The organism is Bradyrhizobium sp. Mp27 (assembly GCF_029953005.1).
Classification (GTDB): Bacteria; Pseudomonadota; Alphaproteobacteria; order Rhizobiales; family Xanthobacteraceae; genus Bradyrhizobium; species Bradyrhizobium barranii.
Genome location: NZ_JASAUS010000032.1, coordinates 1 through 56094, shown reverse-complemented (window position 1 = coordinate 56094; position 56094 = coordinate 1). Strand labels below are relative to the sequence as shown.

Here is a 56094-nt window from a genome sequence, read left to right as displayed (position 1 = left end):
CCCGAACGACGTGCTGAATCTTGGCGGTGGACGGCTGACTCAGATAGCAGACGCATACAAGCGCGGTGTTCGCCAATTCGAGCGAAAGCAATTTCGACATTGATGAAGCATCAGCCTTTTCCGCAATTGCCTGAATCCCGCGGTACCGCAGAAGCTGCGCCAGCACAAGCGCCGTCGCCTCATCGAGTCGCCCGGCACCAGGGATGCAAACGACCGAAATAGACGAGGTCGGCGGCTCCGGAATCAAAGCGTGCTCGGAGCCTGCTCCCTCGAATGTAATGGCAGCTCCCGGGCTTGAGCTTAGATCCGGGGAACTAGGTCCTGTTGCTTCCAAGTCATGGTGTGCCCCCAGCTCAGCGACCAATTCTTCCACCGTTGAGACGACCCGATTTAATCGGTCCTGATCGAGGTGACCCAATTGACGGTCGGCCTCCGCGAGTCTCAGACCTTTCAAGAGGATGTCGTCATAATAATTCTCAAGCGACGAGTCTTTCAGGTATTCATGCGCCTGTTCCACCGCTTCAATCGGATCTCCCGCCAGCATTCGTTGATATGCCAGTTGCGGCGGCGTCAGCGGTGGTCGGTCGCCAAGCATAACGTCAAGGAATTTGAGACGATCGACATGCCGCCCAAGGACGACGAGACAAATTGTCAGGGGCGTGGCCAACACCAGTCCGACCGGCCCCCAAAGCCACGTCCAGAATGACGCGGACAGGATAATTGCAATCGGGGAAAGACCCGAGCTATGCCCAAAAATCAAGGGTTCGAGGACCTGTCCTGCGAGCAACTCAAGCACGACGAACAATGCCGCCGTAAGTAACAGCATCTGCCAGCCCGTGCCCACCGCCGCCGCGAGAATGAGAGGGAATACCGCAGATATCAATGCACCGATATACGGTACAAATCGCATAATCATCGCGATCAGCCCCCATAGCGGAGCCGAGGGGACGCCGATGAATTCAAGACCTAGGCCTATTGCAAGACCGAACACGCCATTGAACGCGATCTGGGTAAGAAAGAGCTTGCTCAGACGCTTACCGGCGTCGTCCAGGGCCGCAGTCGTGCGTTGAATATCCGCGGATCCGGCCAGTCGGACAAGCCGATTCCTCAGATCTTCCCGTTGCAGCAGGACAAAGACAACAAAGATCACGACGATCCCTGTCGTCGTTAAAGGTGAGATCAGTGGCTGGATGATTGCGCCAAACGTCGACAGAGCACCAGGATCGGGTTGCCTTACCTCAACGGGTATGGGTGTCGGTTTGTCTGAGGGCTGTCTGGTGAGTGCGCCGTCAGTAGGTCGACCGGCCCCATCTCGATTCTGCAACTCTGTCTTCAATTCTTTCAGAACCGTCGACGCCTGCTCCAATGTTCCAGAGCCGCCGCCCATTAAGCCGCGCAGGCTTTCGATCTTGTCGCTCAATGTTTGTTGATAGCCTGGCAGCTTGGTGGCGAGCCGGGTCGCCTGCGAAACCATAAGACCGCCCAGACTAAATATGATCGAGAATCCGATGAAGACGACCACCAGCACAGAAATCGTGCGCGGAATTCGCCAGGAACGTAAGCGCATCACGAAGGGCGCCATAACGAAACTCAGGAGAACTGCTAACGCGAAGGGAACAAAAATTTCACGACCGAAATAGAGCGCAGCAATTATCAACGCTGCGACGGCCATATTCGTCAGCACAGTCCCCCGCGGCTGTACCAATCTTATTTGAGAAGATTTCTCTTCCATGGCGCGGCTCATTCATCCCATACGTGGGCGGATTCTCCTTCGCGACACCATCGTACACCGAACCAACTTGTTCCGACAGCTCATCCGGCGCGAAGTTTTGGGCTCACGGAGAGCAATCCGCCCTACCCTTGACCGCTCGCGCCCGACGCTGTCGCGTCCACCGCAAGCCCAGCTCACGACAGTGACGACACAAGATCGCCCCTCTTGGTGAGCCGGGATGGCTGACACATACGACAAAATCCAAATTTCGGTAAATTAGAATATTTTCGCTCGCGCGGCTTGACGCCCTCTCGGGTGTTTTGCCCGTCGGGCAACACAGAGACGCGTAGCCCGGACGGAGCCAACGGGTCAGCGCGAAGCGCCGCACGATGACACGCTCCGTGCAATCCGGGCTACGGCGAGAACAGGCGCCTAATAGGGCTGATAGTAGCCACGCGGACCGTAATAGGGACCGCCGCCATAATATCCCTGACCACCATAGTAAGGACCCGGGCCGTCATAATAGCGATTCTCGTAGTACTCTTGGCGCCGGCTCTCTGCGATCGCGCCTCCGATCAGACCTGCCGCCACGCCCATGAAGGCAAGCCCTGCCGCATTTGGACCCCGGCGATAGTAGCGGTGGCGGCGGGCGGCGCTGAAATCGGTCGCTACTGATCTGCCCGATGTCGCAGAGTCCGCGCTGACGGACGGCGCACCGGCCGGCGCCGCAGACGAGGGCGAGACGGAAGCTGTCGCCAGAGCCAGACTCGCAAACACCGCCCGCGCGGTGTTGCGGCCAAACCTGGAATTTACGGGCCTATCGCTCATCTCACCGTCCTTTGCTCTCGTTCAAAGTCAAAATATGAAACGATCCACAACGTGCAAACCACTGAAGAGTTTCGTGATCGCGGCGATCTGCCACGCTTCGAACGATTGTAAACTGAACGACCAGATCCAGCTTGAACCACTCAACCTGAGCGGATAATGAACAGCCGCGCCGTTTTTCGGTCGCCGTAAGCGTTTCACGTGAACCAACGCATCAACCGACGCCGTCGGGATCGATGCCAATTTTAAGGTTCAACGTGACTGACGCGTCCTTTTCCTCAAGAGAAATCAGATGATTGCGGTTCGCAAACTGCCGGCGCGCTATGCGCCGATCGTGATGCCATTTGTGCTGTCCGTCCTCATGACGGCCGTGGTGTCGGTCATTTCGACACTCCGGAGCCTCGGCGCGACGCCGGCGTTCCTCGCGACCTGGCTTGGCGCCTGGGCGCTGTCATGGCTCGTCGCCTTTCCCACGCTGCTGATGGTGCTGCGACTGGTCCGACGGATCGTGGCGTGCGTCGTCGCTTCTCCATCTCAACCAGGCCGATAGCCGGCACGGACGACGGCGCAAGCAGCCCGCCGTCCAGCTTCCATGATTGCTCGACACCTCGGATCGAGCTTCCACTCTGTCATCTCTGCCTGTTGCCTTGTCGCGACGCCGTCGGCTGCTGCCCTACATCGCGTCGCGCCCCCGTCGGAATGCTCCTATCAAGTCGCTCACCGCGGCGATTGGCTGGCAGATCTATGCACTAACCGGCAGCGCCTACTCTCTCGGCCTCGCAGGGCTCGATCATCGCGCTGATGGCGATGGGCGCCATACGATCAGCGGCATAGTCCGCGTCACGCTGGTGCGGCTCGGCGAATTCGAAAGCGGCATGACCACCGCCTTACTCGGCGCGATGCCGGCGGTAGTTCTCGACGGCGTCGGCACCAGCGATGTGGGGCGATCGTTGTCGTGAATGCGGCCGCGACTACGGGCGCATATCGATCGCGACTATTGCCGCGCTGATTGCAGCTGGACCGGAGCCGGCCGTCGCGCCGCGGCATGCGGTGACGACGTTGCTGGCGCCGGCTTGCGCGTCTGGGCCGCAGCCGGACGTGGCGCAGGCACGGGTGCTGCGCTCGTCTTCTGCCCCGCGTTCGACCGGTCGGTCGTTTTCCCGGCGATCTCGGGCATCTTGTTATCCGGCGTCTTATTTTCAGACGCCTTGTCTCCAGGCACCTTGGCGACGAGCCGTGCCATTTGTTCCTGGCCTGCCTTCAACTCATCGGCAAGCCTGAGACTGTCGAGCGACATTTGGTCCTGGTTCGCTTTCAATTGCGCCTGGCTCGCCTTGAGCTGATCGATGCCTTGCTGCACGTTTGCGAGATCGCTCGCCAGCTTCTGCAGCAATTCGGTCAACTCCGGCGGGAGCGTGCTGCCGGTTGGCGCGACTACCTCTGGTATGGTTTCGGCGGCGGATGCCGGTTGCGGCGATGCCTCGGCCAATTGAGCAGTCGGGCTCGTCTCAGCTTCGCGCGCCGGCTCTGCTTGCAACTGCGACGACGTCGCAGCGTGCAGCGGCGCCCAACCGGCGATCATCTGCCTGACCGTATCACCGTGGGATGATTGCGAGACGAAGGCAGCGACGCCAATCCCCGCAGCCAGCCCCAGACCGACGAAGCCGCGCAGCGCTGTCCCGCCACGCCGCGGGCGATTGCGCACGGCATCGCGCTCCAGCCGGGCAAGCTGCTCGCTGGCCCGCGCGATCTCTTCATCCACACTCTTGATTTTCTCGAAGGTATGCGTGAGCTCTTCGTCCATGCGCGCGGACGGCGCATAACGCGGCTCGATCGGTGTCGTCACGGAGTTCATTGGCGCTCCCCTTCCCAGCCCAATGTCGCCCGAAGGCGTCCGTCGCATTTGCTTGCCGTGATCATCGCTGACGCGCTTTGTCCAAAGCAAGACGCCTTCAAGGAAATTCGGAGGCCGGACGCCTCCGGGTGCGATGGCCCCCTCCCCCAATACCTCTCTCGACCCCGGGGCCGCAGACCCCTACGACAGCGCCCCGAGCACGCCGCGCGTGGCCTTGTCGATCTCCTCGACATAGCGGCGGCGGGCAAACGTCTCGGTGAGGAAGCCGACCACCTTGCGGCTGTCGGTGGAATCGACCACCGCCAGCATCTCGGCTTCCGCTTCGTCGAACACGGCCATCGCCGACTTCACGTTCATTTCCGGGATCAGCACGATCTCGGTCAGGCGAGCGAGCTCGATCACCTGGATGTCGTCGGCGATGCTGTCGAGATCGCTGGAGAACAGGTCGGGCAGCAGGACGAGGCCGACATATTCGTCGGCATTGTTGACGATGACGATGCCGGGCCGCGAGCCCAGCGCGAATTCACCGCGCACGGCGGCGATCGTCGTGGTCGATGGCACCTTGCCGACGTCGGAGCGCATCAGCCGCTCGACCGTCAGGTTGCGCAGCCAGCCGACGTCGTTGGCGCTGCGGATGGTCTCGCCGCGCAGATGCAGGCGCCAAGTCGAGAAGGAATGGCCGAACATGAAGCGGACGCAGATCGAGGTGACGATGCAGCCGGCCAGCACCACGGCGGTGACGTCGACATTGCGGGTCATCTCGAGCACGAGGAACGACATGGTCAGCGGACCGCCGACAATGGCGACGCCGAGCGTCGCCATGCCCGTCAGCATCGCCACCAGCGGGTCGATCACGAAATCCGGACTGATCAGCAACAGCAACGCGGCAAAGAATTTTCCGATCAGGCTGCCGACGAACAGCGAAGCGAAGAACAGTCCGCCGCGAAAGCCCGAGGCGAGCGAGATCAGGCAGGCCGTCACCTTCAGGGCGATGATCAGCGCGATCAGGCCGATCGTCATGTCGTGAAAGAGATCGAGCACCATGGCGCCGTGGCCGGCCGCGAGCACCTGCGGCGTGACGATGGCAAAGCTGCCGACGATAAGGCCGCCGATCACCGGGCGCAGCCAGACCGGCAGCCAGACAAACAGGCGCTCGAACATCGAAGACGACCGCATCACCGCGATGCCGACGCCGCTGGTAATGAGCGCAAGCCCGATCAATGCCAGATATTGCTCGACGCCGACCGCGCTGACCTTCGGTATTTCGATGGAGTACGGCGCGCCGCCGAGCCATTGCGCGGTCAGCGCGCCAGCAAGCGAGGCCGCCAGGATCGGCGCGGCGCTGCCGACCGAATAGACGCCGACGATCAGCTCGCAGGCATAGAAGGCGCCGGTGATCGGCGCGCCAAACGCCGCTGCGATCGCAGCGGCGGCGCCGCAACCGACGATCAGGCGCAGATCGTTGCGGCGCAGATTGAAGAACTTGCCGAACAGTGAGGCAATCCCCGAGCCGATCTGGGTGTAGCCGGCCTCGAGGCCGACCGAGGCACCGCAGCCGTTCGAGATCAGCGTCTGGCTCGACACCACCATGCTGTCACGCATCGACAGATTGCCGCCGCGTAGCGCGTTCGCCTCGATCGGGTCGACCGCGTTGGAGATCTTCAGCCGCCGCCGCCACCACTCCATGATACCGAGCGCCAGTCCGCCGAGCGCGGGCGCGATCAGGGCCGCCCAGGGGCTGACCCGGGCGTGGGCGGATAGGCGAACATCGACGGGAATGCCGTAGATCACCATATGGGCAATCTGCGCGATCTCGGCCATCAGCGTCACGATGGCGCCGGTGAGCGTGCCGATCACGAGCGCCAGCGGGATCAGGTAGAACTCGTTGCTGCGCAAGAGCGCGCGCAGGCGAACCATGACGCGGTTCGATCCCTTGCGATCGGCGATGTGTCTGATCCGCGCGAACACCTTTTTGCCCGCCCTAACCTTCCGACATGCCGTAGCCGGCCATGCGCTGGCTGACACGTTCGATCTCGGCACTCGACAGCAGCGGCGGTTTTCCGATCTGGAGGCAGCCGTGATACTGCCGCGCCAGCGTCTCGACCTCGACGGCGAGCCACATCGCCTTGTCCAGCGTCTTGCCGACCGCGATCATGCCGTGATGGTCGAGCAGGCAGGCGAGCCGGCCCTCCAGCGCCCGCAGCGCATGCTCGGACAGTTCCGCAGTTCCGAAGGTGGCATAGGGCGCGCAACGGATACTGTCACCGCCGGCGGCGGCGATCATGTAGTGCACGGGCGGAATCTCCATGCCCATGATCGCCAGGATAGTGCAATAGGTGGGATGAGCGTGGACGACGGCGTTGACGTCGGGCCGCGATTTCAGGATGTCGCGGTGGAAGCGCCATTCACTGGACGGCTTCTGACCGGGGGCATGGGAGCCGTCCATCGCCATGAACACGATCTGGTCGGGCGTCATGGCGTCATAGGGCACGCTGGTCGGCGTGACCAGAAGCCCGTCTGCATACCGGACGCTGATATTGCCCGAGGTGCCCTGGTTGATGCCGAGCGCGTTCATGCGGCGGCACGCGTCGATGATGGCCTGTCTCTTGTCGAGCTCATCCGCTGTCATCGATATCTCGGTTTCTTCTCGGCTTCTTGACGATGGACCTTTGTTAGACCGGGAGTACGTCAAAGCTATATGGCAGTGCAAGAGAAAGCGGCCGGGATTGGCTGCTGCCTTGCCGGCTGTACCGTTACATCAAAAAACCAATTGTAAAATCAGTATATTAGCAGATTGTCGCAGACTTACGAAAAGCTCGCCCGGACGGCCCCAATTCCGTTGATCACGAACTGCACCGAATAGGCTGCGAGCAGCATGCCAAGCACGCGTGAGAGCACGGCATTTCCGGTGCGCCCGAGGGTGCGCGCGATCAGGCTCGCGGAGACGAAGCACAGCATGCAGAGCAGGCAGACGGAGACGACGACCGCGATGATAATCGCGAGCTTGGCCCCATAGCCGGCATTGCCCGTCAGCAGCAGCGTGGTCGCGATCGCGCCGGGACCGGCCATCATCGGGATGGCCAAGGGAAACACCGCGACGTCGGAGGCGTGCTCCGAGGTCGCCTTGTCGGCCTCGCGCGCCTCGCGATGCGGACGGTCGCCGAAGATCATCTGGTAGGAGACGCCGAACAGCAGCAACCCGCCGGCGATCTGGAAGGCGGGGATGCCGATCCCGAGTTGGCGCAACAGCCAGTTTCCGGCCAGCGAGATCACCACCAGGATCGAGGCCGCGATCAGCGGAGCGCGCAGCGCGATCGTGCGCTTGACCTTGTCGGGCATGCCTCCGGTCGCGGCCAGGAAGGCCGGCGCAAGGCCGACGGGGTCGACCACCAGCAGCAGCGTCACGAAGGCGGACAGGGCAAAGTCGAGCATGCGGGTGGGTCTCATGCGAGGTGCAGCCGCAATCCATAACCGCTGGAGGAGGCCTTCGCGAGGAACATTTGCCCTCGCAGAGTCTTGGTCGCGCGAGGATTGAGGAGGGCATCGCCCTTCCCGTGTCGCCTCAAGAGGAGGATTTATGGCTAAAAGAGCAAAGAAACGAGCGAACGCGAAAAAGACCGCGGCGCGCCGTCCGCGTCAGACACCGAAGATGTTGAGCGACCTGTTCCTGGAGACGCTGAAGGACATCTATTTCGCCGAGAACAAGATCATCAAGACGCTGCCCAAGATGGCCAAGGCCGCGCATTCCAAGGACCTTGCCGCCGCCTTCAACAAGCATCTGCGCGAGACGCAGGGCCAGGTCAAACGGCTCGACCAGATCTTCAAGATGCTGGGCAAGCCGGCCCGCGGCAAGCCCTGCGAAGCGATCAACGGCATCACCGACGAGGGCGCTGAGATCATGAAGGATTTCAAGAACGCCCCTGCCCTCGATGCCGGCCTGCTCGCGGCCGCTCAGGCCGTCGAGCACTACGAGATCTCCCGCTACGGCACGCTGCGCACCTGGGCCGAGGAGCTCGGTATGCCGGACGCGGCAAGGCTGCTCCAGGAGACGCTGGACGAGGAAGAGGCGACCGATCACACGCTGACCGAGCTCGCGACCTCGGTCATCAACCTCGAAGCGGAAGAGGAGTACCGCGCCGCGGCCTGATCGGCACGACGGCGCCCAACTGTTGCCTTTGATGCCGCGGAATATCCCCCGCGGCGTCGAAGCGTGCGACGACAAGGGCCTTTTCCGGTTGGAGAGGCCAGGCATGCTCCAAACGCGCGATGCTGGAATTTTGGGGAACCGTCCCCATATGCTCGTTTTCCAACCGCAGCGCCTTCCCCGAGTTTTGCCATGCAACCCAAAAATCCCCTCGACTGGATGCTGTCCGAAGCCCTGGACTCGCTGACCCGCGCCGAACGGCTGCGGCAGCAGTTCGGCCGCCAGGAAGCCTGCTGGGAGCCGCCGATCGACGTGCTCGAGACCGAGCATGAGCTTTTGATCCTGGTCGCGCTTCCCGGCGTCAATCCCGATAATGTTGAGACGGTGATCCTCGACGGCGTGCTCGTCATCTCCGGCCAGCGCACGCTGCCGCCGGAGCTTCGCAACGCGCGCATCCACCGGCTCGAGCTGCCGCAAGGGCGTTTTGAGCGCCGCATTGCATTGCCCGTCGGCCGCTACGCCATCAGCCGCTTCGTGATGGACGGCTGCGTCGCGCTGCGCCTCGCCAAATCCTGAGGTCGATCATGGCCACCGAACAAATGAATACCGCACAAGCCAATTCCCAGAACAATCCCGACGTGAAGATTCCCGAAGACGCGCTGATCGTCATCCCGGTGCGCGAGATGGTGCTGTTTCCCGGCGCCATCGCGCCGATCGCGATCGGCCGGGCGAAGTCCATCGCCGCCGCGCAGCAGGCGCTGCGCGAGCAGCGGCCGGTCGGCATCGTCCTGCAGCGGAGCCCCGAGATCGAGGAGCCCGGGCCTGATGATCTCTACCGGGTCGCGACCATCGCCAACATCGTGCGCTACATCACCGCGCCCGACGGCACGCATCACATCGTCTGCCAGGGCGTGCAGCGCGCCCGCATCCTCGACTTCCTGCCGGGGACACCGTTCCTGGCCGCGCGCTTCCAGCAGATCCCCGAGCCGACCACGAGCTCGCCCGAGATCGAGGCGCGCGCGCTGAACCTGCAGCGCCAGGCCATCGAGGCGGTCGAGCTGCTGCCGCAGGCGCCGCCCGAGCTGGTCGCGATGTTCCAGAACACCACCGCGCCCGGCGCGCTGGCGGACCTGGCGACCTCGTTCATGGACATCAAGCCGCAGGACAAGCAGGAGGTGCTGGAGACCATCGACCTCGCCTTGCGCGTCGAGAAGGTGTCGAAGCACCTGGCCGAGCGGCTGGAGGTGCTGCGCATCTCCAACGAGATCGGCCAGAAGACCAAGGCCTCCTTCGACGAGCGGCAGCGCGAGGCGATCCTGCGCGAGCAGATGGCGACCATCCAGCGCCAGCTCGGCGAAGGCGACGGCAAGGCGGCCGAGGTCGCCGAGCTGACGGCTGCCATCGCCAAGGCCAACATGCCGCCGGAAGCGGAGGCGCACGCCAAGAAGGAGCTGCGGCGCTACGAGCGCATGCCGGAGGCTGCCGGTGAGTCCGGCATGGTCCGCACCTATCTCGACTGGCTGATCGAACTGCCCTGGGCGCTGCCCGCGGAGAAGCCGATCGACATCACGGAAGCACGCCGCATCCTCGACGCCGATCACTTTGGCCTGGAGAAGATCAAGGGCCGGATCATCGAATATCTGGCGGTGCGCAAGCTCGCTCCGCACGGCAAGGCCCCGATCCTGTGCTTCGTCGGCCCGCCCGGCGTTGGCAAGACCTCGCTCGGCCAGTCCATCGCACGCGCGATGGATCGCCCGTTCGTGCGCGTCAGCCTCGGCGGCGTGCATGACGAGGCCGAGATCCGCGGTCACCGGCGCACCTATATCGGCGCACTGCCCGGCAACATCATCCAGGGCATCAAGAAGGCCGGCACGCGGAACTGCGTCATGATGCTGGACGAGATCGACAAGATGGGCCGTGGCGTGCAGGGCGATCCCTCGGCCGCCATGCTGGAGGTGCTCGACCCCGAGCAGAACGGGACGTTCCGGGACAACTATCTGGCCGTGCCGTTCGACCTGTCGCGCGTGGTGTTCATCGCGACGGCCAACATGCTGGACCAGATTCCGGGTCCGCTGCTGGACCGCATGGAGCTGATCAGCCTCGCCGGCTACACCGAAGAGGAGAAGCTGGAGATCGCGAAGCGCTATCTGGTGCGGCGGCAGTTGGAGGCCAACGGCCTGACGGCCGAGCAGGCCGAGATCGAGCCAGAGGCGCTGAAGCTGGTCGTCAAGGGTTACACCCGCGAGGCCGGTGTGCGTAACCTCGAGCGCGAGATCGGCAAGCTGTTCCGCCATGCCGCGGTGCAGGTCGCGGAGGGCACGGCTGCCAAGGTCGTGGTGAGCCCGAAGGACATCGGCACCGTGCTCGGCCAGCCGCGCTTCGAGGGCGAGATTGCGCAGCGCACCAGCATTCCGGGCGTGGCCACCGGCCTTGCCTGGACGCCGGTCGGCGGCGACATCCTGTTCATCGAGGCCTCGCGCGTGCCGGGCCGGGGCGGCATGATCCTGACCGGCCAGCTCGGCGACGTCATGCGCGAGAGCGTGCAGGCCGCGATGACGCTGGTGAAGAGCAAGGCCACGCAGCTCGGCATCGATCCGTCGGTGTTCGAGAAGAGCGACATCCACGTTCACGTGCCGGCGGGCGCAACCCCGAAGGACGGACCGAGCGCGGGCGTTGCGATGTTCACGGCGTTGACGTCCCTGCTCACCAATCGCACGGTGCGCAGCGACACCGCGATGACCGGCGAGATCTCGCTGCGCGGCCTGGTGCTGCCGGTCGGCGGCATCAAGGAGAAGGTGGTGGCTGCGGCCGCCGCCGGACTGAAGCGGGTGATGCTGCCGGCGCGCAACAAGCGGGACTACGACGACATCCCGAAGAGCGCGCGGGACAACCTCGAATTCATCTGGCTGGAGCGCGTCGACGAGGCCATCGCCGCAGCGCTCGAGCCGGCTGATGCCAAGGTCGAAGCGGCGGAGTGAAGGCGATGAAGAAACTGCTGGAAAAAGCGAGGCGATCGCGGAAGACGCAGCGGCTGCGTCAGCTGCTCGATCGTGCGATCGACCGGGTTCGCGATGCGCTGGCGGCACCCGGGCCGCGGCTTCAGCCCGTTCCGGTCCGGGTGAAGCGCCGCAAGGGTTGAGCCCTCCGTCTCAAGCCCTCGCGGCAGCCCCAAACAAAAGGCCCCCTCCAAGCTGAGGGGGCCTTTGCGTTGTTAGCCCACCGCGTCCTTGGCGGCCTTGACCGGGCGGGCGCGGACGATCTTCCGGGCCGGCTTGGCCTTGAACATCATCTCTTCACCCGTGAACGGGTTGGTACCCTTGCGCGCCTTGGTCGCGGGCTTCTTGATGACCACGAACTTGGCGAAGCCCGGCACCAGGAACAGGCCGTTCTTCTTGAGCTCCTTGTGACCGACGTCGGTCAGCGTCTCCATGACGCTCTTGACGTCGCGCTTGGAAAGCTCGGTGGCGGTCGCAATCTTTTCGATCAGCTGCGATTTGGACATTTGGGTTGGCATCGTGTCTCCTCTGATTCGTTGCCGGTTGCATATTAGACCAACCGTTGAAGGCCCAGAGCCTTCTGCACAGTTTTGTCGCGATTTTACGGGCTTTTTTGGCCCTCTGGGGCAAAAAACCCTGCTTTTCAGCGGCTTCCAGAGCGGAAGGAGCCTCCGGCAGCGGTTTTTGCCTTGTTTCAAAGGCCCGCACGCCGCCTTGCTAAAGCTGATTCGCCGCTTTCGACAAGCGACGACCGGCCTCTTTGTGAAAGGCCGGTCGCGATTCACCCTGAAAAATAAGGCTAGATCGTCGTGTTGCGGCGTCTCAGCTACTCTCCCACCCTGTTCTTACGGGGGCGCGACGAGCTTCGCTCGCGCTAGATACGCTCGATGATGACCGCGGGAGCCATGCCACCGGCGGCGCACATGGTGACGAGACCGCGCTTCAGGTCGCGCCGTTCGAGCTCGTCGAGCACGGTGCCGATCAGGATCGAGCCGGTGGCGCCGATGGGATGGCCAAGTGCGATCGAGCCACCATTGACGTTGACCTTGCCGCGGTCGAGCTTGAGGTCGCGGATGTACTTTTCCGCCACCACCGCAAAGGCCTCGTTGATCTCGAACAGGTCGATGTCGTCGATGGACAGCCCCGCCTTCGCCAGCACCTTGCGCGTGGCCGGTACCGGCGCGTTCAGCATCAGGGTCGGCGAGTCCCCCATGTTGGCCATCGCGACGACGCGAGCGCGCGGCTTCAGGCCGTGCGCACTGGCATAAGCGGGCGACGCGAGCAGGATCGCGGCGGCACCGTCCACGACGCCGGAGGAATTGCCGGCGTGATGCATGAAGTCGATGTTCAGGTCCGGATATTTCTGCAGGATCAGGCCGCGATAGGTCGTGCCCTTGTCGTCGAGCGCATAGTCGGCGATCGCGGGGAATGCGGGCTTCAACGCGCTCAGCCCTTCCATCGTGGTCTGCGGCCGCGGATACTCTTCATGATCGAGCGCGAGGCTGCCGTCCTCGCGACGCACGGGCACGAGGCTCTTCTTGAAGTGGCCGCCGGCAATCGCCTGCGCTGCGCGCTTCTGGCTTTCAAGACCGAGCGCGTCGACGTCGCTTCGCGTGATGCCTTCCAGCGTCGCGATCGCGTCGGCGCAGACGCCCTGATGCGACTGCGGATGCCGTGCGCGCAGGCGCAGATTGCCGGAGTCCATCATCATCGGACCGCCGCCGCGGCGTCCTTCCATCGACATCATCTCGCAGCCGCCGGCGATGACGAGGTCTTCGGTGCCCGACATGATCGAGGCCGCGGCCATGTTGACGCTGGTGATGCCGCTTCCGCAGAAGCGGTCCAGCGTCACCGCGCTGGCGCGCACGTCGTAGCCGGCATCGAGCGCCGACATGCGGCCGAGGTCGCCGCTTTGGGTCGCGACCTGCGCGCTGCAGCCCCAGACGATGTCGTCGACGTCGGCGGTGTCGATGCCGGTGCGATCGGCGAGCGCGCGCAGCACGGTCGCGCCGAGCTGCTGCGGATGAATGCCCGAGAGTGCTCCCTTGCCGGCCTTGCCGACGCCCCGCGGGGTCCGGCAGGCATCGATGATCAGCGCGTCAGCCATTGGCGTTGTCCTCTTGTTTATGGGTGTTGATGTCGTTTCTGAATAAGGGGAAGAGTGGAGTCAACGTGCGGGGCTGCGCAGCCTCCACGCAAAAACTGAAAAACAACAAGATGCACAGTAGAAACGCGGGTTCCGCATGAGGCGCGGTGATACCGGTGAAGCGATTGGCCTGTCAGGCTAAACGGCCGTGGCCGCGCGATCTTGCGTTACCTCGCCTCGCCTGCGGGAAGAGGTCGGATTTTACGCGCGGCGGAAAATCCGTGAGACGGAGAAAGCTACGCCCCCGCCGCGTTCTTCGCGATCACGTTGCGGTAGAAGGTCGCGCTGAGCTTCGGCGTGCGCACCTGCGTGTCGAAATTGACGTGATAGAGCCCGAAACGCTTGTTGAGCCCGAACACCCATTCAAAATTGTCCAGCAGGCTCCAGAGGAAGTAGCCGCGCACCGGCACGCCCTCGGCGGTCGCGCGCTGGAGCTGGGCGAGATAGTTGCGCAGGTACATGATGCGGTCGGTGTCGTAGATCTTGCCGTCGGGCGTCACCACGTCGTCGCCGGAGGTGCCGTTCTCGCTGATATAGATCGCATCCGTCTTCCAGATCTTTGCGGCCAGCTTCGGCACCCAGTAGATCGTCTCCGGCGCGACGCGGAGCCAGTTCGAGTTCATGTGCGGGAATGATTTCGGGATCGGCAGCGGCATGAAGCCCGCGCCCTGGTCGGAGGGCACCACGTAGTTCTGCGGCGCGTAGATGTTGAGACCGAGGAAGTCGACCGGCGAGGAGATGATCTTCAGCTCGGCGTCGGTGTATTTCGGCGCATCGGCGCCCGCGTATTTCAGGAAGGCGTCGGTATACCGGCCCGTCATGATGACGTTGAGATAGCCGGCGTTCATCTCGCGCAGCGCGATCTCGGCTGCACGAACATGCTCGGGCGTGTCGATTGCGGGAACGCAGACGTCGATATTCTCGGCCGGCCCGACCCTGGTGCCGCGGCGGCCGTGCGCCCGCACCGCCTGCACCGCGAGCCCGTGCGCGAGCGCGCTGTTATGCCTGACCTGGTTGACCTCTGCTTGCGGCAGCGTCACGCCGGGCGCGTCGATGCCGAGGCCATAGCCGAACTGGACGAAACGTCCGCTCTCGTTCAGCGTGAACACGTTCTTGACGCGATCGGTCAGGCGCTCGGCGACATAGCCCGCATAGTCGCCAAAGATCTTGCAGGTCTCGGTCGAGCGCCAGCCGCCGAAGCGATCCTGGAGCGATTGCGGCAGGTCCCAGTGATAGAGCGTCAGCCACGGCTCGATGCCGTTCCTGAGGAGCTCGTCGACGAGACGATTGTAGAAGTCGAGCCCCTTCGGGTTCGGCTTGCCGTCGCCATCCGGAAACACCCGCGGCCATGCCACCGAGAAGCGGTAGGCCTTGCAGCCGAGCTCCTTGATGAGCGCGACGTCCTCCTTGTAGCGGTGATAATGCTCAACGGCGCGATCGCCGGTGGTGCCGTCCTCGATCTTGCCGGGGATGCGCACGAACTTGTCCCAGATCGAAGCCCCCCGCCCGTCGACGTCGACCGCACCCTCGACCTGATAGGACGAGGTCGCCGTACCCCAGACAAAGCCCGCCGGAAAGCCGTCCACGCCCCGCGGCGCCGGCTTGGTCTCGGCGGCTTCCAGCGGATTTGCGATACCGGCTGCGGACAATCCCGCCAGCTTGGCAAACTGGCGACGCGAGACCTTGTCCGACATTGATACTGCCCCTTGAGACGATTGTTGCGGCCGCACAATGGCGCGTCGGAAGCTGCTTGAAAAGCGGGAGTTCCGGGACTTGCGGATGCAAAAATGCAGAAGAACGGCCCGGATTTACCCCCTGCCCTTCTTTTTGGCTTTCAGGCCCTGAGCCGCATCGAAGCACGCCAGCAGCGAATTGATCACAGCTCGCGAGCCCAGACCATCCACCACGAAGTCGCGGTCCTTGCCGTTGAGCGGTATGATCTTCAGCTTCGCGCTGCGAATGCAGGAGCGATCGTCCGAAACCATCGATAGAACGATCCGGCGCTCCACCATCGATGGCAAGAACGCATACGTCCGTTCACAAACGCGGTCCCGAGTGATTGCGAGTCCTGCTGCGGCCGTCGCGCCAGCCTAGCCAGCTGGCGACGCGAAGCCTTGTCCGACATGATGCTGTATTGAACCGGGCATGCCGACGCGCCGGCTCGCTCGATCAGCGCGCGCGCTTGGGCAATTTCGGAAGCTTGTCGGGATTGAACGCGGGTACCTGCTCGGTTCGCTCACGCGCGGGCGGCTGCTGTTCCGTGAGAATGAGCGTACCCTGGAGGATCATTCCCGGCATCTGCGCTGCCTTCGCCGTGTAAGTCGCGACCTTGCCGGGGCAGTTTCCCTCGATCTCCAGCGTGAGCTCGTCGTCGATGCCGAAGACCGTTGCACGTCCGTCGGTATGACGCTTCGTCGACACGGTGGCGGTGAAGCGATCTCCATCGACCTTGCAGGAGCCGTGATAGGTCATCAGGCTGTCGCAGCCCCAGATTTGTCCGTCTGCGACATGGACGATCCCGGTACCCTGGTCCAGCGGCGTCTTGTACCACGCCGCGTAGGTGCCGTCCTTCAGCATGGGAGCAGTCTCCCTTGACATTCCCTCGCGAATAATCCGCATGATTAGCGCTAAGAAACGGTTAATCGCGCGGCCCGTGCGAATCCGGTCTGTCCCTTCGCAACTCGGCTTCCAGTTCCTCGATGATGCTGTGAAGCAGGCACGCGGCAAGCGGATCGGTGACTTCGCGCTCCAGAAGCCTGTAACGCGCGATCTGGAATTCCCGCTCTCGCAACTGGTGCTCTGTCATCGCACGGGCCCTCCGGCAAACCTACCCGGAAACAGCCAAGTCGTTTCGTTACAATTTTCAGATCATTTGCTATGGTTTCTGATCGGTAAAGGAACGCGGCGCCGAGCAGGTCGCGGGGTTTGCAATGTCGATCGTTCAAACCTATCGCGCCTTCGCCTACAACAATGCCTGGGCGAACCACCGATTGCTCCGCGCGTGCGCCGAGCTGAGCCAAGGCGAATTTGAGGTCGAGCGGACGGGCTTCTTCCCGAGCTTGCTGCGGACATTGAACCATATTTATGTCGTCGACCTCTTTTACGTCGATGCACTCGAGGGCGGATGGCTTGGGCCAAAGGCCTGGGACGACCCGATCCCATTTCCAGCTCTTGCCGGGCTCTCGGAAGCCCAAGCATCGATGGACCGGCGCTTCATCGGCGTCTGCGATGCTCTGACACCTGCCTCGTTGAACGAAGATGTGCGGATCAATCGAGATCCCAGTGTCCAGATCGAGCGACGCGACCGGCTGCTGATGCATCTCATTCAGCATCAAATTCACCACCGTGGGCAGGCGCATACGATGTTGTCGGGAACGCGCATCAAGCCGCCGCAGCTCGACGAGTTCTTTTCAGCTGCCGAAGCGCCGTTGAGGGCATCCGAGTTTGCCGATCTGGGCTGGACGGAGGAAACCGTTTGGGGGCCGCCCAACTGAGCGAGCGCGCATTACCGATTGCGGTTCCGACCTGCTCCGACCGAGGCGAAGACAACTTCCATCAGCCATGCAACACCGGCGTCCTTCATCGCAGCCTTGGTCGCGATGGCGCAGATCGTATCCAGTTTACGGGCGAAAGGCAGCTCGACGAACATCAATCCGAAATGCCCGGCGTGCTGCTGCACCAGACGCCGCGGCAAAGCAGCGATCAGTTCGGACCCTGCAAGCTGGACGAGCGCCATCATAAAGTTCGGGACAGTCAAGGCAATGCGGCGCTTGAGACCGCGCTTTGCCAACATCTCATCGACGAAGCCGCGCGGCTCACCGCTGAGAGACACCAGCAGATGCTGCGATTGCGAGAAAGCCGCGGGTGTCGGAGCTCTGGCGAAGGCGTGTCCCTTGCGCATGGCCAGCACGAATTCCTCGTCGTAGAGCCTGCGCACCTCGAAACGCGGCGATACCGCCGGCAGCGGCAGCATCGCGACGTCCAACTCTCGTCTTTCGAGCATCTCGAGGCACTCGTGCCAGGGTTCGCCGATCGCGCCGCCGCGGGGCGCGGGCATCACATGGATCAATCCGATGTCGATTTGGGGCGCCCTACTCGCGATCGAACCGAGTAGCTGCCCCGTTGTTGAGGCGAGAACGGCATCGGGTGCGCCGATCGTAAACCGGCGATGGCTTTTTGCAGGGTCGAATGGTCTAGCCGAGCCAACCAGTTGTTCGACGCGCGCGATGATTTCAGCGATCGGGTGGTCGAGCTCCAGGGCCCGCTCCGTTGGAACGACGCCCTTCGGCGTTCGCAGGAACAGCGGGTCGTTCAAAACAAGGCGCAGCCGGCCAAGCGCGTGGCTGACAGCAGACGGCGTCAGGTTCAGTCGCGCGGCCGCGCGCGCGACATGGCGTTCTTCCAGGACCACGCGGAAGACCACAAGGAGATTCAGTTCGACCCTGGATAGATCAATTTGGTTCAGCATGTTGCTGAAATCATATCGCTGGATTCATCGAGATCAAGGCCCCATGGAATGCGCAGATCGTGCAATCAGGAGCCTCGAAATGATCAGAAGGTCGAAAGGGGTGAGCAAAGACCATGGCTCGCCGGACAACCAGGACTCGCCGCACGGGATGTCGAGGCGCTCTATGATGATAGCGGCGGCGGCAATTCCTGCTTCCGGTCAGCTTCCATGCAATGCAACCGCCGGGGACGACGCGCTGGCCAGCATCATCCAGCGCGCCGGGGAGAAGAATGCGGCCTTCATGCGTGGAGATATGGACCGTTGGTCCCAGCTTGTCCGCATTGCTCCGGATTTCACACTGATGCAACCTTTCGGAGGCCCTGCGAGTTTCGGATTCGACAGCAGTCCAAAGCGGCTGACCGACCTGGCGCAATATTTCAGGAACGGTGAGACCGAGCTGGAGGTCTTGCAGACCTATGCGTCGAACGGGCTCATCGCTCTCGTCATGATCGAACGCCAGAGCGCGGAGGTCGGCGGCTTGCCTGCACAGGACTGGTCGCTGCGCGTCACGGAAATCTATCGCAAGGACAGCACGGATTGGCAGCTGGTGCACCGCCATGCAGACCCGCTGGTCCGGCGCATTTCCTTGCAGCAAGCCGCGATCCTCGCCCGAGGCTGGGCGGAGTAAAGATGATGATGTCTTTCGCCCTCCAGAGGCGGCCGGGCTTGCGTGTCGAACTCAGAACGTCATCCGCATGCCCGCATAGAACGCACGGGGCCTTGCCGGGCTCAGCGATCGCGGGTCGTTAAATTCCGCACCGCCATTGGTGAAGTTGGGCAAGGCTTCCCTATCGAAGAAGGTGCCAAGGGTCGAGTAGCGGTTGTCGAAGATGTTGGCGACGCGTCCGTAAAGCTGGAGGTTCTTGGTGACCTGGTAGGAGGTGTGGAGATTGAACACGGTATAGGACGGCAGCTTCGGAAACTGGTTGGACTCGTCGCCGACGAAATACTGGCTCGAGACAAAGAGCGCGTCGCCCCCGACCTTCCAGACATCGGTAACCGCATATTCGATGCTTGCCTTAATAAGGTGGCTAGGGAGGCGCGGAATGTGATTGCCCGGCAAGACCTGGATATTGCCGTCGGCGTCGGCGAACGGGCTCTCTGATCCAAGCGTCAGCGCGTCGAGGAAGCGCGCGTCCAGGAACGCATAGCTCGCCTGGAACTGAAGCACATTCGACTTCAGGCTCACCTCGGCTTCGACACCCTGCCTGCGTGTCCGGCCGACGTTCTGGAAAAAGCCGAAGCCCGTCAGGCCCGGAATCGGGGTCGCGAGGATGTCGTCGTAGTTGGTGGCACGGTAGGCACCGATTTTCCATCCGAGGGAGCCGATGTTCAATTCCTTGGTACCACGGAAGCCCGCTTCGAACGTCTTGGATACGACTTGCTGCAGTGGGGGGTCAGCGATCAGGAACTGCCCGATGATGCACGGCCGCGTCGGATCGGCGCAGCCGAGTTCGAGTGGCGTTGGCACTCGGTTGGCTTCGGAATAGCCCGCATAGGCGGTCACTTCAGACGTGATCTTGTAGGTGCCGCCTATGATCGGATTGAATCGATCATAGGTATGATCGCCATTGAGCGCGGTACCGAGTTGGTCCATCAGCGTGACACGGGCCGCATTGAACCGGCCGCCTGCCGTCACCGCAAAGCGATCGTCCACGTTGAACGTGTCGAGCGCGTAGAGCCCCTGATATTGGTTGACGGTGCGAAGCGACACGGGACCAACCGATGTCGGGTCGCCGGAGGCACCCAGGAATACGCCGCTGCCCGTGACGACATAGTTCGTGCCTATCGTTCCCAATTCAGCACTGCCGGTGAAGCGCGTGCTGCTGACATCATAGCTCGCGCCGACTACGAAGCGGTTCTCATGACCGAACAGCTGGTCGCTGTTGGTCGCCTGACCGGATACGCCAAAGGTGGTCGATTTCGTGCTGGTGCGATCGATCTCGCCGAGGATGGCGTCTGGCGCAAAGGTATTGGCGAGCTGAACGCCATTCAGGCCAAAAGCCGGGACCGTATCACTGCCAAAGCACAGCAGGGTCGGATCGACACAAGGCTGGGCGTCGGTCGGATTTCCGTCCACGGTACTCTGTTTGAAGCTCCGCAGATGCGCCGTGCCCTCAAAGGTCCAGGTCGGCGTCGCCTCCACCTTGCCGGTCAGGTTGAGATAGCCGACCTTGTTGGAGACGGTTTGCGGCGTTGTGTAGGTCGCCCCCCAGTATTGCTGGAGCAATTCGGCTGGAACAGTGCTGGGGCCCGCCAGGGAATTGTTGGCGACGCCGCCATTGAGGTGGAACTCGTTGCCTTCGAAACGATACCCGACGTCGCCATAGAAGCGCCGGACATCCGATTGCGAGAAATTGCGGAAACCATTGTCGTGAACGCCTTCGAGCGCTCCGTAGACTGACCAGTTCTTGTCGACCTGCTTGCCCCATTGTGCGGAGCCCTGGATGCGGCCGAATGAGCCGCCCATGATGTCGATTTCGGCACCTTGATAGTTGAAGCCGTTCTTCATCTGCAGATCGATGGCGCCGCCGAGGGCATTGAGGCCGTATGCCGGATTGTTAGTTACGACCACTGCCGATCGGATCGCAGCCGTCGGGATCAGATCCCAATTAACAGTGTCGGAAAACGCCTCGTTGATGCGTACTCCGTTCTGGTAGACAGCGAGGCCCTGCGGCGTGCCGGCCAGAGGTGAAGCGACGAAGCCGCGAAACTGCACATCGGGCTGGAATGGATTGCCGGTCACTTCGTTGATGCTGAGACCAGGCACGTACTGCTGCAGGGCAATGGCGATATCCGGGGAGGCGGTACGCCTGATCTGGCTGGCATCAACCGCATTGATCGCGGACGGCACCTTGTCGACGTCGAGACCTCGGCCGGTGCCCGGTGAGGTCGGGTAGACGTAAAGGCGCGTCCTGGGGCTGGCGGACGCCGGCGCCCCTATGCGCGCGACCGGCCGCGGCGGCGCACTGCGCCTCACAGCCGACGGCGGAGGTGCCGTCACCTCGACGGGCGGCAGGTTCTGGACGTTGGTTTCCTCGTCCTGCGCGGCTGCGGCGGGGCCTGCAAGGACCAAGCCCGACACCAGCCCCGTCGACACCGAGGCCATCAACAAACGACGCTTGAACCAAAGAGGCTTGAACCAAAGAGGCTTGCCCATCCCTGCCTTCCCATCCGTGACCACCGGCTGTTTTGATTTTCGCCGTTTGGTTGAGACGAGTGTAATCGGCGGCAGTGAGTCCGCCAGCCACAAAAGGTCTGGCACTATCCGCACCCGTTTTCCCGACCAAATCGGGAATTTTTCCCGATGCAATCAGGACGCCGCCGTCGGAACCAGCGCCTCCACGGTCAAGCCGCCGTCGCTGGAGACGACGTTGAGCGTGCCGCCCAGCGCCAGAATGCGCTCGCGCATGCCGACGAGGCCGAAGCCGAGCTTCTGGCCCGGCTCCATGCCGCGGCCGTTGTCGCTGACCCGCACGCGCGCGTAGCCGCGGCCGCCGGCCTGCTCGACGGGCTCGATCACGACATTGACCGAAGTCGCGCCGGCGTGGCGGAACACGTTGGTGAGCGCCTCCTGCACGATGCGGTAGATGGTGAGATCGGCCGTCTCGCCGGTGACCCCGAGCGTGGCGGAGATCACGGTTTCGATCGCGACGTCGGGATGCGCCTCCCGCCACAGCCGCGAGAGCGATTCCAGCGCCTGGCGCAGGCCGAGCTCGGCAAGGCCCACGGGCCGGAGCCGCTCCAGCACCCGGCGGGTGAACTGCTGGAGCTGGTTGATCTGTTCCAGCAAGGCGCTGCCGTGCTTCCGGACCGACTCGGCATTCGGCGCGCGCCCGTCCGCGAGCTTCGCCAGCGCGCTCGCATGGGCGCGCAGCGAGAACAGATACGGCCCGAATTCGTCATGCAGCTCTCGCGCAATCTCCTTGCGCTCGACGTCCTGGAGCGACACCGCGCGCTCGGCCAAAAGCCGCTTTTCCTCCACCGCCTCGCCGAGCGCCGCCGCGAGATGATTGAGCTTGCCGCAGATCGCGGCCAGCTCGGGCGCACCGCCCGGCGTGGCGCGCGCGTCATAACGCCCGCCCTCGATCGCGGTCATCGTCTGCGCCAACGACTGCAGCGGCGCGAGCGCGCGGCCGACCACCGTCATCATCACCAGGAACAGCGCGAGCGCGATCACCGAGCCGACCTCGAGCTGGGTCACGATGGCGTCCCAGATCTCGGCGATCTCGTCGTCGGGATGCGCGGTGATCACCAGCGAGCCCGGCTTGCCATGGACCGAGACCGGCACGCTCACCGCGGTCTGCTCGGGATGAACGAGGCTGACGAACCAGGCCGGCGGTCCGCGCGCGTCGTCGTCGGCCGGCCGGGGCGGCGTCAGCGGGTTACCGCCGGCGTCCTGAAGCGCGATGCTGACATGGCGCAGGCGGCTCAGATCGCGCGCGATCTGGTTCAGCCTGGCATCCGGATCGGGCGCCTCGTTCAGATCCGCAACGATCATCTCGATGAATTCGCGCGCAAGCCGGATCACGCTCTGGTCCTCGGCCTGCACGCGCGGCCCGGCTTCCGCGACCTGGCGGCCGATATTGACCGCGAGCCCCAGCGCCAGCAGCAGCGCCAGCAGAAGGTTGATGCGCGCGCGCAACGATAGATTTTGCCACATAGGTGCCGCCCGTGCCTCGCGAAGGTTGGCCCCGCCTGTCCGATGACGTTGACAGAGGCGAAGCGCCCGATATCTAATCGAAAGCGTACAGCAATCCCGGCCGGGTTGCATGAGGCGACATGAGACGCGTAGCGTTCTTGTTCGGATCATGCGGCGCAAAAGCAGGCCGAGGCTGTCACGGGGAACGCCTATGCGCATTCTGATCGTCGACGATCATCCCATTGTCGCCTCCGGCTGCCGTGCCGTGCTGGCCGACGAGGGCGAGATCGAGATTTTGGAGGCCGCCGACGCCGAAGACGGCGAATGCGTCTTCATTGTCGAGCGCCCCGACCTCTGCATCATCGACATCAACCTGCCGACCGTGTCCGGCTTCGAGCTCGCGCGCCGCATCCTCGAACGCGCGCCCGAGGCCCGCATCATCATGTTCAGCATGAACGACGACCCTGCGTTCGCCGCGCGCGCGATCGAGTGCGGGGCCAAGGGCTACGTCTCCAAGACCGGCGACCCCGACGACCTCGTCGAGGCGATCCGCGCCGTCGGGGGCGGCGGCACCTATCTGCCGACCGCGATCGCGCGCAGCATCGCGTTTGCAGGACCGACGCTGGCGCAAAGCCCGCTGTCGAAGCTGAACGCGCGCGAGATGGAAATCCTGCGGCTGCTCAGCGCCGGAAAGAGCCTGTCCGAGATCGCCTGGCTGGTGCAGTCGTCCTACAAGACTGTCGCCAACACCTCCTCGATCATGCGACAGAAGCTCGGCGTGAAGACCTCGGTCGAGCTGGTGCGGCTGGCGATCGACAGCGGCGTCGCCTGACAAACACCGCCACGAATTCGGTCACACAAGCGTTGCAATCCTGATGTGGTTAGATGCCACGGAGCATAACGGCATGACGATCCAGACTGTCTCGACCAACACTTCCTATGGCGGCGTGCAGGGCGTGTACCGCCATGCCAGCCAGGCGACCGGAACCGACATGGTGTTCTCGGTCTATGTTCCCCCACATGCCGCCGGCGCAAAGCTTCCCGTGGTCTGGTATCTCTCCGGCCTCACCTGCACCCATGCCAACGTCACCGAGAAGGGCGAATTCCGCAAAGCCTGCGCCGAGCTCGGCCTGATCTTCGTCGCGCCGGACACCAGCCCGCGCGGGCCCGACGTGCCGGGCGATGCCAACAATGCCTATGATTTCGGCCTCGGCGCCGGCTTCTATGTCGACGCGACGCAACAGCCGTTTGCGCGCAACTATCGCATGTGGAGCTATGTCACCGACGAGCTGCCCAAGCTCGTGGCGGAGAACTTCCCGGTCGACGCCAAGCGGCAATCGGTGATGGGCCATTCGATGGGCGGCCACGGCGCGCTGACGGTCGCACTGCGCAATCCGCACCGCTATCGCGCGGCCAGCGCGTTCGCGCCGATCGTGGCGCCTTCGCTCGTGCCCTGGGGCATCAAGGCGCTGACCGGCTATCTCGGACCGAACAAGGAGACCTGGCGCAACCACGACACCGTGGCGCTGATCGAGGACGGCGCGAAATATTCCGGCTTCCTCGTCGACGTTGGCGAGGCCGACAATTTCCTGAAAGAACAGCTCAGGCCCGAGCTGCTCGAGGCCGCCTGCACCAAGGCGGGCATCCCGCTGACGCTGCGGCGGCAGGCGGGATATGACCATAGCTATTATTTCATCTCGACCTTCATGGACGATCATCTGCACTGGCATGCGGAAAGATTGAAGGGGTGATTTCTTTCTTCCTTCTCCCCTTGCCGGAGAAGGTGGCATAGGCGGCCCACGGCCGCCGTTCTTAAGAACGCCGAAGCAAAGCTTGGGCTATGGCGCCGGATGAGGGGTATCTCACCGCGCGTTCAAATAAGAGTTGGACTCGCGGAGAGATACCCCTCACCCGTCTCGCCGCTACACGGCGAGCCACCCTCTCCCGCAAGGGGAGAGGGTGCAGCGGCGCTCGCGAAGAGAAGAATCTACTCCGGCTTCCCGTAATTCGGCGCCAGCAATCGATTGCGGATCAGGTAGCTCATCGTGCGCGACCACGATTCGTCCGTGTTGCCGCGCATGTCGGCGCTGGCGGCGGTGATCATGTTGCCGGTCTTCACGTCGCGCAAATAGATGTTGAGATTGATGATCAGGTTCGAGACCTTCTGCACCATGCCGGTGATCTCGAGGTCGGCGCCGAGCTGGCCGGCAAGCTTGAGGTCACAGCCGCCGCAGGCCTGCAGATTGGCGTGACGGGCGGCATCCCTGACCGGCGCGATGTCGAGCAGCTGGAACCTTCCCGACAGCGCCAGTTCCTTGCGCAGCTGCTCGCTGATGCGCTCGAGCCGCGCCTCTTCCGGCTTGGAGCCGTAGAACTCGCCGGGAAGGCTGGTGTCGATCAGCTCGAAATCGAACACCGCGAGCCTTGGCGGATCGGCCAGCGCGACCGAACCCGTCAACAGCAAAGCTGCGAAACAGATCAGCGCTCGCATGATCGTGATTCCCGGCCTCGCGCGCGCGGGGACGAAATGCGGGGTTGCAAGCCGGGCCAAATCGGTCATGCTTTAGCAGAGACAATTCTCCACCGGCGGTCAAGCCAGGGAGAACATCTGGAGGAAACATGATCCGATGGTTGGTCGGCCTGATCGGCCTGGGTCTTGCCGCGACGAGCGCGCTCGCGGCCGACCCGGTGCAGATCGGCGTCGGCTATCTCGGCGTCGCCGGCACCAGATCGACGTTGTCGCTGGTCGAGCAACCCGCGGAGAATGACGGCGTCGCTGGCGCGCGCCTGGCCATCGAGGACAACAACACCACGGGAAAATTCCTCAACCAGCGTTTCACGCTGGAGGAGCGCCGCATCAAGGAAGGCGAAGACCCGGCCGAGGCTGCGGCTACGCTCGCCGAGAAAAACGGCTTCATCATCGCCGACCTGCCGGCCGACGCGCTGTTGAAGGTCTCGGATGCCCTGCGTGAGCGCGGCACGCTGCTGTTCAACGCCGGCGCGATCGACGAGCGCCTGCGCGAAGCCGATTGCCGCGCCAATGTCATCCACACCGCACCGACGCGCGCGATGCTGGCCGATGCGCTCGGCCAATATCTGGTGTGGAAGCAGTGGAAGCGCTGGGTGCTCGTGGTCGGCTCGCATGACGAGGACAAGCTGTTTGCAGACGCGCTCCGGCGTACCGCCTCACGCTTCGGCGCCAAGATCGTGCAAGAGAAGACCTTCGAGGACAAGGGCGGCGCGCGCCGCACCGATAGCGGCGTGACGCTGATCCAGCGCCAGATGCCGGTGTTCACGCAACAATTGCCGGCCTATGACGTGCTGGTCGCCGCCGACGAGAGCGAAGTGTTCGGCGCCTATCTGCCCTATCGCACCTGGGATCCGCGCCCCGTCGCGGGCTCGGCCGGCCTCGTGCCGCGCAGCTGGGACGCGGCGCAGGACCAGTGGGGCGCGATCCAGATGCAGAACCGCTTCATCAAGCTGAATTCGCGGCGCATGACCGCGCTCGACATGCAGGCCTGGACGGCGGTGCGCATGATCGGCGAGGCCACCTCGCGCACCAATTCCGGCGACGTCAAGAAGGTCACCGACTTCATCAAGGGGCCGGATTTTTCGGTCGCGGCCTTCAAGGGTACAAGACTGACCCTGCGCGACTGGAACCTGCAGCTGCGTCAGCCAATCCTGCTGGTCGACGGCCGCATGGTGGTGTCGGTGTCGCCGCAGGAGGGATTTCTGCACCAGGTCTCCGAGCTCGACACGCTCGGCTACGACCGCCCGGAGAGCAAATGCAAGCTGAAATGAGGACGCGAATGTTGCGCATGTGGCGTGTGGGGTTGCTGTCCGGACTGGCGCTTGCGGCCGCGCCCGCGCATGCGTTCATTGCCTATGTCTCGAACGAGAAGAGCAACACGGTCTCGGTGATCGACACCGACAGCTGGACCGTGACCAAGACCATCAAGGTCGGCCAGCGCCCGCGCGGCATCGATTTCACGCGCGACGGCAAGTTCGTGATGGTCGCGGTCGGCGACGACGACACCATCCAGGTGATCGATGCCAAGACCCAGGCCGTGGTGGACAGCCTGCCCTCCGGGCCCGACCCGGAATTGTTCGCGCAGGATGCCGCCGGAAAAATCCTTTATGTCGCCAACGAGAACGACAACACGGTGACCGTGATCGATCTGGAGAAGCGCGCCCGGCTCGGCGACATCCAGGTCGGCGTCGAGCCCGAGGGCATGACGATCAGCCCCGACGGCAAGACGCTGATCAACACGTCCGAGACGACCAACATGGCGCATTTCATCGACACCTCGTCGCGCCAGATCGTCGCCAACGTGCTGGTCGACGCGCGGCCGCGCTTTGCCGAGTTCAAGCACGACAGTTCGGAAGTTTGGGTGTCCTCGGAGATCGGCGGCACGGTCTCGATCATCGATCCCAAAAAGCACGAGGTGACCGGCAAGGTCACGTTCGAGATTCCGGGATTGCGGAAAGAGGCGATCCAGCCGGTCGGCATCGGCATGACCAAAGACGACAAGACCGCTTTCGTCGCGCTCGGCCCGGCCAACCGCGTCGCCGTGGTCGACGTCGCCTCGCGCAAGGTGACGAAATACCTGCTGGTGGGACAGCGGGTCTGGCACATGGCGTTCACGCCGGACGAGAAATACCTGCTCACCACCAACGGCGTGTCGAACGACGTCTCGGTCATCGACGTCGCCGCGCAAAAGGTGATCAAGACCATTCAGGTAGGCGAACTGCCCTGGGGCATTACGATCGCGCCATGACCAGCCCTGCTCCCATCGCCGAGCCACAGGAGATGCCGAGGCTGGAAGCGGCCGCGGTGCCGGCGCTGTCGATCGACGGCGTCAGCCATTCCTATGGGCCGCGCCGGGCGTTGATGGACGTCTCCTTCAATGTGCAGCCGGCGAGCTTCACGGCGCTGCTCGGGCTCAACGGCGCGGGCAAGAGCACGCTGTTCTCGCTGATCACGCGCCTGTTCGGCATCCAGAGCGGCCGCGTCGGCATTTTCGGCCACGACATCAGCACGAGTCCCGGCGAGGCGCTGCGGCTGCTCGGCGTCGTGTTCCAGCCGCGTACGCTCGATCTCGACCTGTCGCTGACGCAGAACCTGCTCTATCACGCCGCGCTGCACGGCATCAGCCGGCGCGAGGCGGCCGCGCGCAGCCGCGAGCTGCTCGGCCGTATCGGGCTGGAAGAGCGCGCCGACAGCAAGGTGCGCGATCTCTCCGGCGGCCAGATGCGGCGGCTGGAGATCGCCCGCGCCCTGCTGCACCGGCCGCGGCTGCTGTTGCTCGACGAGCCGACCGTCGGCCTCGACGTCAAGGCGCGCGCCGACATCATCAGCCATGTCCGCCAGCTCGTCACCGAGCAAGGCATCGGCGTGCTCTGGGCCACGCATCTGTTCGACGAGATCATGGCCGGTGACGACCTCGTGGTGCTGCACCAGGGCAAGGTGCTGGCGCAGGGGCCGATGAGCCGCGTCATCACCGATGCCGGCGCGCAGGACGTCAACACCGCCTTCATGCGCCTGACCGGTGCCCAGACGATGCCGGGGGGCGGCGCATGAGCAGCATCACGACGCGGGATACACCGCGCGGTTTCTCGGCCGCGGAATACATGACCTGCCTCACCGGCATCGTCTGGCGCGAGGGCCTGCGCTTCCTGCATCAGCGCGAGCGCTTCGTCTCCGCGCTGGTGCGCCCGCTGGTATGGCTGTTCATCTTCGCTGCCGGCTTCCGCCAGGTGCTCGGCATTTCCATCATCCCGCCTTACGAAACCTACATCCTCTACGAGGTCTATATCGCGCCCGGGCTGATGGCGATGATCCAGCTCTTCAACGGCATGCAGTCCTCGCTCTCGATGGTCTATGACCGCGAGATGGGCAATATGCGGACGCTGCTGGTGAGCCCGCTGCCGCGCGGGTTCCTCCTGTTCTGCAAGCTGCTCGCTGGCACCGCGGTATCGCTGCTCCAGGTCTATGCGTTCCTGCTGATCGCCTGGTTGTGGGACATCACCCCTCCCGCGATCGGCTATCTCACCGTGCTGCCGGCGCTGATCCTGTCCGGACTGATGCTGGGCTCGCTCGGCATGCTGATCTCTTCGGGCATCAAGCAGCTTGAAAGCTTCGCCGGCGTGATGAACTTTGTGATCTTTCCGATGTTCTTCGCCTCCTCCGCGCTCTACCCGCTCTGGCGCGTGCAGGAGGGGAGCCCCTATCTCTACTATCTCTGCCAGGCCAACCCGTTCACCCATGCGGTCGAACTGATACGCTTTGCATTCTACGGGCAAATCAACTGGATCTCGCTGGCGGTGGTGGCGGCCTGCACAATCGTCTTCATGATCGGCGCGATTCTGGCCTATGATCCCTCGCGCGGGCTGGCGCGACGGGGCCCTGCGGGAGGCGAATGATGAGATCAGGGATCGTGATCGTGGCCGCTGTGGCGCTCGCTGTTGCGGCCACGGCCGCACGCGCGGCCGATCCGCGCTATCCCGACTGGCCCTGCACGCAGGCAAAAGTGCCGGTGATTTCTCTCGCCGCCGTGTGGGCCGGTCCGGCGCTCGACGACGCCGAGACCAAGTGGAAGGATGACGCCAAGATCAGCGCGCTGGTCTCAAAGCTGTCGGCGCGCAAGACGCCGCTCGACGAGGCGGAGAAGTCGGTCAAGGAATTTCTGGCGGGCTCCGCCGCTGACAAGACCGCGAACGCAAAACTCCTGTTTGCCGGCCTGTTCGACACGCTCAATGCGCAGCGCTCCCAGGTCATGAGCGGGCTCGAACGCGTCAGCCGCAAGCAGCGCGAGGCCGCCGACAAGATTCGCGAGGAGACCCTGGCCCTGCAGGCGCTCCAGAGCGCAACGCCGCGCGACGAGGCCAAGGTCGAGGCGCTCAGCAACGATCTGATCTGGAAGACCCGCATCTTCGAGGACCGACATAAAGTGGTGCGGTTCGTTTGCGAAGTTCCGACCACGATCGACCAACGCCTGTTCGCTCTCGGACGCGTGATCCAGCAGGAAATGGAATAGCGTCAGCCTCGCTGACGACGACATTCGGAAAGTTCCCGCGATATCAGCGCCATCGTTACCCTTTGCCGCGCTATCAGCCGGAACCAAATCGCTCTAGGATGGCTTGTCGACGTGAACTCCAAGACGTCGGGAGGCCTCGATGGGAACAACAAAATTCATCTTCGCATGCGCTGCAGCCATCAGCACGCTTGCGTCCCCCGCTTTTGCTGACGACATGACCGGGATGGTCACCAGAATCGACCGGCTCAACAGCACGATCTCGATCCAGCAGACACAGAAGGGCACGGTCGGCGGCAGCGCAGGCGGCGCCGGCGCGCTTCAGGAGTACAAGGCCAAGGACGCCGCGATGCTGGATGCCGTCCATGCCGGCGACAGGGTGACGTACTCGGCGACCGACAACAACGGTACGGGCACGCTGACGAAGCTGCAGAAGCAGTAGACTTTGCTTCCGCCTCGCTCTCGGCGAAAGGGAGCTTCCGCGAGGCGTCTAGTCGATGTGCGCGGACGCTCGGCCTACACCGTCATTGCGAGCGCAGCGAAGCAATCCAGAATCTTTCCACGGAGGGACTCTGGATTGCTTCGCTACGCTCGCAATGACGAGGAGAGAACTACTGCTCCGGCCGCGGCTCGGGTTGCGCATCGTCCAGCGGAAGCTTTGCGCGCTCCCAGCCGTCGGTGCCGTCGGGGTACCAGGCGACGTTGGCATAACCGTAAGCCAAGGCGCGCTTGGCGGCGTTCCAGGACATCCAGCAATCGGCCAGGCAATAGATCACGAGCAGTGCAGCCTTGTCGCCGCGCGCGGCGTGGGCGAGGCCGCGCTGGAAATAATCGTCCATGGCGGGCGGCAGCACGCCGTAGCCGGTGTCCGGCAGCCAGATGCTGCCCGGGATGTTTTTCCGCGGCATATCGCGCCAGACGGTGCCTTCGGGAAGGTTCTTCGGCTTCGGCGCGCGTGGCAGCACGTCGATGAATGCGCCGCTCTTCGCACGCCAGATCGCTTCGGCCTCCGCAGTCGTCAGCACGCGCGCGCCAGTGAGCGTCGCCGGCACCGGCGCGCGGTAATTGTCGGCGCGATATCCCTCGGGCTCGAACGGCTCCTGCTGCTCCGCCAACGCCGGCGCCACCAGAATGGCGGCGAGCAGCGCAGCGGCAACGCGCCGCCTCATGGCGTCTTCTTGGCCGTCTCCGCACCGAGCGGCCGGTCGCTCTCGTCGAGCAGCGGTACGCCGAAGTCGAGCAGGATCTTGTTGATCTCGCCCTGGTTCTCCTGGATCACCTTGTTGAGCTGCCGCTTCCAGTTCTGGTCGGCGGGACGCACACCCATGCCGATGCGATAGACCAGCTTCGGCCCGGTGGTTTCCTTCACCAGCGGCGTGACGTGCAGCGATCCGGCCTTCTTGGCGTAGAACCCGGCCATCGGCCCCCACAGCACGCCGGCGTCGATCTTGCCGGCGGCGAGGTCGTCGATCATGGCCTGCGCCGAATTGTCGAAGCGCGTGTCGATCATCAGCGGATAGGGCTTCGCATCGCCCATCAGACCGGCCAGCGCCATGTTGGTCGCCGGCGGCGTGCCGGCGACGATGCCGACATGCTTGCCCTTCAGGCGCGCGTCTTCGAGCGTATCGACGTCCTCGAGCCCGCTGCCGGTCTTGGCGACCAGCGCATAGGTCGTGCGGTAATAGGGATTGGTGCCCTGCACGAGGTCGTCACCTTGCGGGAATCCCATGATGACGTCGCAGCGATGCGCGCCCAGCGTCATGCGCACGAAGCCGGTGGCCTGCGGGAAGAAGACGAAGTCGAGCTTCTTCTGGAGCTTGTCCGCGAGCAGCTCGGCGAGCTTGTTCTCGAACCCCTCTCCCTTCTCGTTCGAGAACGGCAGATTGCGCGGGTCGGCACAGACGCGCAGCACTTTTGGATCGACCAGCTCGAACGAGAGGTCGCCGGTCTCGCTGGTCTGCGCAATGGCGACGTCGCCGAACGCGCAGGACGCCACCAGGACCCACAGTGAAAACAACCAGCGACGATGTCGTCCGGCCTCCCTCATCGCGCTTCCTCCTCGGTTTGTTTGAATGCTAGCCATGCAACGCATGACGCGCCATGTTTTGCCAAACTTTGTGCTGGCTTTGCTTTGTTGCAGTGCAAAGCGCGCAACCCTTTGAACTGAGGCGGAAAAGTGTCTCGCATCGCTCTCGTGATCGCAGCCTTGTCCCTGCTGGGGATAGCGACGCTAGCACGCACTGAAGCGGCCGAATTGCCTGTAAGCGAAGTCGCGCCGGGAATCTTCGTACACTCCGGGGCCATTGCGCTGATGACCCGCGAGAACGAAGGCGACATCGCCAATGTCGGCTTCATCGTCGGCGAGGACGCGGTGGCCGTGATCGACACCGGCGGCAGCCTCCGCGAGGGCGAGGCGCTGCTGGCGGCGGTGCGGGCTCGTACATCCAAGCCGATCCGCTACGTCATCAACACCCACGGCCATCCCGACCATGTCTTCGGCAATGCGGCCTTTGCCGCTGAGGGAACCAGCTTCGTCGGCCACAGCAAGCTGCGGCAGGCGCTGGCGACGCGCGGGCCGTATTATCTCGACAATTTTAGACGCCTCATGGGTAGCGAACTGATCGATCCCGTGAAGATCGTGCCGCCCACCCTGCTCGTCGTTGATACCCTCACGCTCGATCTCGGGGCGCGCCGCCTCACCTTGCGGGCTTGGCCGGCCGGGCACAGCGACAACGATCTGACCGTGTTCGACGAGGCAAGCAGAACGCTGTTTGCGGGCGACCTCGTCTTCCTCCGCCATATCCCGGTGATGGACGGCAGCATCCGCGGCTGGCTCGGCATCCTCGGGGAACTCGACAAGATTCCGGCGCAGCGCGTGGTGCCCGGTCACGGGCCTGTGAGCGACTGGCCTGCCGCGCTCGGCGACGAGCGGCGTTATCTCATGACGCTGCTGGCGGACGTCCGGGCGTCGAACAAGAAGGGCGAGCCAATCCGGACTGCCGCCGACAAGGCGGCAGCATCGGAACGGCCGCAGTGGCAATTGTTCGACGACTACAATGCTCGCAACGCAACCGCAGCATTTTCGGAAATTGAATGGGAGTAGTGGACGCGCTACGCTGGACGGGGATCGGCTGCGCCGCCCCAGAGAAAACTGCTTCGTCCGCACGGAACCACGACCATGACGGGATGCACACGCCGCCGCCTGCCCCTGATCGCCGCATTGGTCGGCATCGCCTTCGCTGTGCCGGCGAGCGCCGAGGAGGCTTACGATCCCTGGCCGGGCCTGGTGCAGGACATCTTCAGCAACCGTCCGATCAACGACGGCAACGACGTCATCGGCATCGAGATGCCCTATCGCGCCGAGGACGCGGCGATCGTGCCGGTGACCCTGCGCAGCAAACTGTCGCCCGCGGATAGCCGCCGTATCCGTTCGATCACGCTGGTGATCGACCGCAACCCCGCGCCAATGGCGGCGAAGTTCGAGCTCGGCGCAGATGCCAACGTCACCGAGATCTCCACGCGCGTGCGCGTCAACAACTATACCGACGTCCACGCGGTCGCCGAACTCAGCGACGGCCAGCTCTACGTCGCCAAGACCTATGTGAAGGCCTCAGGCGGCTGCTCGGCGCCGGCAGGAAAGAACATCGAGGAAGCCAGGAACCGGCTCGGCCAGATGCGCTACCGGCAATTCGCGCGCGAGGAGGCACCGGCGAGCCACGTCCGCGAGGCGCAGATCATGATCGGCCATCCCAACAATTCCGGCCTGCAAATGGACCAGGTCACGCAGCTCTACATCCCCGCCTTTTTCGTCAACCAACTGAGGCTGACGCAGGACGACAGTCCCGTGCTGTCGATGGAGGGCGGCATCTCGATCTCGGAAGATCCCAATCTGCGCTTCACCTACGTCTCCAACGGTGCCAAGCGCTTCCGCGCGGAGGCGAAGGACACGGATGGGCACGTGTTCCGCAATGAATGGGATGTGGAGAAGCCGGGGACGTGAGGCCCTCGATCGTCATGGCCGGGCATAGCCGTCCGAAGGACGGCGTCGCTTCGCTCGCCTATGTCCCGGCCGTCCACGGACTTCGCGCCTATCCTAAGAACGTGGATGCCCGGGACAAGCACGGGCATGACGACTACGGTTGGCGTGGAGCTAGCCGTCAGAAACACCTCACCTCGGCTTCCGCCTGCGCGCGCCTGAGATCGTTCACTGCTGAGTTCGCCTGCTCGGACGTACGAAACTGGACGCCGAGATTGCCGCGCACCTGGGACATGCTCAGCGCCGTCTCGGCGGTGACGTAACGGTCATAGGACACGATCGAGGCCACCACGTCGATCGAGCAGGAACATTGCTCGATCGACTGCCGGCTCTCGCCATTGGCCTTCATGCAGCCATAGACGTATTCGGCACGCGCCGAGGTCGGATAATCGTTGGCCTCCTCGGCACGCACGGCGTAGACGGTCGCAGCCCACACCGCCAATGCGGCGACAATCGGTCGTAGCTGTCCCGCCAGATTCATGCGCGTCCTCCCGCTGGTTGCGACGAAAGCTATGCTATGCGTATTGTCATGAAAAGCACTCCCTTCGAGGAAACGGCTCACAAGGTGATGAGAGCACTTGGTTTGAGAGCGCCTAGGCGAACATTGGCGCTCGCGATGACGCTGGCGCTGTCGCTCGCCGCCCCCGGCCTCGCCGCAGATACGATCCGCCTTGCAGTGCAGAAGACTGGAACATTCTCCTGGGAGCTGGCCGCGATCCGCGCCGGCGGGCTCGACAAGGAAGCCGATCTGTCGCTCGACGTCGCCGAACTCGCGAGCCCCGAGGCCGGCAAGATCGCGCTACGCGCCGGGAGTGCCGACATCATCCTGTCGGACTGGCTGTGGGTGTCGCGCGAGCGCGTGCTCGGCGCCAAGCTCACCTTCTATCCCTATTCCAGCGCGCTCGGCGCGGTGATGGTGCCGGCCTCGTCGCCGCTCAAGACGCTCGCCGACCTGAAGGGACGGAAGCTCGGCGTCGGCGGCGGCGCGATCGACAAGAGCTGGCTGCTGCTGCAGGCGCGGATGAAGCAGGACGGCATCGACCTGAAGTCGGACGCGAGCATCGTCTATGGCGCGCCGCCCTTGATCGCCGCCAAGGCGCTCGATGGCGAGATGGATGCGAGCCTCAACTTCTGGAATTTCTGTGCGCAGCTCGAGGCCAAGGGCTTTCGCCGCCTCGCCGGCATCGAGGACATTTTGCCGAAGCTGGGGGCCAAAGGCGCGGTATCCGCGGTCGGTTACGTCTTCGACGAGAGCTGGGCCGCAAGCCACCGCGATGCGGTGGCGCGTTTCATTGCGATGACCCGCAAGGCCAAGCAGCTGCTGATCACCTCGGACGCCGCCTGGGACAAGATCGCGCCGCTCACCGGCGCGAGCGATCCGGCCATCCTCAAGACCTACCGCGACCGCTATCGCGACGGCATTCCGCGCCGGAGCATCGTGGACGAGGAGGCGGATGCGCGCGTGCTCTATCGCGTGCTCGCCGAGATCGGCGGACGCGACCTGGTCGGGCCGGCGGCCGAGCTCGATCCCGGCACCTTCTATCACGCGGTCCCCGGAGACTGAGGTGCTGCGTCTTCTCTCGTTTTCCCTGTTCCTCGCGACCTGGTGGATCGCGGCGCTGTTCGTCGGCGGCGTAAAGCTGCCCTCCCCGCCTGCCGTGCTCAACGTCATCATCGCGGAAGCATCGAGCGGCGCCCTGTTCCTGCATCTCGGCGCCACGCTGGCTCGCGTCGCGCTCGCCTTCGTGCTGGCGATGTCGCTCGGCAGCGCCATCGGCTATTTGATGGGACGGGTGAAGCTCGCCGACCGGCTCGGCGATCCCTGGCTGATCCTGCTCCTGAACCTGCCGGCGCTGGTCGTGATCGTGCTCGCCTATATCTGGGCCGGCCTGACCGAAGCGGCCGCGATCGCGGCGATCGCCATCAACAAGCTGCCGACCGCCATCGTCACCTTGCGCGAGGGCACCCGCGCGCTCGACCGTTCGCTCGACGAGATGGCCACCGTGTTCGCGATGCCGCGCTGGCGCGCGTTCCGCCACGTCGTGCTGCCGCAGCTTGCGCCCTACATCGCAGCCTCGGCCCGGTCCGGATTGTCGCTGGTATGGAAGATCGTGCTGGTGGCCGAGCTGCTGGGACGGCCGAACGGCGTCGGCTTCGAGATCGGCGTCGCCTTCCAGCTGTTCGACACGCCGCGGCTGCTGGCCTATTCGCTCACCTTCGCGGCCGTCGTGCTCGTCATCGAAACCTTGCTGGTGCAGCCGTTCGAAGCCCGCGCAACACGGTGGCGGCCCCGTGCGGCTTGAAGTCGATATCTCCGGAAAGACATTCAAGAGTGCCGCGGGCGAAACGCACGAGGTGCTGGCCCCGGTCAGCTTCGCGCTTCAATCCGGTGAGGTCGGCGTTTTGATCGGCCCCTCCGGCTGCGGCAAGAGCACGATGCTGCGCATCATCCTCGGGCTCGACCGCGATTTCCGCGGGACCATCGCGCGTCCACCGGAAGCGCGGATCGGGATGGTGTTCCAGGAGCCGCGGCTGCTGCCGTGGCGCTCGGTCGAGCAGAATGTGCGGCTTGCGGCCCCTGATATCTCCGAGGCGAAGCTGTCGGAGCTGTTCAGGATCCTGGAGCTGGAAGCGCATCGCAGCCACTTTCCCGGCGAATTGTCGCTGGGTCTTGCCCGGCGCGTCGCGCTGGCCCGCGCCTTCGCAGTCGAGCCCGATCTGCTCGTGCTCGACGAGCCCCTCGCCTCGCTCGACGACGCACTCGCCGGCCGCCTGCGCGACGAGATCGCGACGCTGGTCGCAAGCCGCCCCATGATGACGCTGCTCGTCACCCACAGCCTCGACGATGCGGTCCGCCTCGGCGACCACTTGTTCTTCCTGTCGCCGCAGCCGGCGCGAATTCTGGCAGAAGTGCCCATCAGCATCCCGCGTGGCGCACGCGGCGACGCAGAGATCGCCGCGATCAGGGCGGACCTCGTGGCGAGAATCCAAGGCGAACATGGCGGCGAACACGCCGGGCGTGATGCCTCATAGGCAGCGACGCAAGGCGCGTGCTAAACAGGGCCCGTAGCGGAGCCTGATGATGACGCGAATGGTCGCCCTCATGACGCTTGGCCTCGCTCTCGTCGCGACCATGGCGAGCGCGCAGGACATGATGCGTGACGTCGACCTCACGTCTCCCGCGATGGTCTCCGCGGAAATGAGCCGTCAGGAGGTCGAGGCCATCCTGGCCAAAGCCAGCGCCGGGGCGCCGGCCGATTTCACCGGCAAGCGGTTGTCGGGGCTCGATCTCTCGGGTCTCGACCTTTCCACGGCGATTCTCCGTGCGGCACGACTCAACAAGACAAAACTTGCCGGCGCCCGTCTTGATCAGGCGATCCTCGATCAGGCGTGGCTGCTGGACGCTGATCTCGCGGGCGCGAGCCTGAGGGGCGCCAATCTGTTCGCCTCGCAGATGGCGCGCGCGCGTCTGGACGGCGCGGACCTGACCGGTGCTCGCATCGCGGCCGACCTCACCGGCGCAAGCCTGCTCGGCGCCTCGATTGCGGACGCGCATCTTGGCGCCGACATGCGCAACCAGTCGATGGGGCTGATGCGCGCCGTGCTGCGGTCCGCCAATCTGGAAGGGTTGAACGCGCGCAATGCCGACCTGTCGCGCGTCGATCTCGAATTTGCCTCCCTCAAGGGAGCCGACCTGACCGGCGCATCGCTCAAAAATGCTCAGCTCGGCGGCGCCGACCTGACCGGAGCCACCGTCACTGACGCCGATTTCGAGGGCGCTGATCTTGCCTCGGCCAAGCTGATCGCGCCGATCGGCCTTGACCGCGCCAGGAATTTCGACAAGGCAAAGAACCGCGAGCGCCTGATCAGGGAATAACGGCGCGCCTTTGGGAGGATCGGCTGATGCGTTGGTTTCTGGCTTTGATCGCGTTGTTGACGTTGGCCGGCGAAGCCGCCGCCCAAAGCAAGGGCAAGGGCATCCGGCTCTGGAATTTGACGACGGAGACGATCTCCGGCTTCCAGCTCTCGCCCGCCGGCAAGACCGAGTGGGGGCCGAACCAGTGCCTGAACGACAAGGACAAGGAGGTCGACCACGACGAGCGGCTGCGCATCACCGGTGTCGAACCCGGCCGCTACGACGCCAGGGTCAGCTATCCCAATGCGCGGCAGTGCGTCGTCCGCGACATCGAGATCAAGGCGGACGCGGTGTTCTCGATCGCCGACAAGGACCTGAAGGACTGCACGAAATAACGAAGGCGGCTTACGCCTTGTCGTTCGGGTGCGGATATTCGCAGCGCCACCGCACCGCCTGCCACTTCGGATGGTCGCCGACCCATTGTGCGATATAGGGCGGCGCAGCCATTACGCATTGCCTGGGCGACCCCGCAAAGTTGAACACCAGATGCTGCTCCTCGCAGGTCGCAGGCGAGAGCACCGCACACACAGTCACCACCAGGTCAATCGGGTTCATGCCGGCATCCTGTCGCAAGGGGACGATGGAGATTAGCACGAAAGATTACGTTCCGAGGAGCGGGAAGTTTCAAACGGACGGGATGCTCCCTCTCCCCGCGCGCGGGCAGAGGCGGAACAAACACCTAGAAGTTTACCCCGAACACCAATCGCGCCTGATGACGCTCGAAATTGACGAGGTCGAGATTGCCGCCAGATCCGGCCGGGCGGCCCCAGGCCTGCATGATCCAGCTCAGGGTGAGCCGCGACTTCTCCGATAGCTGGAAATAGGCGGTCGGACCGACAAACAGCGCCTGCCCCGAGAACTCACCGAGGCCGATGCCCTCATACTGGCGGAAGTAGCGCATCTCCCCGCCGAGCAGAAAATTGGGGCGCACGCGCACCATGCCGCCAAAGGCCGCGCCGATCGTCGAGCTCTTCTCGGACACCCCCGCCACCTCGAAGCGCGCCCATTCCGGCTGATAGATCAGATTGAGCGCTGCGATGGCGTAGTTCGGAATCAGGTCACGGTCGAAAGCGAGCGTGAATTCGGAGCCGTACATCCGTCCCTTCGCGCCGCTGGTCTCGTCGATGCGATCGCCATGGAATTCGGCGGCGACGGTCAACCCGAACGGCGCGCGCTCGCGGTCGAGCAGGCGGTAACGCAGGTCGAGCGAGGCGCCCTGGAAATTGAGCTGGCGGCGGTCGTCGATATCGGGGACGCCGGTGATGTCGTGCAGCGTGGCGGTGCCGCCGACCTCGACACGGAAGTTCGGCAGCGGCACGACTTCGATCTCGACCTCCTGCTGGAGGGCGCGATAGGTACCGCCGCCCTTGCCGAAGCTCCCCGTCGTCTGGGTCTGGAATTCGCGCTCGCCGGGATTGCCGACGTCGGTGCCGATCATGAAGCCGAAGATGTGCTCGGTATCGAAGCCCTCTTCGGCACGGACACACGCCGGTGCAAGCGCAACACCGAACGCAATTGCCGTCCAGATCGTGTGGGCTCCAAGGCGCATTGCGAACACTACCACGGCTTCGACGGCGTTCGCCATCGAAGCCGCGGCAGGTCGTCAGTCTTACTTGCGCGCAGCGCAGGCGTACATGTTGATTTCCATGCCGACCGGCACTTCCACGATCTTCGGAGCTTTCCAAGCCATTCGGGTCTCCCAAGGGTATTGAGCGCGACATCGCGCGGGGCAAAACCTAGGGCTGCGTCAGGTGCAGCGCAAGCCTGGAATCGAAGCGCAAACACAGCGAACTGTCGCATTATGCTCGCGAATTTCCCTCTCGGGCAAATCGCCTTCGCTCCCAGTCAAGCGCCGCGTCTCTCACCGCAACAAGCGCAGCAGCGCGCGGCCGGCGCGCGAGTTCAGCTCCTTCGCATCCAGCGTTCCGTCCCTGTCGGGATTCGCCGCGTTGAAGCGCTGCTCCACCACCGCGAGATATTCGTCGAGCGTGAGAGTCCCGTCGCGATCGGGATCGGCGGCGGCGAGTTCTTTCGCCGTTAACCGTCCGCGCAATTCGCGCGCGTCCAGCGTGCCGTCGTGATCGGGATCGAGCTTTGCGAACAGCGCGGCGGCCGCCTTCTTCACCTCGGCGAGATCGAGCGTGCCGTCATTGTCGGTATCGAACATCTTTACGGCGTTGCCGGAAGCAGCCCAAGCTGGACCGGACAGCACTGCAATCGTGAGCGCAAGCGCAACTGAGCGACGTGAAATCATCAAACCCTCCTGACCAGCCCCCCCGATTCGTAGGGGATCGAAACGACATAAGTCTACAAGCGAGCCCCGGTTCAAGCCCGGACTTGCAACCTGCGCACCGCACAACTCGCGGAACCCGACGGCCCGAACAGAGCGGCCGAAGCCGGCACTGCTTCATGCCACGGAATTTTTTCAGCGTCTGCGCACAAGTGAAAGTCGGTTGTCAGGTTTCTGTCAGGTGACCGGCATCTGGTATCCAACATATCGGCGACGCACTTGCGACTTTCGTATTGACGAGTTTTGCGTTCGGGCGGAGTGTTGCTCCTGCAGCGTCAAAAGGCGCGCATATTGGGAGGAACGGATGAAACGCTTTGCGATGGCCGCGAGCCTCGTCATGCTTGCATCGACTTGTGCGAGCGCACAGACCACCGAGCAACTGGTCAAGGGCGCGACCGATACATCGAACGTTCTCAACTACGGGATGGGCTACAATCTGCAGCGCTTCTCGACGCTGAACCAGGTCAACAAGGACACCGTCAAGAATCTCGTCCCGGTCTGGAACTACAGTTTCAACGACGATCGCAGCGAGGAATCGCAGCCGCTGGTGTACCAGGGCGTGATCTACGTGACCTCGCACAACGCCACCATGGCGGTCGACGCCAAGACCGGCAAGCAGATCTGGAAATCCAAGGTCGAGTATCCCGCCGAGACGCCGCGCATCGTCTGCTGCGGCATCATCAACCGCGGCGCCGCGCTCTATGACGGCAAGGTCTTCCGCACCACGCTCGACGCCAACGTGATCGCGCTCGATGCCAAGGACGGCAAGGAGCTGTGGCGGCAGAAGGCGGCCGACATCAAGGAAGGCTATTCGATGACGGTGGCGCCGCTGGTCGCCGACGGTGTCGTCATCACCGGCATCTCCGGCGCCGAGTTCGGCACCCGCGGCTTCATCGACGGCTGGGATCCGGCGACGGGCAAGCACCTCTGGCGTACCCATTCGATCCCCTCGCCCGACGAGCCCGGTGGCGACACCTGGAAGGGCGACACCTGGAAGCTCGGCGGCGGCTCGACCTGGATCACCGGCTCCTACGATCCCGAGCTCAACACGGTCTATTGGGGCATCGGCAATCCCGGACCGTTCAACTCGGCGGTGCGTCCCGGCGACAACCTCTACACCTGCTCCGTGCTGGCGATGGATCCCAAGACCGGCAAGATCAAGTGGCACTACCAGTTCTCGCCGAACAATCCGTTCGACTATGACTCGGTGGCCGAGATGGTCCTCGCCGACATGAATGTCGAGGGCAAGCCGACCAAGGTGCTGATGGACGCCAACCGCAACGGCTTCTTCTATGTGCTCGACCGCACCAACGGAAAGCTGCTTGCGGCCAATCCTTACGTGAAGGTGAACTGGGCGACCGGCATCGACATGAAGACCGGCAAGCCGATCGAGACCGACGTCTCGAAGGACGCGCGCGACGGCAAGAAGGTGACCGTCTATCCGTCGATCCTCGGCGGCAAGAACTGGGAGCCGATGTCGTTCAATCCGCAGACCGGCCTCGCCTATGCCAACACGCTCGCCTTCGGCGGCAGGTACAAGACCGAGCCTGTCACCTTCAAGCAGGGCGAATGGTATCTCGGCATGGACCTCACCGACCTCTGGGAGTGGGGTGACGGCCCGCGCGGTCATCTGAAGGCAATCGATCCCATGACCGGCAAGGCAAAGTGGGAAGCACCGAGCGACATCCCGCGCTTCTCGGGCGTGCTGTCGACCGCAGGCGGCGTCGTGTTCTCGGGCGCACTGACAGGCGAGTTCGAGGCCTTCGACGCCGACACCGGCAAGAAGCTCTGGCAGTTCCAGACCGGTTCCGGCATCGAGGGGCAACCGGTGACCTGGCAGCAGGACGGCGTGCAGTACATTGCCGTCACCTCCGGCTATGGTGGCGTCTATTCGCTGTTCTCCGGCGACGAGCGGCTTGCCAAGGTGCCGCCCGGCGGCTCGCTGTGGGTTTTTGCGGTCAAGCAATAACCACGGCCCGATGCTGAAGGACATATCTCACAAGACGGTGGCGACGATCGCCACCGTCGCGGTGCTGACGGTCGCGCTTGCGGCGACCGTTCCTGCCGCGGACGATGCAACCGGCAATCCCGTGCAGGCACAGATCGACTATGGCAAGTCGACCTATGCTTCGAAATGCTCGCACTGCCACGGCCCCAACATGATGAATTCCGGTACCATCACGCCGGACCTGCGCGCCTTTCCCGACGACAGGACGCGCTTCGTCACCACGGTGAAGAACGGCAAGAACAACAAGATGCCGCCCTGGGCCGACATTTTGAGCGACGACGAGATCGGCAATCTCTGGGCCTTCGTCTCGAGCAGGAGAAAGCCATGAGACCCTGGCTCGCCGCATGGAGCATTGCCGCGATCCTCGCGGCGGCGACCATCGCTGCGCGCGCGGCCGATGAGCCGCTGAAGGTTTGCCTCGACGAGGACCGGCCTCCGCTCTCGGTGCATCACAAGGGCAAGCCGGATGCCGGCTTCGACGTGCTGCTGGCGCAGGCGATCGCGGACCGGATCGGCCGGCCGCTGAAGATCCAGTGGTTCGAGAGCAAGCTGGACGAGGATTCGAGCCCACAGCTCGAGGCCAACGCCTTGCTCTCCGATGGGCGCTGCTCGCTGGTCGGCGGCTATGCGTTGACGACGGATTCCCTCGTCAAGCCCGGCATGAAGACGGCGCGCCTGCCGGATTTCGCCGGGGCCACGCGCGACGACCGGCGCCGCCGCGTCGCGCTCGGCGTGCTCGCGCCGAGCCAGCCTTACGTCTATTCGCCGATGACGGTGGTACTCGGGCAGAAAGCGCAGGGCCGCAAGATCGGTGACATCGGCGATCTCGCCGGCCTTCGCCTTGCGATCGAGAGCGGCTCGCTGGGCGATGCCATCCTGATGACCTTCGACAAGGGCCGCCTGATCGACAGCATCACCCATCTCGTCCCCGGCCGCGACGATCTCCTCGGCGCGCTCCAGCGCGGCGACCATGACGCGACGCTGATCGACCTCGGCCGTTTCGACGCCCACCGCGCCGCGCATCCCGACACGACGATCACCGCGTCGGGCTATTATTATCCGATCGGCGCCAATCGCGGCTATGTCGGGCTCGCCAGCGACGGCGCACTGATCGACGCGGTCAACAAGGCGCTGACCAGCCTTGCCGCCGAGGGCAAGATCGCCGAATTCGGCAAGCAGGCCGGCCTCACCTATCTGCCGCCGCGCGAGCCTGCGGTGCTCGGCGATGTCTGGGCGAAGATCATTCAAAGGTGACGTCGTCCGACGCGGGGAGCGGTGGCGGGCGAGCGTAGCCATTTACTCCGCTGTCATGCCCCGCCTAGTGCGCAATTGCGCACGGGGGCGGGGCATCCAGTACGCCGTGGCCTATCGGCTGAACCACAACCGTCTCGGAGTACTGGATCGCCCGGTCGAGCCGGGCGATGACAGCTAGGGTGTGGCGTGGCCATCGCTCCACGCGCTAAGGTGCAGGCGTAGTCCGGCGCTACGCGTCATGCTTCATTCGCCCCTTTGGTGCCCCGTGAATTCCCCCACGACACCCACCGCCACCAACTTGCGCGATCTCCTCTCCCGCGAAGTCAAGACCGGCGAACTCCTGCGCGCGCTGATCGTCGTCGGCCCGATGGTCGCCGCCTATTTCATCTCGCGCGAGACGGCGCTGCTGAACCTGGCGCTCGTCGCGGTCTCGCTGCTCATTCCGGCGCTGAGGCAGCACTTTCCGCCAAAAGTCGTCGCGTGGCATTATCTCGCCATTCTGGTCACCTTTGCCGCGCTTTTCCTTGCGGCTCCGGTCAAGCCGCTATTCGTGGTGCTGACGGCACTCGCCGGCTTCCTTGCAGTGGCGGGGACGCGCTATGGCGAACATTTCCGCACGCTTGGCAATTGGGTGTTCATCCCCGCCGTCTATCTCGCCTGCGAGGTGCGGGAGGGCGTGAGCGCCGGGGAAGCGATACGTCATGCCGGCGTGATCATCGCCTCCTCTCCGATCGCGCTGGCGCTCGTCTGCGCTATCCAGATTTACGACCAGCGGCAGCGCGGCAATGCCGCGACCTCGTTCGGACCGCCCGCGGCCGACTGGTTTCTGCCCGCAGCGGCAACCGCCATGGCGGTCTTTGCCGCAGCCGCCCTGGTCGAGATCTTCAACCTCGCGCAGGGGCAATGGGTGATGTGGTCGGCCGCTAGCGTCGTGGTCGGTGACCTCACAGCGTCCACCGGCAAGCTGAAGCAGCGGGCGAGCGGCGCCTTCGTCGGCGCGCCGCTCGGCTTTCTCGCGGGCCTTGCCCTGCCGCAAAGCCGCGTCGGCTACGCCATCGCGATTCTCGCGGCCACCCTCACCCTGATCTCGTTCTCCCGCTACGTCGTCGGCTTCGGCCTGCGCTGCTTCTTCATCGCGCTCGCCGCATCCTTTGCCGGCGGCGCCAGCGGCATCGCCGAGGAGCGCATCGTCAACGTGCTGATCGGCGGCACGTTCGGCCTGATTGCGGTGGCCCTGACCGAGATCGTCTGGCTGCGGGTCATGCGGAAGACCCGATCGCCCGGATGACGCGAAAAATGGGCACCGCGCGGCCTTGTCGAATGCGCCAATCTGTCTCGCCTACCACCCCAGCCTGATGCAGTAGGGTCGGCAAAAATCAGGAGGGAATCATGCCCGCAAAACTCGATCGCCGCCACTTCATTGCCGCTGGTACCAGCGCACTCGCGATGCCCTTCGTCCCGCGCGGCGCCTCGGCGCAAGGCGCATCGCAAGGCAGTTGGCCCTCGCGGCAGATCCGCATGATTTGCAGCTATCCCGCCGGCGGACAGACCGATTTGCTCGCGCGCGCCTATGGCGAATTCATCTCCAAGCAGGTCGGCAAGACCGTCGTGGTCGAGAACAAGCCCGGCGCCTCCGGCGCGATCGGCACCGCAGAGGTCGCCCGCGCCGAGCCCGACGGCCACACCATCCTGTGCTCGATCTCGACCACCTACATCATGAACCGGGTCGTGATGAAGAATCCCGGCTACGACATGGACAAGGATCTGACGCTGGTCAGCGTCATTCCGGGCGCCGGCCTGTTGCTGGTCGCGAACCCCAAGACCGGGGTCAAGACGCTGGAGGATTTCGTCGCCTTCGCGCGCAAGAGCGGCAAGGTCAACTTCGGCACCTATAGCGCGGGCTCGGCCCCGCACATGACGATCAACGAGCTCAACAAGCAGTACGGTCTTTCCATCGAGCCGGTTCACTACCGCGGCGAAGCGCCGATGTGGACGGGGATGCTGGAAGGCACGCTCGATGCTGCAATGGGCAGCTACACGGCGGCGCAGTCGGTCCTGCAAAGCGATCGCGGCACCGTGTTCGCCGTGCATTCGAAGAAGGTCGACGCGATCCCCGCCATCAAGACCCTCCCGGAGCAGGGCGCAACGTCGAAATTCTTCACCGTGAGCGGCTTCTCCGGCTGGGCCGTGCCGAAGGCGACGCCGCAGCCGGTGGCCGACCGCCTGGCGGCGCTCTGCGTCGCCGCCAACAGCGATCCGAAGGTGAAGGAGGTTCTCGCGACCTTCGTGCTCGAGCCGGCCATCGGCTTCAAGGAGACCAATGCCGTGTATCAGCACGAGTTGCCGATCTGGATCGAGAGCGCGCGGTCGCTCGGCCTCGAGCCGGCCTGAGCCTTGCGCGGCGCACGGGGCTGTCCCATCGCAGCCCGGCATCCGACCAAAGCCTAGTGTCGGAACCGCATTTTCCCGCTATGATTGTGCGCCGGTGCCGGACCTCTTCACCGGCGGACAAGAAAGGCCGATCGCATGACACCGGATGGCGTCGCCGTTGCCGTCATGATCATCCTGCTCTTTCCGATGGGCTATTTCACGCTGGCCTCGCCCGCCTTCCTGCTGGTGAAGCTCGATATCCAGCCCGTCGCCCAGCTCTTGCGTGGGATGTTCAACGCCCATTTTCTGGTGATGCGCGTCGCCGGCGTGATCGGGGCGCTGGCTTTCCTGCTCGACGGTCGCCTGGTCGCCGCGATGGGCGTCGGCCTGCTCGCGGCCCTGGCCATCTGGGGGCGCCGCTGGTTCATGCAGCGGATCGATGACCAGCTCCGCGCGAGGGACGCAGGCGATGCTGAAGCCCCGCACCGGCTACGCCGGCTGCATTGGAGCGGCATGCTGGGCAACGCGGTGCTGCTCGTCGCTCTCGTGACCAGCATTCCCTACGTCGCCATATCGGCCTGAGAGATATCGCCGGCGCAGCCCGCGTCGGCTGCGGCGCTCGCCTAATGCTCGCCCGAGGCCGCGGCGCCCTGCTGGGCCTTGTGGATCGAGGACGGCACCACGCCAAAATATTTCCGGAACACCCGGCTGAAATGCGATGAGCTGGAGAAGCCCCAGGAGAAGGCGACGTCGGTGATGGTCTTGCCGCCGTGCGCCTCGAGCTCCTGGCGGCAGTTCTGCAAGCGCGCCTGCCAGATGTAGTCGCTCACCGTGGTGCCGCGCTCGGAGAACAGCATGTGCAGATAGCGCTTGGAGCAGCCGAGCTCGGCGGAGATCTGGTCGATGCACAGATCCGGATCGCGCAGGTGCTCGCGGATGAAGAATTGCGCGCGCACATACATCGCCTCGGGCCCGACGCGATCGAACATCGTGTCCGCTTCGCGCAACGGCAGCAGCAAGAGGTCGATCAGCGAATCGGCGACACCGACCGCGCTGTTCGCCGACAGCTTGGCCGCCTCGTCGAAGGTGGCATGGACGAAATCATGGGCGATCCTCCCCGTCCCGGTCTTCGCCGACAATTTGCAGGCCGGCATCCGCTGCGACGGGAATCCGCGGTCGCGCAGCAAGGCCTTCGGCACGATCACCACGTCGTGGCGGGTGAAGGCGGGGCTGATGATCGAATGCGGACAGGAGACGTCATAGGCGATGATGTCGCCCGGGTTCAGCTCGATGTGGCGGCCTTCCTGCTCGAAATAGGACACGCCGTAGGTCTGGAAGTGAATCTTGATGTACGGGTGTTCATTGGCCTTGGCGCGCGCCAGCGTGTGCGCGATGCGATGCTGGCTGACCTCGATCTGGCAGAGCTTCAGGCGCGAGACGCTCGTGTAGTCGATGCGGCCCTCGAGCGAGGACGCCTCGAGCGGATCGACATCGAAATGCCCACACAGGCTTGTCAGCCCGTCGATCCAGCTCTGGATCTGCCGCTTCGGCGTCAGACCGGTCGTCGAGAGCGTGTGAATGGTGTCGGACATTAATCCAGCCGCTGGTTTCATCTGCAGATTCGACGCGAATCGCAACCAGCGCTGCCGGAGCCCTCAGCCATGATTGCGTGACGTTTACCTCGAATTTGAGCGGTCTGTTGCAACGAGCGCGATCGTTCCATTGCCACCCTTGACGGTTAATCCTCCGCCTTAGTTGCAGCGCCGTCAAGGGGAACCTGAGCGTCGAAGGCGTCGCGAAGCCGCGCGGAAGCCGCTGAATTCGCTACTGCAAAATCAAAAACTTCGCCTCCGTGCGCTGTCAAGCAAACCGGCTTCCCTCTTGGGCAAGTTTCCCGATGACGAAGTCGTTAGGGATTGCGGCAGGAACAACAAGAACGGGCCTCTCCTGCACGTGGACCCGTATAGCTCTCATCCGGAGGAGGAAACAGCACAGCATCGTTTCTGGTCCCAAACGTGACCGCCCTGCACGAGCAGACGCCGGACGAGAAGCCCGGTGATTAAGCAATGCTTCGGAAACAATAAACGAGACCAACGGAGGAATGACTATGCGCAAGGTGCTAATGGCGACCTATCTTGGCTCCGCGGCGATGCTCGCCGTCGGCAGCGCGTCAGCCAATGACGAGCTGATCAAGATGTCGCAGAATCCCAAAGACTGGGTGATGCCGGCGGGAGACTACGCCAATACCCGCTATTCGAAGCTGAACCAGATCAACGCACAAAACGTAGGCAAGCTCCAGGTCGCCTGGACCTTCTCCACCGGCGTGCTGCGCGGCCACGAAGGCGGCCCGCTGATCATCGGCAACATGATGTACGTCCACACGCCGTTCCCGAACAAGGTCTACGCTATTGACCTTTCCAACGAGAACAAGATCGTCTGGAAGTACGAGCCTAAGCAGGATCCGAACGTCATCCCGGTGATGTGCTGCGATACGGTTAACCGCGGCCTGTCCTACGGTGACGGCAAGATCATCCTGCATCAGGCCGACACCAACCTCGTCGCGCTCGACGCCAAGACCGGCAAGGTCGAGTGGTCGGCGACGAACGGCAACCCCGCGAAGGGCGAGACCGGTACGTCGGCGGCGCTGGTCGTCAAGGACAAGGTCCTGGTCGGCATCTCCGGCGGCGAGTTCGGCGTGCAGTGCCACGTCACCGCTTACGACCTCAAGAGCGGCAAGCAGGTCTGGCGCGCCTTCTCCGAAGGTCCGGATGACCAGATCAAGGTCGATCCGGCCAAGACAACGGCACTCGGCAAGCCGGTCGGAGCCGATTCCTCGCTGAAGACCTGGCAAGGCGATCAGTGGAAGATCGGCGGCGGCTGCACCTGGGGCTGGATGTCCTTCGATCCCGCTCTGAACCTCGTGTATTACGGATCGGGCAACCCCTCGACCTGGAATCCGAAGCAGCGTCCGGGCGACAACAAGTGGTCGATGACCATTTTCGCGCGTGACGCGGACACCGGCATGGCCAAGTGGGTCTATCAGATGACGCCCCACGACGAGTGGGACTATGACGGCGTCAACGAGATGATCCTCTCGGATCAGCAGATCAACGGCCAGCCGCGCAAGCTGCTGACCCATTTCGACCGTAACGGCCTCGCCTACACGATGGACCGTGAGAACGGCGAACTGCTGGTCGCCGAAAAGTACGATCCGAAGGTGAACTGGACCTCCGGCGTCGACATGGACAAGAACTCGCCGACCTATGGCCGCCCGAAGGTGCTCGACGCAGCGTCGACCGACAAGGCCGGCGAAGACCACAACGTGAAGGGCATCTGCCCGGCCGCGCTCGGTACCAAGGACGAGCAGCCGGCAGCCTACTCGCCGGACACGCAGCTGTTCTACGTTCCGACCAACCACGTCTGCATGGACTACGAGCCGTTCAAGGTGAGCTACACCGCGGGCCAGCCCTATGTGGGTGCGACGCTCTCGATGTATCCGCCGGCGGGCGAGACCCACATGGGTAACTTCATCGCCTGGGACGGCAAGACCGGCAAGATCGTCTGGTCGAACAAGGAGCAGTTCTCGGTCTGGTCGGGTGCACTCGCGACCGCCGGCGGCGTGGTGTTCTACGGCACGCTCGAAGGCTACCTGAAGGCGGTCGACGCCAAGTCCGGCAAGGAGCTCTACAAGTTCAAGACTCCCTCCGGCATCATCGGCAACGTCACGACCTATGAGAACGGCGGCAAGCAGTATGTCGCAGTGCTCTCGGGCGTGGGCGGCTGGGCCGGTATCGGTCTGGCAGCTGGTCTGACCGATCCGACCGCCGGTCTCGGCGCAGTCGGTGGCTACGCGGCCCTCAGCAACTACACGGCACTCGGCGGTACGCTGACCGTGTTCGCGCTGCCCGCAGCGAACTAGCCCACCCTTCGTGTCGCCCCGGCGCGTGGATCAACTCCACGCGCCGGCTCGTCTCCACCGAACGCCTTCGAGGATCATCTCTTGCGTAAAATCTGCTTTGTCATCGCTGCGACCATCTTCGTGACCTCGGGGGGAATTGCCGTTGCGGACGGTCCGGGCGACCCGACCGCCGTCAAGAAGGAAGACGACGGAAAGTGGCTCGATAAGGAAGGAAACCCGACCTACAAGATTTCGGCCGACGGTACCGTGGACTGGTTCACCTATTCCGGATATCGCCGCTATCATTCCGACTGCCACGTCTGCCATGGCCCCGACGGCATGGGATCCACCTACGCACCGTCGTTGAAGGATTCGGTCAAGACCATGAGCTATGGCGACTTCCTCGGCGTCGTCGCCTCCGGTCGCAAGAATATCTCGACCGCGCAGGAGAACGTTATGCCTGCCTTCGGCGACAACCCGAACGTCGCCTGCTACATGGACGATCTCTACGTCTATCTGCGCGCCCGCTCCGACGAGGCGTGGGGCCGTCAACGTCCCTCCAAGAAGGAGGAGAAGAACGAGACCTACACCAAGGCGGAAGACGCCTGCATGGGCAAGAAATGAAGGTTACCAGGACCGATACCACCTCGTGGCGTCCTGAGAGAATTTGAGGAGTTTACGATGAAGACACGTGCCGCCGTTGCTTTCGAAGCCAAGAAACCACTCGAGATCGTCGAAGTCGATCTGGAAGGACCGAAGGCCGGCGAAGTCCTGGTCGAGATCAAGGCGACGGGCATCTGCCATACCGACGCCTACACGCTCGACGGCTTCGACAGCGAAGGAATCTTCCCGTCGATCCTGGGTCATGAGGGCGCCGGTATCATCCGCGAGATCGGACCGGGCGTGACCTCGGTGAAACCGGGCGACCACGTCATCCCGCTCTACACGCCGGAATGCCGGCAGTGCAAAAGCTGCCTGAGCCAGAAGACCAATCTCTGCACCGCGATTCGCGCGACGCAGGGCAAGGGCGTGATGCCCGACGGCACCAGCCGCTTCTCCTACAAGGGCAAGCCGGTCTACCACTACATGGGCTGCTCGACCTTCTCGAACTTCACCGTGCTGCCGGAGATCGCCGTCGCCAAGATCCGCGAGGACGCGCCCTTCGACAAGAGCTGCTACATCGGCTGCGGCGTCACCACCGGCGTCGGCGCCGTCGTCAACACCGCGAAGGTCACGCCGGGCTCCAACGTGGTCGTGTTCGGCCTCGGCGGCATCGGCCTCAACGTGATCCAGGGCGCCAAGATGGCCGGCGCCGACAAGATCATCGGCGTCGACATCAACGACTCCAAGGAGGATTGGGGCCGCCGGTTCGGCATGACCGAGTTCGTCAACCCCAAGAAGATCACCGGCGACATCGTCGCGCATCTGGTCAACCTGACCGATGGTGGCGCCGACTACACCTTCGATTGCACCGGCAACACCACCGTGATGCGCCAGGCGCTGGAGGCCTGCCATCGCGGCTGGGGCACCTCGATCATCATCGGTGTTGCCGAATCCGGCAAGGAGATCGCGACCCGCCCGTTCCAGCTCGTCACCGGGCGCAACTGGCGTGGCACGGCCTTCGGCGGCGCACGCGGCCGTACCGACGTGCCCAAGATCGTCGACTGGTACATGAACGGAAAGATCCAGATCGATCCGATGATCACCCACGTGCTCAAGCTCGAGGAGATCAACAAGGGCTTTGACCTCATGCACGAGGGCAAATCCATCCGTTCAGTCGTCGTGTTCTAGCTCGAAAGCGTCACACCCAAGGAGGATCGACCCATGACTGTTGCACTCCATCCCTCGATCGATAACGGCGTCAAACAGGGTAGCGGCAACTTTGCCGGCGGCACACTGGTCTGCAAATGCACGGACCACCCGGTCAAGGTCGCGGTGAAGGGCGACGTCGCCCACAACCACGCCTGCGGCTGCACCAAGTGCTGGAAGCCGCAAGGCGCGAACTTCTCGGTGGTCGCCGTGGTGCCGCGCCAGAACGTCAGCGTGACCGAGAACGGCGACAAGCTCCAGATCGTCGATCCCTCGGCGGTGATCCAGCGCTACGCCTGCAAGGCCTGCGGCACGCACATGTACGGCCGCATCGAGAACAAGGGCCACCCGTTCTACGGCCTCGATTTCATCCATCCCGAGCTGTTCCAGGAGCAGGGCTCGCAGGCGCCGCAATTCGCCGCCTTCGTCTCCTCCGTGATCGAATCCGGCGTAAAGCCGGAACAGATGGCAGGCATCCGCTCGCGGCTGAAGGAAATCGGGCTCGAGCCCTATGACTGCCTGTCGCCGGCGCTGATGGACGCGATCGCGACCCACGTGGCGAAAGCCAAGGCCGCCTGAACAGGCTGCCTGACAAGGCCGCCTGAACAGGCCCGCCAGACCTTCGCCGTGCCCGTCCGCTCGCTGGCCCCGACCATCGCCAGCGAGCCGGACGGTCCGGCCCCCGGCCAAATCGCTGCGATGCCTCCGCTTCGCACGACGCAAGATGCGAGGGCCAAGAGCTCTTCAGATGAGCTCCTCAGTCCTGGTCTCTGAATGACTGCGCAGTGCCGCCCACTTCCCCCTCGAAGTCCGCGCCTCTGCGTTTCTCCCTCCCTCGACTGAGGCATCCTGCTTCGTCCGCGCAGTCTCTGCCGGACGAAGCTTTTTTCGTCGTGCACATTTCGCAGGCGCAGCGGCGTGATGTCGCGCCCTGCTTTTGACAAACCTTGGTTGCAATCCTTTCCCGTCAAGAACACCCGGCTGTGAACGCCGGGCCGGCGCGGTCTCTGCTACGATCGCGTCGTCACGATGCCGAGCGAATTCAATCAATCAAGAATAAGACGGGGAGGTATCGAGCACATCCGGACATCACGATTCGCATTCCTGCTTGCTGCCGGGATTTGCCCGCGCAGGAGACCAGGCAGGGATGCGGCGACACGACGAAACGGGCAGTGCGCCGACCTGTGTCGGCAATGTTGAAATCGACATGCTTATGAAGAGCGAGGGACCATCATGATCAAGGTGAAGATCAACGGCCAGGAACAGAGCTGGGACGGCGACCCGGATCTCCCGCTACTCTGGTTCCTGCGCGACGAGGCCGGGCTGACCGGCACCAAGTTCGGCTGCGGCCAGGCTTTGTGCGGCGCCTGCACCGTCATCGTCGACAAGGAGGCCGTGCGCTCCTGCATCACGTCGATCAACGACGTCGCCGGGCGCGAGGTGACCACCATCGAAGGCCTGCATCCGAACGGCGACCACCCAGTCCAGAAGGCCTGGCGCCAGGTCAACGTGCCCCAATGCGGCTTCTGCCAGGCTGGCCAGATCATGCAGGCCGCCGCGCTGCTGATGGAGAATCCCAAGCCGTCACACGACCAGATCCGCGAAGCGATGGCCGGCAACATCTGTCGCTGCGGCTGCTACCAGCGCATCGAGAATGCAGTCCATCTCGCATCGACGGGAGTGTGACATGAACTTCATCGAGAACCCGACGAAGCTCCGTGGCTTCGAAAAGAACCTCAAGGTCGAGAAGGTCTCGCGCCGCAGTATCCTGAAGGGACTCGGCATCACCGGCGGCTTCGTGCTCGCCGCACCCGTGATGTCGCGCCAGGCGTTTGCCTATGAGACCGGCGCCGGCAAGATGCCGCACGGCGTCGTGGTCGATCCGCGCGTCTTCGTTGCCGTTGCGCCCGACGGCACCGTCACCATCCTCGCTCACCGCGCCGAAATGGGCACCGGCGTGCGCACCAGCCTGCCGCTGATCGTCGCCGAGGAGATGGAGGCTGACTGGTCCAGGGTGAAGGTGCAGCAGGCCCATGGCGACGAGGTCAAGTTCGGCAACCAGGACACCGACGGCTCGCGCAGCACGCGGCATTATCTGATCCCGATGCGCCAGATCGGCGCCTCCGCCCGCACCATGCTGGAGCAGGCCGCGGCCAAGCGCTGGGGCGTGCCGGCGACCGAGGTCAAGGCCGTCAACCACGAGGTCGTCCACAGTGCCAGCGGCCGCAAGCTCGGCTTCGGCGAGCTCGCCGCGGACGCAGCCAAGCAATCGGTGCCGAGCATCGAAGGCCTCAAGCTGAAGGACCCCAAGGACTTCCGTTATCTCGGCAAGGGCCAGATCGGCATCGTCGATCTCCACGACATCACCACCGGCAAGGCGCGCTACGGCGCCGACGTCCGCCTGCCCGGCATGAAATACGCCGTCATCGCACGCCCGCCGGTGACCGGCGGCAAGCTGGTCTCGTTCGATCCGGACGCGGCGCTGAAGGTCCCCGGCGTCGAGAAGGTGATGCAGGTGCGCGGCTGGCCGTGGCCGTCGAAATTCCAGCCGCTCGGCGGCGTTGCGGTGATCGCGCGCAACACCGGCGCGGCGATCAAGGGCCGCGACGCGCTGAAGCTGACCTGGGACGACGGCGCCAACGGCAAATACGACTCCGTCGCCTATCGCAAGGAGCTGGAGGAAGCCTCGCGCAAACCGGGCCTCGTCGTACGCCAGGAGGGTGACGCGGACGCTGCGCTGAAGGCCGCCGACAAGGTCGTCGTCGGCGAATACTATCTGCCGCACCTCGCCCATGTCAGCATGGAGCCGCCGGTGGCGGTCGCCGACGTCAAGGGTGACAAGGCGGAGATCTGGGCGCCGGTGCAGAGTCCCGGCGGCACCCGCGAGGACGTCGCCAAGACGCTCGGCATTCCCGAGGACAACGTCACGGTGAACGTCACGCTGCTCGGCGGCGGTTTCGGCCGCAAGTCGAAATGCGACTTCGCGCTCGAGGCCGCACTGCTGTCGAGGGAGCTCGGCGCGCCGGTGAAGGTGCAATGGACGCGCGAGGACGACGTCCGTCACGACTTTCTGCACACCGTCTCGGTCGAGCGGATCGAGGCGGGGCTCGACAAGAACGGCAAGGTGATCGCCTGGCGCCACCGCAGCGTGGCCCCGAGCATCGCCTCGACCTTCGCCGCGGGTGCAAACCACCAGGCACCCTTCGAGCTCGGCATGGGCCTCGTCGACATGCCGTTCGAGATCGCCAACATCTCCTGCGAGAACCCGGAAGCCGCGGCGTTCACCCGCATCGGCTGGTTCCGTTCGGTCTCGAACATCCCGCGGGCCTTTGCGGTGCAGTCGATGGTCGGCGAGATCGCGCAGGCGACCGGGCGCGACCAGAAGGAGACGCTGCTCGCGCTGATCGGCAGTCCCCGCATCGTCAAGCCGGCGGTGAAGGACATGTGGAACTACGGCGAGCCCTATGACAGCTACCCGATCGACACTGCGCGCCTGCGCAAGGTGGTCGAGCTGGTCGCCGAGAAGGGCGAATGGGGCCGTCAGGTGCCGAAAGGCCACGGCCTCGGCATTGCCGTGCACCGCAGCTTCGTCAGCTACATCGCGACCATCGTCGAGGTGGCCGTCGACGAGAAGGGCAAGCTGACGGTGCCGCGGGTCGACACCGCGATCGACTGCGGCACCTATGTCAATCCCGAGCGCATCGCCTCGCAGATGGAGGGCGCAGCGATCATGGGGCTGAGCGTCGCCAAATACGGCGCGATCACCTTCAAGGACGGCAAGGTCGAGCAGAAGAACTTCGACGACTTCCAAGTCCTCAGGATGGATGAATCTCCTCTTGTCACCAACGTCTACATCGTCCCGCCCGGACCCGACACGCCGCCGAGCGGTGTCGGCGAGCCCGGTGTTCCGCCGTTCGCGCCCGCGCTGATGAACGCGATCTTCGCCGCGACCGGAAAGCGTATCCGCAACCTTCCGCTCGGCAAGCAATTGGAGGCCTAAGGCGGAACATTGAGCGGCCTCGCGCCGTTTCCATCGATCTGACAGGAGCAGATCGATGACCAACATCTCAAAGGCGCTCGCAGTCTCGTTGCTGTCGGGCGCCTTTTTCATGACGACCACGGCTGCGTTCGCTCAAAGCAACACCACCCCGCCGACCACCGCCACGCGCCCCACCGCGCCGGAGCAGAACTCGCTTCCCAACGCCGGCGCCCCGCCGCCCTCGACCACGCAGACCACCGGGCAGACCAGCTCCGATCCGAAGGTTCAGGAGATGAACCAGAAGGAAAAGGACAAGGTTGATCGGCAGGGGAAGTAGCGGTTCAGCGCCTGCGCCCACAAACCGCCGCTGGCCGTCATGGCCGGGCTTGTCCCGGCCATCCACGACCTCTGCCGCGGCACGAAGGACGTGGATGCCCGGGCCTTCGCCTCGCCGAAGCGGCTTCGGCCGCGCAGGCGGGACAAGCCCGGGCATGACGAGTTCGTGGCACGAGCACCGCACACGCAAAATGCGGCGGACGTTGCCGTCCGCCGCATTTGCCCCCTGCCCCGCGGGTCACTTCAAATTCCTCCGGGTGTGGTCAGTCAAATTCCTCCACCCGCGAGGCAGGACAAGGGACTGTTAGTTTGAGTTTGTTTCCCGGGCAAGAGCTTCA

Annotated in this window: 60 protein-coding genes (1 of these 60 only partly in view); 36 read left to right on the top strand and 24 right to left on the bottom strand. The window is 64.0% G+C overall.

The window, feature by feature from the left end:
* Positions 1-1732, bottom strand: the 5' portion of a protein-coding gene (locus QJT78_RS18475; protein WP_038944473.1) for an AI-2E family transporter. The gene continues 194 nt to the left of window position 1, outside the view; 1732 of the gene's 1926 nt are visible here — the first part of the coding sequence; it begins with the start codon at positions 1730-1732; its stop codon lies beyond the left edge, outside the window.
* 411 nt (positions 1733-2143) lie between these two features.
* Positions 2144-2539: a hypothetical protein gene (locus QJT78_RS18470; RefSeq protein ID WP_028153721.1), complete on the bottom strand. Its 396-nt coding sequence runs from the start codon at positions 2537-2539 to the stop codon at positions 2144-2146.
* Between the two features lie 289 nt (positions 2540-2828).
* On the opposite strand from QJT78_RS18470, the gene QJT78_RS18465 reads away from it, so the two are divergent.
* On the top strand, positions 2829-3086 hold the full coding sequence (locus tag QJT78_RS18465) for a DUF2798 domain-containing protein (RefSeq protein WP_281460272.1): 258 nt from the start codon (positions 2829-2831) through the stop codon (positions 3084-3086).
* Positions 3087-3132: 46 nt separating this feature from the next.
* On the top strand, positions 3133-3495 hold the full coding sequence (locus tag QJT78_RS18460; RefSeq protein WP_155258149.1) for a hypothetical protein: 363 nt from the start codon (positions 3133-3135) through the stop codon (positions 3493-3495).
* A 35-nt stretch (positions 3496-3530) separates the two neighbouring features.
* Here QJT78_RS18460 and QJT78_RS18455 read toward each other — a convergent pair whose 3' ends face one another.
* The 4 genes from QJT78_RS18455 to QJT78_RS18440 form a co-directional block, all read right to left on the bottom strand.
* The gene (locus QJT78_RS18455) at positions 3531-4391 is read right to left on the bottom strand and encodes a hypothetical protein (RefSeq protein WP_028153724.1); all 861 of its coding nucleotides are present in this window, start codon (positions 4389-4391) and stop codon (positions 3531-3533) included.
* Positions 4392-4571: 180 nt separating this feature from the next.
* Positions 4572-6359 (bottom strand): chloride channel protein, encoded by a 1788-nt coding sequence (locus tag QJT78_RS18450; protein WP_028153725.1) that lies wholly within the window; start codon positions 6357-6359, stop codon positions 4572-4574.
* 13 nt (positions 6360-6372) lie between these two features.
* Positions 6373-7020, bottom strand: coding sequence for an L-fuculose-phosphate aldolase (locus QJT78_RS18445; RefSeq protein ID WP_028153726.1), 648 nt, complete (start codon positions 7018-7020; stop codon positions 6373-6375).
* A 176-nt stretch (positions 7021-7196) separates the two neighbouring features.
* Complete coding sequence (locus tag QJT78_RS18440) at positions 7197-7823, bottom strand: MarC family protein (RefSeq protein WP_028153727.1); 627 nt, start codon at positions 7821-7823, stop codon at positions 7197-7199.
* A 145-nt stretch (positions 7824-7968) separates the two neighbouring features.
* Here QJT78_RS18440 and QJT78_RS18435 point away from each other — a divergent pair, with 145 nt between their 5' ends.
* The 4 genes from QJT78_RS18435 to QJT78_RS18420 all read left to right on the top strand — a co-directional run bounded on the left by QJT78_RS18435 (position 7969) and on the right by QJT78_RS18420 (position 11674).
* The gene (locus QJT78_RS18435; protein WP_028153728.1) at positions 7969-8538 is read left to right on the top strand and encodes a ferritin-like domain-containing protein; all 570 of its coding nucleotides are present in this window, start codon (positions 7969-7971) and stop codon (positions 8536-8538) included.
* A gap of 189 nt (positions 8539-8727) precedes the next feature.
* Positions 8728-9111 (top strand): Hsp20/alpha crystallin family protein, encoded by a 384-nt coding sequence (locus tag QJT78_RS18430; protein ID WP_014493661.1) that lies wholly within the window; start codon positions 8728-8730, stop codon positions 9109-9111.
* A gap of 8 nt (positions 9112-9119) precedes the next feature.
* Positions 9120-11513 (top strand): endopeptidase La, encoded by a 2394-nt coding sequence (lon, locus tag QJT78_RS18425; RefSeq protein ID WP_028153729.1) that lies wholly within the window; start codon positions 9120-9122, stop codon positions 11511-11513.
* Positions 11510-11674 carry a hypothetical protein gene (locus tag QJT78_RS18420; RefSeq protein WP_155258150.1) on the top strand — a complete coding sequence of 55 codons (165 nt, stop codon included), beginning with the start codon at positions 11510-11512 and terminating at the stop codon, positions 11672-11674. The genes lon and QJT78_RS18420 overlap by 4 nt, the downstream gene beginning before the upstream one ends.
* A 72-nt stretch (positions 11675-11746) precedes the next feature.
* Here QJT78_RS18420 and QJT78_RS18415 read toward each other — a convergent pair whose 3' ends face one another.
* From QJT78_RS18415 to QJT78_RS18390, 6 genes are all read right to left on the bottom strand, one after another.
* Positions 11747-12049, bottom strand: a complete 303-nt coding sequence (locus tag QJT78_RS18415) for an HU family DNA-binding protein (protein ID WP_014493658.1) — start codon at positions 12047-12049, stop codon at positions 11747-11749.
* 356 nt (positions 12050-12405) lie between these two features.
* Complete coding sequence (locus QJT78_RS18410) at positions 12406-13638, bottom strand: acetyl-CoA C-acetyltransferase (RefSeq protein ID WP_038944471.1); 1233 nt, start codon at positions 13636-13638, stop codon at positions 12406-12408.
* Positions 13639-13913: 275 nt separating this feature from the next.
* On the bottom strand, positions 13914-15371 hold the full coding sequence (locus tag QJT78_RS18405) for a GH1 family beta-glucosidase (RefSeq protein ID WP_028151310.1): 1458 nt from the start codon (positions 15369-15371) through the stop codon (positions 13914-13916).
* A gap of 114 nt (positions 15372-15485) precedes the next feature.
* Positions 15486-15698, bottom strand: coding sequence for a hypothetical protein (locus tag QJT78_RS18400; protein WP_162136528.1), 213 nt, complete (start codon positions 15696-15698; stop codon positions 15486-15488).
* A gap of 148 nt (positions 15699-15846) precedes the next feature.
* A complete protein-coding gene (locus QJT78_RS18395) occupies positions 15847-16254 on the bottom strand; it encodes a hypothetical protein (protein WP_028151308.1) in 408 nt (135 codons plus the stop codon).
* A 61-nt stretch (positions 16255-16315) separates the two neighbouring features.
* The gene (locus QJT78_RS18390; protein ID WP_166343176.1) at positions 16316-16483 is read right to left on the bottom strand and encodes a hypothetical protein; all 168 of its coding nucleotides are present in this window, start codon (positions 16481-16483) and stop codon (positions 16316-16318) included.
* A gap of 124 nt (positions 16484-16607) precedes the next feature.
* On the opposite strand from QJT78_RS18390, the gene QJT78_RS18385 reads away from it, so the two are divergent.
* Positions 16608-17171, top strand: a complete 564-nt coding sequence (locus tag QJT78_RS18385; protein ID WP_038944080.1) for a DinB family protein — start codon at positions 16608-16610, stop codon at positions 17169-17171.
* 11 nt (positions 17172-17182) lie between these two features.
* Here QJT78_RS18385 and QJT78_RS18380 read toward each other — a convergent pair whose 3' ends face one another.
* Entirely contained in the window at positions 17183-18100 is a 918-nt protein-coding gene (locus tag QJT78_RS18380) for a LysR family transcriptional regulator (RefSeq protein WP_348652387.1), read from the bottom strand.
* Positions 18101-18224: 124 nt separating this feature from the next.
* Between QJT78_RS18380 and QJT78_RS18375 the strand changes: the two genes are divergently transcribed.
* Positions 18225-18812 (top strand): nuclear transport factor 2 family protein, encoded by a 588-nt coding sequence (locus QJT78_RS18375; protein ID WP_038944078.1) that lies wholly within the window; start codon positions 18225-18227, stop codon positions 18810-18812.
* Positions 18813-18863: 51 nt separating this feature from the next.
* On the opposite strand, the gene QJT78_RS18370 is transcribed toward QJT78_RS18375, so the two are convergent.
* Together QJT78_RS18370 and QJT78_RS18365 are read right to left on the bottom strand one after the other, a co-directional pair.
* On the bottom strand, positions 18864-21344 hold the full coding sequence (locus QJT78_RS18370) for a TonB-dependent receptor (RefSeq protein WP_028151306.1): 2481 nt from the start codon (positions 21342-21344) through the stop codon (positions 18864-18866).
* Between the two features lie 153 nt (positions 21345-21497).
* Complete coding sequence (locus tag QJT78_RS18365; RefSeq protein ID WP_038944077.1) at positions 21498-22847, bottom strand: histidine kinase; 1350 nt, start codon at positions 22845-22847, stop codon at positions 21498-21500.
* Positions 22848-23037: 190 nt separating this feature from the next.
* Here QJT78_RS18365 and QJT78_RS18360 point away from each other — a divergent pair, with 190 nt between their 5' ends.
* Together QJT78_RS18360 and fghA are read left to right on the top strand one after the other, a co-directional pair.
* Positions 23038-23658 carry a response regulator transcription factor gene (locus tag QJT78_RS18360; protein ID WP_014493646.1) on the top strand — a complete coding sequence of 207 codons (621 nt, stop codon included), beginning with the start codon at positions 23038-23040 and terminating at the stop codon, positions 23656-23658.
* Positions 23659-23731: 73 nt separating this feature from the next.
* Positions 23732-24577 (top strand): S-formylglutathione hydrolase, encoded by an 846-nt coding sequence (gene fghA, locus QJT78_RS18355; protein WP_028151303.1) that lies wholly within the window; start codon positions 23732-23734, stop codon positions 24575-24577.
* A gap of 236 nt (positions 24578-24813) precedes the next feature.
* Here fghA and QJT78_RS18350 read toward each other — a convergent pair whose 3' ends face one another.
* The gene (locus QJT78_RS18350; RefSeq protein ID WP_028151302.1) at positions 24814-25386 is read right to left on the bottom strand and encodes a DUF3280 domain-containing protein; all 573 of its coding nucleotides are present in this window, start codon (positions 25384-25386) and stop codon (positions 24814-24816) included.
* 59 nt (positions 25387-25445) lie between these two features.
* Here QJT78_RS18350 and QJT78_RS18345 point away from each other — a divergent pair, with 59 nt between their 5' ends.
* From QJT78_RS18345 to QJT78_RS18320, 6 genes are all read left to right on the top strand, one after another.
* Positions 25446-26627, top strand: coding sequence for an ABC transporter substrate-binding protein (locus tag QJT78_RS18345; protein WP_028151301.1), 1182 nt, complete (start codon positions 25446-25448; stop codon positions 26625-26627).
* 8 nt (positions 26628-26635) lie between these two features.
* Complete coding sequence (locus QJT78_RS18340; RefSeq protein WP_028151300.1) at positions 26636-27604, top strand: YVTN family beta-propeller repeat protein; 969 nt, start codon at positions 26636-26638, stop codon at positions 27602-27604.
* The gene (locus QJT78_RS18335; RefSeq protein ID WP_028151299.1) at positions 27601-28407 is read left to right on the top strand and encodes an ABC transporter ATP-binding protein; all 807 of its coding nucleotides are present in this window, start codon (positions 27601-27603) and stop codon (positions 28405-28407) included. The genes QJT78_RS18340 and QJT78_RS18335 overlap by 4 nt, the downstream gene beginning before the upstream one ends.
* Positions 28404-29249, top strand: a complete 846-nt coding sequence (locus tag QJT78_RS18330; protein WP_038944074.1) for an ABC transporter permease — start codon at positions 28404-28406, stop codon at positions 29247-29249. The genes QJT78_RS18335 and QJT78_RS18330 overlap by 4 nt, the downstream gene beginning before the upstream one ends.
* Positions 29249-29863, top strand: a complete 615-nt coding sequence (locus QJT78_RS18325; protein WP_028151297.1) for a hypothetical protein — start codon at positions 29249-29251, stop codon at positions 29861-29863. The genes QJT78_RS18330 and QJT78_RS18325 overlap by 1 nt, the downstream gene beginning before the upstream one ends.
* Positions 29864-30002: 139 nt before the next feature.
* The gene (locus QJT78_RS18320) at positions 30003-30302 is read left to right on the top strand and encodes a copper-binding protein (RefSeq protein WP_028151296.1); all 300 of its coding nucleotides are present in this window, start codon (positions 30003-30005) and stop codon (positions 30300-30302) included.
* A 169-nt stretch (positions 30303-30471) separates the two neighbouring features.
* Here the strand turns inward: QJT78_RS18320 and QJT78_RS18315 are convergent, their stop codons facing one another.
* Positions 30472-31029, bottom strand: a complete 558-nt coding sequence (locus QJT78_RS18315) for a PQQ-dependent catabolism-associated CXXCW motif protein (RefSeq protein WP_028151295.1) — start codon at positions 31027-31029, stop codon at positions 30472-30474.
* Entirely contained in the window at positions 31026-31907 is an 882-nt protein-coding gene (locus QJT78_RS18310) for a substrate-binding domain-containing protein (RefSeq protein ID WP_028151294.1), read from the bottom strand. Before QJT78_RS18310 ends, QJT78_RS18315 begins: the two co-directional genes overlap by 4 nt.
* A gap of 129 nt (positions 31908-32036) precedes the next feature.
* Between QJT78_RS18310 and QJT78_RS18305 the strand changes: the two genes are divergently transcribed.
* Positions 32037-32963 (top strand): quinoprotein relay system zinc metallohydrolase 2, encoded by a 927-nt coding sequence (locus QJT78_RS18305; protein WP_028151293.1) that lies wholly within the window; start codon positions 32037-32039, stop codon positions 32961-32963.
* Between the two features lie 75 nt (positions 32964-33038).
* Entirely contained in the window at positions 33039-33860 is an 822-nt protein-coding gene (locus tag QJT78_RS18300) for a quinoprotein dehydrogenase-associated SoxYZ-like carrier (protein WP_028151292.1), read from the top strand.
* A 157-nt stretch (positions 33861-34017) separates the two neighbouring features.
* Here the strand turns inward: QJT78_RS18300 and QJT78_RS18295 are convergent, their stop codons facing one another.
* Positions 34018-34377: a hypothetical protein gene (locus QJT78_RS18295; RefSeq protein ID WP_028151291.1), complete on the bottom strand. Its 360-nt coding sequence runs from the start codon at positions 34375-34377 to the stop codon at positions 34018-34020.
* A 135-nt stretch (positions 34378-34512) separates the two neighbouring features.
* On the opposite strand from QJT78_RS18295, the gene QJT78_RS18290 reads away from it, so the two are divergent.
* The 5 genes from QJT78_RS18290 to QJT78_RS18270 are packed head-to-tail and all read left to right on the top strand — an operon-like array spanning position 34513 to position 38147.
* Complete coding sequence (locus tag QJT78_RS18290; RefSeq protein WP_028151290.1) at positions 34513-35460, top strand: ABC transporter substrate-binding protein; 948 nt, start codon at positions 34513-34515, stop codon at positions 35458-35460.
* A 1-nt stretch (position 35461) separates the two neighbouring features.
* Entirely contained in the window at positions 35462-36199 is a 738-nt protein-coding gene (locus QJT78_RS18285; RefSeq protein WP_028151289.1) for an ABC transporter permease subunit, read from the top strand.
* Complete coding sequence (locus QJT78_RS18280) at positions 36189-36929, top strand: ABC transporter ATP-binding protein (protein WP_028151288.1); 741 nt, start codon at positions 36189-36191, stop codon at positions 36927-36929. Before QJT78_RS18285 ends, QJT78_RS18280 begins: the two co-directional genes overlap by 11 nt.
* Before the next feature lie 58 nt (positions 36930-36987).
* Positions 36988-37773, top strand: a complete 786-nt coding sequence (locus QJT78_RS18275; RefSeq protein ID WP_240537665.1) for a pentapeptide repeat-containing protein — start codon at positions 36988-36990, stop codon at positions 37771-37773.
* 26 nt (positions 37774-37799) lie between these two features.
* Entirely contained in the window at positions 37800-38147 is a 348-nt protein-coding gene (locus QJT78_RS18270; RefSeq protein ID WP_014493628.1) for a hypothetical protein, read from the top strand.
* Between the two features lie 10 nt (positions 38148-38157).
* On the opposite strand, the gene QJT78_RS18265 is transcribed toward QJT78_RS18270, so the two are convergent.
* The 4 genes from QJT78_RS18265 to QJT78_RS18250 form a co-directional block, all read right to left on the bottom strand.
* Positions 38158-38367, bottom strand: coding sequence for a hypothetical protein (locus tag QJT78_RS18265; RefSeq protein WP_014493627.1), 210 nt, complete (start codon positions 38365-38367; stop codon positions 38158-38160).
* Between the two features lie 124 nt (positions 38368-38491).
* On the bottom strand, positions 38492-39397 hold the full coding sequence (locus QJT78_RS18260) for a hypothetical protein (protein ID WP_038944072.1): 906 nt from the start codon (positions 39395-39397) through the stop codon (positions 38492-38494).
* Between the two features lie 24 nt (positions 39398-39421).
* The gene (gene pqqA, locus QJT78_RS18255; protein WP_012029362.1) at positions 39422-39502 is read right to left on the bottom strand and encodes a pyrroloquinoline quinone precursor peptide PqqA; all 81 of its coding nucleotides are present in this window, start codon (positions 39500-39502) and stop codon (positions 39422-39424) included.
* Between the two features lie 171 nt (positions 39503-39673).
* On the bottom strand, positions 39674-40066 hold the full coding sequence (locus tag QJT78_RS18250; RefSeq protein ID WP_028151284.1) for an EF-hand domain-containing protein: 393 nt from the start codon (positions 40064-40066) through the stop codon (positions 39674-39676).
* 340 nt (positions 40067-40406) lie between these two features.
* Here QJT78_RS18250 and QJT78_RS18245 point away from each other — a divergent pair, with 340 nt between their 5' ends.
* From QJT78_RS18245 to QJT78_RS18220, 6 genes are all read left to right on the top strand, one after another.
* On the top strand, positions 40407-42071 hold the full coding sequence (locus QJT78_RS18245; RefSeq protein ID WP_038952740.1) for a methanol/ethanol family PQQ-dependent dehydrogenase: 1665 nt from the start codon (positions 40407-40409) through the stop codon (positions 42069-42071).
* Positions 42072-42081: 10 nt separating this feature from the next.
* A complete protein-coding gene (locus QJT78_RS18240; protein WP_028151282.1) occupies positions 42082-42438 on the top strand; it encodes a cytochrome c in 357 nt (118 codons plus the stop codon).
* Positions 42435-43364 carry a transporter substrate-binding domain-containing protein gene (locus tag QJT78_RS18235; protein WP_028151281.1) on the top strand — a complete coding sequence of 310 codons (930 nt, stop codon included), beginning with the start codon at positions 42435-42437 and terminating at the stop codon, positions 43362-43364. Before QJT78_RS18240 ends, QJT78_RS18235 begins: the two co-directional genes overlap by 4 nt.
* A 265-nt stretch (positions 43365-43629) precedes the next feature.
* A complete protein-coding gene (locus QJT78_RS18230) occupies positions 43630-44652 on the top strand; it encodes an FUSC family protein (RefSeq protein ID WP_028151280.1) in 1023 nt (340 codons plus the stop codon).
* A 101-nt stretch (positions 44653-44753) separates the two neighbouring features.
* Positions 44754-45755: a tripartite tricarboxylate transporter substrate binding protein gene (locus tag QJT78_RS18225; protein WP_028151279.1), complete on the top strand. Its 1002-nt coding sequence runs from the start codon at positions 44754-44756 to the stop codon at positions 45753-45755.
* A gap of 135 nt (positions 45756-45890) precedes the next feature.
* The gene (locus QJT78_RS18220; protein ID WP_028151278.1) at positions 45891-46316 is read left to right on the top strand and encodes a hypothetical protein; all 426 of its coding nucleotides are present in this window, start codon (positions 45891-45893) and stop codon (positions 46314-46316) included.
* A gap of 41 nt (positions 46317-46357) precedes the next feature.
* On the opposite strand, the gene QJT78_RS18215 is transcribed toward QJT78_RS18220, so the two are convergent.
* Entirely contained in the window at positions 46358-47326 is a 969-nt protein-coding gene (locus QJT78_RS18215) for a helix-turn-helix domain-containing protein (RefSeq protein WP_014493617.1), read from the bottom strand.
* A gap of 515 nt (positions 47327-47841) precedes the next feature.
* On the opposite strand from QJT78_RS18215, the gene xoxF5 reads away from it, so the two are divergent.
* From xoxF5 to QJT78_RS18180, 7 genes are all read left to right on the top strand, one after another.
* Positions 47842-49653: a lanthanide-dependent methanol dehydrogenase XoxF5 gene (gene xoxF5, locus QJT78_RS18210; protein WP_028151277.1), complete on the top strand. Its 1812-nt coding sequence runs from the start codon at positions 47842-47844 to the stop codon at positions 49651-49653.
* A gap of 120 nt (positions 49654-49773) precedes the next feature.
* The gene (locus QJT78_RS18205; protein WP_043900380.1) at positions 49774-50256 is read left to right on the top strand and encodes a c-type cytochrome, methanol metabolism-related; all 483 of its coding nucleotides are present in this window, start codon (positions 49774-49776) and stop codon (positions 50254-50256) included.
* A 57-nt stretch (positions 50257-50313) separates the two neighbouring features.
* Positions 50314-51423 carry an S-(hydroxymethyl)glutathione dehydrogenase/class III alcohol dehydrogenase gene (locus QJT78_RS18200; RefSeq protein ID WP_014493614.1) on the top strand — a complete coding sequence of 370 codons (1110 nt, stop codon included), beginning with the start codon at positions 50314-50316 and terminating at the stop codon, positions 51421-51423.
* 33 nt (positions 51424-51456) lie between these two features.
* On the top strand, positions 51457-52020 hold the full coding sequence (gene gfa / locus QJT78_RS18195) for an S-(hydroxymethyl)glutathione synthase (protein ID WP_014493613.1): 564 nt from the start codon (positions 51457-51459) through the stop codon (positions 52018-52020).
* 654 nt (positions 52021-52674) lie between these two features.
* Positions 52675-53127: a (2Fe-2S)-binding protein gene (locus tag QJT78_RS18190; RefSeq protein ID WP_014493612.1), complete on the top strand. Its 453-nt coding sequence runs from the start codon at positions 52675-52677 to the stop codon at positions 53125-53127.
* Between the two features lies 1 nt (position 53128).
* Entirely contained in the window at positions 53129-55441 is a 2313-nt protein-coding gene (locus QJT78_RS18185) for a molybdopterin cofactor-binding domain-containing protein (RefSeq protein ID WP_028151275.1), read from the top strand.
* A 55-nt stretch (positions 55442-55496) separates the two neighbouring features.
* The gene (locus QJT78_RS18180; RefSeq protein ID WP_028151274.1) at positions 55497-55757 is read left to right on the top strand and encodes a hypothetical protein; all 261 of its coding nucleotides are present in this window, start codon (positions 55497-55499) and stop codon (positions 55755-55757) included.
* The last annotated feature ends 337 nt before the right edge of the window (positions 55758-56094 follow it).

Coding starts and splice junctions, on each gene's coding strand:
- QJT78_RS18325 (WP_028151297.1), top strand. CDS start 29,249: ATGAGATCAGGGATCGTGATCGTGGCCGCTGTGGCGCTCGCTGTTGCG.
- QJT78_RS18290 (WP_028151290.1), top strand. CDS start 34,513: ATGACGCTGGCGCTGTCGCTCGCCGCCCCCGGCCTCGCCGCAGATACG.
- QJT78_RS18410 (WP_038944471.1), bottom strand. CDS start 13,638: ATGGCTGACGCGCTGATCATCGATGCCTGCCGGACCCCGCGGGGCGTC.
- QJT78_RS18415 (WP_014493658.1), bottom strand. CDS start 12,049: ATGCCAACCCAAATGTCCAAATCGCAGCTGATCGAAAAGATTGCGACC.
- QJT78_RS18365 (WP_038944077.1), bottom strand. CDS start 22,847: ATGTGGCAAAATCTATCGTTGCGCGCGCGCATCAACCTTCTGCTGGCG.
- QJT78_RS18190 (WP_014493612.1), top strand. CDS start 52,675: ATGATCAAGGTGAAGATCAACGGCCAGGAACAGAGCTGGGACGGCGAC.
- QJT78_RS18225 (WP_028151279.1), top strand. CDS start 44,754: ATGCCCGCAAAACTCGATCGCCGCCACTTCATTGCCGCTGGTACCAGC.
- QJT78_RS18435 (WP_028153728.1), top strand. CDS start 7,969: ATGGCTAAAAGAGCAAAGAAACGAGCGAACGCGAAAAAGACCGCGGCG.
- xoxF5 (WP_028151277.1), top strand. CDS start 47,842: ATGCGCAAGGTGCTAATGGCGACCTATCTTGGCTCCGCGGCGATGCTC.
- QJT78_RS18405 (WP_028151310.1), bottom strand. CDS start 15,371: ATGTCGGACAAGGTCTCGCGTCGCCAGTTTGCCAAGCTGGCGGGATTG.
- QJT78_RS18240 (WP_028151282.1), top strand. CDS start 42,082: ATGCTGAAGGACATATCTCACAAGACGGTGGCGACGATCGCCACCGTC.
- QJT78_RS18470 (WP_028153721.1), bottom strand. CDS start 2,539: ATGAGCGATAGGCCCGTAAATTCCAGGTTTGGCCGCAACACCGCGCGG.
- QJT78_RS18215 (WP_014493617.1), bottom strand. CDS start 47,326: ATGTCCGACACCATTCACACGCTCTCGACGACCGGTCTGACGCCGAAG.
- QJT78_RS18395 (WP_028151308.1), bottom strand. CDS start 16,254: ATGCTGAAGGACGGCACCTACGCGGCGTGGTACAAGACGCCGCTGGAC.
- QJT78_RS18260 (WP_038944072.1), bottom strand. CDS start 39,397: ATGGCGAACGCCGTCGAAGCCGTGGTAGTGTTCGCAATGCGCCTTGGA.
- fghA (WP_028151303.1), top strand. CDS start 23,732: ATGACGATCCAGACTGTCTCGACCAACACTTCCTATGGCGGCGTGCAG.
- QJT78_RS18270 (WP_014493628.1), top strand. CDS start 37,800: ATGCGTTGGTTTCTGGCTTTGATCGCGTTGTTGACGTTGGCCGGCGAA.
- lon (WP_028153729.1), top strand. CDS start 9,120: ATGGCCACCGAACAAATGAATACCGCACAAGCCAATTCCCAGAACAAT.
- QJT78_RS18265 (WP_014493627.1), bottom strand. CDS start 38,367: ATGAACCCGATTGACCTGGTGGTGACTGTGTGTGCGGTGCTCTCGCCT.
- QJT78_RS18245 (WP_038952740.1), top strand. CDS start 40,407: ATGAAACGCTTTGCGATGGCCGCGAGCCTCGTCATGCTTGCATCGACT.
- QJT78_RS18385 (WP_038944080.1), top strand. CDS start 16,608: ATGTCGATCGTTCAAACCTATCGCGCCTTCGCCTACAACAATGCCTGG.
- QJT78_RS18445 (WP_028153726.1), bottom strand. CDS start 7,020: ATGACAGCGGATGAGCTCGACAAGAGACAGGCCATCATCGACGCGTGC.
- QJT78_RS18315 (WP_028151295.1), bottom strand. CDS start 31,029: ATGAGGCGGCGCGTTGCCGCTGCGCTGCTCGCCGCCATTCTGGTGGCG.
- QJT78_RS18360 (WP_014493646.1), top strand. CDS start 23,038: ATGCGCATTCTGATCGTCGACGATCATCCCATTGTCGCCTCCGGCTGC.
- QJT78_RS18250 (WP_028151284.1), bottom strand. CDS start 40,066: ATGATTTCACGTCGCTCAGTTGCGCTTGCGCTCACGATTGCAGTGCTG.
- pqqA (WP_012029362.1), bottom strand. CDS start 39,502: ATGGCTTGGAAAGCTCCGAAGATCGTGGAAGTGCCGGTCGGCATGGAA.
- QJT78_RS18375 (WP_038944078.1), top strand. CDS start 18,225: ATGATCAGAAGGTCGAAAGGGGTGAGCAAAGACCATGGCTCGCCGGAC.
- QJT78_RS18300 (WP_028151292.1), top strand. CDS start 33,039: ATGACGGGATGCACACGCCGCCGCCTGCCCCTGATCGCCGCATTGGTC.
- QJT78_RS18185 (WP_028151275.1), top strand. CDS start 53,129: ATGAACTTCATCGAGAACCCGACGAAGCTCCGTGGCTTCGAAAAGAAC.
- QJT78_RS18220 (WP_028151278.1), top strand. CDS start 45,891: ATGACACCGGATGGCGTCGCCGTTGCCGTCATGATCATCCTGCTCTTT.
- QJT78_RS18275 (WP_240537665.1), top strand. CDS start 36,988: ATGGTCGCCCTCATGACGCTTGGCCTCGCTCTCGTCGCGACCATGGCG.
- QJT78_RS18390 (WP_166343176.1), bottom strand. CDS start 16,483: ATGACAGAGCACCAGTTGCGAGAGCGGGAATTCCAGATCGCGCGTTAC.
- QJT78_RS18310 (WP_028151294.1), bottom strand. CDS start 31,907: ATGAGGGAGGCCGGACGACATCGTCGCTGGTTGTTTTCACTGTGGGTC.
- QJT78_RS18295 (WP_028151291.1), bottom strand. CDS start 34,377: ATGAATCTGGCGGGACAGCTACGACCGATTGTCGCCGCATTGGCGGTG.
- QJT78_RS18180 (WP_028151274.1), top strand. CDS start 55,497: ATGACCAACATCTCAAAGGCGCTCGCAGTCTCGTTGCTGTCGGGCGCC.
- QJT78_RS18465 (WP_281460272.1), top strand. CDS start 2,829: ATGATTGCGGTTCGCAAACTGCCGGCGCGCTATGCGCCGATCGTGATG.
- QJT78_RS18200 (WP_014493614.1), top strand. CDS start 50,314: ATGAAGACACGTGCCGCCGTTGCTTTCGAAGCCAAGAAACCACTCGAG.
- QJT78_RS18430 (WP_014493661.1), top strand. CDS start 8,728: ATGCAACCCAAAAATCCCCTCGACTGGATGCTGTCCGAAGCCCTGGAC.
- QJT78_RS18350 (WP_028151302.1), bottom strand. CDS start 25,386: ATGACCGATTTGGCCCGGCTTGCAACCCCGCATTTCGTCCCCGCGCGC.
- QJT78_RS18370 (WP_028151306.1), bottom strand. CDS start 21,344: ATGGGCAAGCCTCTTTGGTTCAAGCCTCTTTGGTTCAAGCGTCGTTTG.
- gfa (WP_014493613.1), top strand. CDS start 51,457: ATGACTGTTGCACTCCATCCCTCGATCGATAACGGCGTCAAACAGGGT.
- QJT78_RS18320 (WP_028151296.1), top strand. CDS start 30,003: ATGGGAACAACAAAATTCATCTTCGCATGCGCTGCAGCCATCAGCACG.
- QJT78_RS18335 (WP_028151299.1), top strand. CDS start 27,601: ATGACCAGCCCTGCTCCCATCGCCGAGCCACAGGAGATGCCGAGGCTG.
- QJT78_RS18345 (WP_028151301.1), top strand. CDS start 25,446: ATGATCCGATGGTTGGTCGGCCTGATCGGCCTGGGTCTTGCCGCGACG.
- QJT78_RS18455 (WP_028153724.1), bottom strand. CDS start 4,391: ATGAACTCCGTGACGACACCGATCGAGCCGCGTTATGCGCCGTCCGCG.
- QJT78_RS18440 (WP_028153727.1), bottom strand. CDS start 7,823: ATGCTCGACTTTGCCCTGTCCGCCTTCGTGACGCTGCTGCTGGTGGTC.
- QJT78_RS18340 (WP_028151300.1), top strand. CDS start 26,636: ATGTTGCGCATGTGGCGTGTGGGGTTGCTGTCCGGACTGGCGCTTGCG.
- QJT78_RS18330 (WP_038944074.1), top strand. CDS start 28,404: ATGAGCAGCATCACGACGCGGGATACACCGCGCGGTTTCTCGGCCGCG.
- QJT78_RS18235 (WP_028151281.1), top strand. CDS start 42,435: ATGAGACCCTGGCTCGCCGCATGGAGCATTGCCGCGATCCTCGCGGCG.